The sequence below is a fragment of the Nonomuraea sp. K271 genome, from assembly GCF_009908215.1.
In the GTDB taxonomy this organism is placed as follows: Bacteria; Actinomycetota; Actinomycetes; order Streptosporangiales; family Streptosporangiaceae; genus Nonomuraea; species Nonomuraea longispora.
Map to the genome: position 1 here is coordinate 56537 of NZ_JAAAHR010000004.1, position 57671 is coordinate 114207.

53 protein-coding genes and 2 pseudogenes (1 of these 55 cut by a window edge) are annotated in these 57671 nt (G+C 69.6%); 28 read left to right on the forward strand and 27 right to left on the reverse strand.

The window, feature by feature from the left end; translation table 11 throughout:
- The 3 genes from GUY59_RS02300 to GUY59_RS02310 all read left to right on the forward strand — a co-directional run.
- Nucleotides 1-95 carry the final stretch of a carbohydrate ABC transporter permease gene (locus GUY59_RS02300; protein WP_138198958.1) on the forward strand. Its footprint begins 766 nt before the window's first position, so only the last 95 of its 861 coding nucleotides appear in the window; the start codon falls outside the window, past its left edge; it ends in the stop codon at nt 93-95.
- A gap of 67 nt (nt 96-162) precedes the next feature.
- Entirely contained in the window at nt 163-930 is a 768-nt protein-coding gene (locus tag GUY59_RS02305; RefSeq protein ID WP_236666758.1) for an IclR family transcriptional regulator, read from the forward strand.
- A 12-nt stretch (nt 931-942) separates the two neighbouring features.
- On the forward strand, nt 943-1848 hold the full coding sequence (locus GUY59_RS02310; RefSeq protein WP_138198957.1) for a 5-dehydro-4-deoxyglucarate dehydratase: 906 nt from the start codon (nt 943-945) through the stop codon (nt 1846-1848).
- A 244-nt stretch (nt 1849-2092) separates the two neighbouring features.
- Here GUY59_RS02310 and GUY59_RS02315 read toward each other — a convergent pair whose 3' ends face one another.
- Nucleotides 2093-3562, reverse strand: coding sequence for an aldehyde dehydrogenase (NADP(+)) (locus GUY59_RS02315; protein WP_138198956.1), 1470 nt, complete (start codon nt 3560-3562; stop codon nt 2093-2095).
- 105 nt (nt 3563-3667) lie between these two features.
- On the opposite strand from GUY59_RS02315, the gene GUY59_RS02320 reads away from it, so the two are divergent.
- The 4 genes and pseudogenes from GUY59_RS02320 to GUY59_RS02340 all read left to right on the forward strand — a co-directional run bounded on the left by GUY59_RS02320 (nt 3668) and on the right by GUY59_RS02340 (nt 8223).
- Nucleotides 3668-4924, forward strand: a complete 1257-nt coding sequence (locus GUY59_RS02320) for a glucarate dehydratase family protein (RefSeq protein ID WP_138198955.1) — start codon at nt 3668-3670, stop codon at nt 4922-4924.
- Entirely contained in the window at nt 4918-6258 is a 1341-nt protein-coding gene (locus tag GUY59_RS47255) for a hypothetical protein (protein WP_201760410.1), read from the forward strand. The genes GUY59_RS02320 and GUY59_RS47255 overlap by 7 nt, the downstream gene beginning before the upstream one ends.
- 1146 nt (nt 6259-7404) lie before the next feature.
- Nucleotides 7405-7767: pseudogene (locus GUY59_RS02335) on the forward strand (transposase family protein); the annotation flags it as partial.
- A gap of 9 nt (nt 7768-7776) precedes the next feature.
- Nucleotides 7777-8223, forward strand: a complete 447-nt coding sequence (locus tag GUY59_RS02340; protein ID WP_138198992.1) for a DUF402 domain-containing protein — start codon at nt 7777-7779, stop codon at nt 8221-8223.
- Between the two features lie 54 nt (nt 8224-8277).
- On the opposite strand, the gene GUY59_RS02345 is transcribed toward GUY59_RS02340, so the two are convergent.
- The gene (locus GUY59_RS02345; RefSeq protein WP_132334309.1) at nt 8278-8919 is read right to left on the reverse strand and encodes a response regulator; all 642 of its coding nucleotides are present in this window, start codon (nt 8917-8919) and stop codon (nt 8278-8280) included.
- Nucleotides 8916-10124 (reverse strand): sensor histidine kinase, encoded by a 1209-nt coding sequence (locus tag GUY59_RS50495; protein ID WP_201760411.1) that lies wholly within the window; start codon nt 10122-10124, stop codon nt 8916-8918. Before GUY59_RS50495 ends, GUY59_RS02345 begins: the two co-directional genes overlap by 4 nt.
- Before the next feature lie 113 nt (nt 10125-10237).
- Between GUY59_RS50495 and GUY59_RS02355 the strand changes: the two are divergent.
- A pseudogene (locus tag GUY59_RS02355) lies at nt 10238-10879 on the forward strand (ABC transporter ATP-binding protein); the annotation flags it as partial.
- A 74-nt stretch (nt 10880-10953) separates the two neighbouring features.
- The gene (locus tag GUY59_RS02360; RefSeq protein ID WP_138198953.1) at nt 10954-11742 is read left to right on the forward strand and encodes an ABC transporter permease subunit; all 789 of its coding nucleotides are present in this window, start codon (nt 10954-10956) and stop codon (nt 11740-11742) included.
- Nucleotides 11743-11914: 172 nt separating this feature from the next.
- Here the strand turns inward: GUY59_RS02360 and GUY59_RS02365 are convergent, their stop codons facing one another.
- A complete protein-coding gene (locus tag GUY59_RS02365; RefSeq protein WP_138198952.1) occupies nt 11915-13600 on the reverse strand; it encodes a ribonuclease J in 1686 nt (561 codons plus the stop codon).
- Between the two features lie 53 nt (nt 13601-13653).
- Complete coding sequence (gene dapA, locus GUY59_RS02370) at nt 13654-14571, reverse strand: 4-hydroxy-tetrahydrodipicolinate synthase (RefSeq protein ID WP_132334305.1); 918 nt, start codon at nt 14569-14571, stop codon at nt 13654-13656.
- A gap of 1282 nt (nt 14572-15853) precedes the next feature.
- On the opposite strand from dapA, the gene GUY59_RS02375 reads away from it, so the two are divergent.
- The 3 genes from GUY59_RS02375 to GUY59_RS02385 all read left to right on the forward strand — a co-directional run bounded on the left by GUY59_RS02375 (nt 15854) and on the right by GUY59_RS02385 (nt 18712).
- The gene (locus tag GUY59_RS02375; protein WP_138198951.1) at nt 15854-16570 is read left to right on the forward strand and encodes a GntR family transcriptional regulator; all 717 of its coding nucleotides are present in this window, start codon (nt 15854-15856) and stop codon (nt 16568-16570) included.
- 593 nt (nt 16571-17163) lie between these two features.
- Nucleotides 17164-17820: a RadC family protein gene (gene radC / locus GUY59_RS02380; RefSeq protein ID WP_138198950.1), complete on the forward strand. Its 657-nt coding sequence runs from the start codon at nt 17164-17166 to the stop codon at nt 17818-17820.
- 448 nt (nt 17821-18268) lie between these two features.
- Nucleotides 18269-18712, forward strand: coding sequence for a GntR family transcriptional regulator (locus GUY59_RS02385; RefSeq protein WP_138198990.1), 444 nt, complete (start codon nt 18269-18271; stop codon nt 18710-18712).
- Here the strand turns inward: GUY59_RS02385 and GUY59_RS02390 are convergent.
- The 3 genes from GUY59_RS02390 to GUY59_RS02400 form a co-directional block, all read right to left on the reverse strand.
- Entirely contained in the window at nt 18696-19469 is a 774-nt protein-coding gene (locus tag GUY59_RS02390) for a transposase family protein (RefSeq protein ID WP_161714347.1), read from the reverse strand. The genes GUY59_RS02385 and GUY59_RS02390 overlap by 17 nt on opposite strands.
- Nucleotides 19470-20105: 636 nt before the next feature.
- The gene (locus tag GUY59_RS02395; RefSeq protein WP_132334302.1) at nt 20106-21128 is read right to left on the reverse strand and encodes a hypothetical protein; all 1023 of its coding nucleotides are present in this window, start codon (nt 21126-21128) and stop codon (nt 20106-20108) included.
- 44 nt (nt 21129-21172) lie between these two features.
- Entirely contained in the window at nt 21173-22036 is an 864-nt protein-coding gene (locus GUY59_RS02400) for a DMT family transporter (protein WP_252374809.1), read from the reverse strand.
- 61 nt (nt 22037-22097) lie between these two features.
- Here GUY59_RS02400 and GUY59_RS02405 point away from each other — a divergent pair, with 61 nt between their 5' ends.
- The 5 genes from GUY59_RS02405 to add are packed head-to-tail and all read left to right on the forward strand — an operon-like array spanning nt 22098 to nt 26622.
- Nucleotides 22098-23504 (forward strand): aminotransferase-like domain-containing protein, encoded by a 1407-nt coding sequence (locus tag GUY59_RS02405; protein WP_138198947.1) that lies wholly within the window; start codon nt 22098-22100, stop codon nt 23502-23504.
- 44 nt (nt 23505-23548) lie between these two features.
- Entirely contained in the window at nt 23549-24064 is a 516-nt protein-coding gene (locus tag GUY59_RS02410; RefSeq protein ID WP_138198946.1) for a CGNR zinc finger domain-containing protein, read from the forward strand.
- A 44-nt stretch (nt 24065-24108) separates the two neighbouring features.
- A complete protein-coding gene (locus tag GUY59_RS02415) occupies nt 24109-24717 on the forward strand; it encodes a GNAT family N-acetyltransferase (RefSeq protein WP_165959707.1) in 609 nt (202 codons plus the stop codon).
- 12 nt (nt 24718-24729) lie between these two features.
- Nucleotides 24730-25605, forward strand: coding sequence for a 1,4-dihydroxy-2-naphthoate polyprenyltransferase (locus GUY59_RS02420; protein WP_138198945.1), 876 nt, complete (start codon nt 24730-24732; stop codon nt 25603-25605).
- A gap of 9 nt (nt 25606-25614) precedes the next feature.
- Entirely contained in the window at nt 25615-26622 is a 1008-nt protein-coding gene (gene add, locus GUY59_RS02425) for an adenosine deaminase (RefSeq protein WP_138198944.1), read from the forward strand.
- Here the strand turns inward: add and GUY59_RS02430 are convergent, their stop codons facing one another.
- The 6 genes from GUY59_RS02430 to GUY59_RS02455 form a co-directional block, all read right to left on the reverse strand.
- Nucleotides 26623-27096 carry a GNAT family N-acetyltransferase gene (locus GUY59_RS02430; protein ID WP_138198943.1) on the reverse strand — a complete coding sequence of 158 codons (474 nt, stop codon included), beginning with the start codon at nt 27094-27096 and terminating at the stop codon, nt 26623-26625.
- Between the two features lie 167 nt (nt 27097-27263).
- Nucleotides 27264-28001, reverse strand: coding sequence for a 4-hydroxy-tetrahydrodipicolinate reductase (gene dapB / locus GUY59_RS02435; protein ID WP_138198942.1), 738 nt, complete (start codon nt 27999-28001; stop codon nt 27264-27266).
- Nucleotides 28002-28088: 87 nt separating this feature from the next.
- The gene (locus GUY59_RS02440) at nt 28089-29399 is read right to left on the reverse strand and encodes a M16 family metallopeptidase (protein WP_138198941.1); all 1311 of its coding nucleotides are present in this window, start codon (nt 29397-29399) and stop codon (nt 28089-28091) included.
- Between the two features lie 55 nt (nt 29400-29454).
- A complete protein-coding gene (locus tag GUY59_RS02445) occupies nt 29455-31791 on the reverse strand; it encodes a polyribonucleotide nucleotidyltransferase (protein ID WP_138198940.1) in 2337 nt (778 codons plus the stop codon).
- A 288-nt stretch (nt 31792-32079) separates the two neighbouring features.
- On the reverse strand, nt 32080-32349 hold the full coding sequence (gene rpsO, locus GUY59_RS02450) for a 30S ribosomal protein S15 (RefSeq protein WP_132334293.1): 270 nt from the start codon (nt 32347-32349) through the stop codon (nt 32080-32082).
- Between the two features lie 195 nt (nt 32350-32544).
- Nucleotides 32545-33471: a bifunctional riboflavin kinase/FAD synthetase gene (locus GUY59_RS02455; RefSeq protein WP_138198939.1), complete on the reverse strand. Its 927-nt coding sequence runs from the start codon at nt 33469-33471 to the stop codon at nt 32545-32547.
- Between the two features lie 127 nt (nt 33472-33598).
- On the opposite strand from GUY59_RS02455, the gene GUY59_RS02460 reads away from it, so the two are divergent.
- Entirely contained in the window at nt 33599-34618 is a 1020-nt protein-coding gene (locus GUY59_RS02460; protein ID WP_138198938.1) for a TRM11 family SAM-dependent methyltransferase, read from the forward strand.
- Nucleotides 34619-34661: 43 nt separating this feature from the next.
- On the opposite strand, the gene truB is transcribed toward GUY59_RS02460, so the two are convergent.
- The 8 genes from truB to rimP form a co-directional block, all read right to left on the reverse strand.
- Nucleotides 34662-35534, reverse strand: coding sequence for a tRNA pseudouridine(55) synthase TruB (gene truB / locus GUY59_RS02465; protein WP_138198937.1), 873 nt, complete (start codon nt 35532-35534; stop codon nt 34662-34664).
- Nucleotides 35534-36571 carry a DHH family phosphoesterase gene (locus GUY59_RS02470; RefSeq protein ID WP_138198936.1) on the reverse strand — a complete coding sequence of 346 codons (1038 nt, stop codon included), beginning with the start codon at nt 36569-36571 and terminating at the stop codon, nt 35534-35536. Before GUY59_RS02470 ends, truB begins: the two co-directional genes overlap by 1 nt.
- On the reverse strand, nt 36568-37029 hold the full coding sequence (gene rbfA, locus GUY59_RS02475) for a 30S ribosome-binding factor RbfA (RefSeq protein ID WP_132334288.1): 462 nt from the start codon (nt 37027-37029) through the stop codon (nt 36568-36570). The genes GUY59_RS02470 and rbfA overlap by 4 nt, the downstream gene beginning before the upstream one ends.
- Before the next feature lie 40 nt (nt 37030-37069).
- A complete protein-coding gene (locus GUY59_RS02480; RefSeq protein ID WP_138198935.1) occupies nt 37070-37366 on the reverse strand; it encodes a DUF503 domain-containing protein in 297 nt (98 codons plus the stop codon).
- A 120-nt stretch (nt 37367-37486) separates the two neighbouring features.
- Nucleotides 37487-40534 (reverse strand): translation initiation factor IF-2, encoded by a 3048-nt coding sequence (infB, locus tag GUY59_RS02485; RefSeq protein ID WP_138198934.1) that lies wholly within the window; start codon nt 40532-40534, stop codon nt 37487-37489.
- A gap of 112 nt (nt 40535-40646) precedes the next feature.
- On the reverse strand, nt 40647-40958 hold the full coding sequence (locus GUY59_RS02490) for a YlxR family protein (protein ID WP_138198933.1): 312 nt from the start codon (nt 40956-40958) through the stop codon (nt 40647-40649).
- Complete coding sequence (nusA, locus tag GUY59_RS02495) at nt 40942-41934, reverse strand: transcription termination factor NusA (RefSeq protein ID WP_138198989.1); 993 nt, start codon at nt 41932-41934, stop codon at nt 40942-40944. Before nusA ends, GUY59_RS02490 begins: the two co-directional genes overlap by 17 nt.
- A 25-nt stretch (nt 41935-41959) precedes the next feature.
- A complete protein-coding gene (rimP, locus tag GUY59_RS02500) occupies nt 41960-42445 on the reverse strand; it encodes a ribosome maturation factor RimP (protein ID WP_138198932.1) in 486 nt (161 codons plus the stop codon).
- 259 nt (nt 42446-42704) lie between these two features.
- On the opposite strand from rimP, the gene GUY59_RS02505 reads away from it, so the two are divergent.
- Nucleotides 42705-43247, forward strand: a complete 543-nt coding sequence (locus tag GUY59_RS02505) for a hypothetical protein (protein ID WP_138198931.1) — start codon at nt 42705-42707, stop codon at nt 43245-43247.
- Nucleotides 43244-43708 (forward strand): ferritin-like domain-containing protein, encoded by a 465-nt coding sequence (locus GUY59_RS02510; RefSeq protein ID WP_138198930.1) that lies wholly within the window; start codon nt 43244-43246, stop codon nt 43706-43708. The genes GUY59_RS02505 and GUY59_RS02510 overlap by 4 nt, the downstream gene beginning before the upstream one ends.
- Here GUY59_RS02510 and GUY59_RS02515 read toward each other — a convergent pair.
- A complete protein-coding gene (locus GUY59_RS02515) occupies nt 43685-44752 on the reverse strand; it encodes an ArsR/SmtB family transcription factor (RefSeq protein ID WP_201760414.1) in 1068 nt (355 codons plus the stop codon). The genes GUY59_RS02510 and GUY59_RS02515 overlap by 24 nt on opposite strands.
- A 68-nt stretch (nt 44753-44820) precedes the next feature.
- Between GUY59_RS02515 and GUY59_RS02520 the strand changes: the two genes are divergently transcribed.
- Genes GUY59_RS02520 through GUY59_RS02535 form a run of 4 tightly spaced genes read left to right on the forward strand, consistent with a single transcriptional unit; the run spans nt 44821 to nt 48632 of the window.
- A complete protein-coding gene (locus GUY59_RS02520) occupies nt 44821-45666 on the forward strand; it encodes a PHB depolymerase family esterase (protein WP_138198928.1) in 846 nt (281 codons plus the stop codon).
- On the forward strand, nt 45663-46652 hold the full coding sequence (locus GUY59_RS02525) for a Bug family tripartite tricarboxylate transporter substrate binding protein (protein WP_138198927.1): 990 nt from the start codon (nt 45663-45665) through the stop codon (nt 46650-46652). The genes GUY59_RS02520 and GUY59_RS02525 overlap by 4 nt, the downstream gene beginning before the upstream one ends.
- Complete coding sequence (locus GUY59_RS02530; RefSeq protein ID WP_201760415.1) at nt 46649-47110, forward strand: tripartite tricarboxylate transporter TctB family protein; 462 nt, start codon at nt 46649-46651, stop codon at nt 47108-47110. Before GUY59_RS02525 ends, GUY59_RS02530 begins: the two co-directional genes overlap by 4 nt.
- Before the next feature lies 1 nt (nt 47111).
- Entirely contained in the window at nt 47112-48632 is a 1521-nt protein-coding gene (locus GUY59_RS02535; RefSeq protein WP_138198926.1) for a tripartite tricarboxylate transporter permease, read from the forward strand.
- A 109-nt stretch (nt 48633-48741) separates the two neighbouring features.
- Here GUY59_RS02535 and GUY59_RS02540 read toward each other — a convergent pair whose 3' ends face one another.
- From GUY59_RS02540 to GUY59_RS02550, 3 genes are all read right to left on the reverse strand, one after another.
- Nucleotides 48742-49533 carry a class I SAM-dependent methyltransferase gene (locus tag GUY59_RS02540; RefSeq protein ID WP_138198925.1) on the reverse strand — a complete coding sequence of 264 codons (792 nt, stop codon included), beginning with the start codon at nt 49531-49533 and terminating at the stop codon, nt 48742-48744.
- Between the two features lie 84 nt (nt 49534-49617).
- Nucleotides 49618-51366 carry a proline--tRNA ligase gene (locus GUY59_RS02545; RefSeq protein ID WP_171055282.1) on the reverse strand — a complete coding sequence of 583 codons (1749 nt, stop codon included), beginning with the start codon at nt 51364-51366 and terminating at the stop codon, nt 49618-49620.
- Between the two features lie 82 nt (nt 51367-51448).
- Complete coding sequence (locus tag GUY59_RS02550; protein WP_138198924.1) at nt 51449-52117, reverse strand: hypothetical protein; 669 nt, start codon at nt 52115-52117, stop codon at nt 51449-51451.
- A 129-nt stretch (nt 52118-52246) separates the two neighbouring features.
- Here GUY59_RS02550 and GUY59_RS02555 point away from each other — a divergent pair, with 129 nt between their 5' ends.
- Nucleotides 52247-53182: an acyl-CoA dehydrogenase family protein gene (locus tag GUY59_RS02555; protein WP_138198923.1), complete on the forward strand. Its 936-nt coding sequence runs from the start codon at nt 52247-52249 to the stop codon at nt 53180-53182.
- Here GUY59_RS02555 and GUY59_RS02560 read toward each other — a convergent pair.
- Entirely contained in the window at nt 53179-53709 is a 531-nt protein-coding gene (locus GUY59_RS02560; RefSeq protein ID WP_138198922.1) for a hypothetical protein, read from the reverse strand. The genes GUY59_RS02555 and GUY59_RS02560 overlap by 4 nt on opposite strands.
- A gap of 92 nt (nt 53710-53801) precedes the next feature.
- Here GUY59_RS02560 and GUY59_RS02565 point away from each other — a divergent pair, with 92 nt between their 5' ends.
- Genes GUY59_RS02565 through GUY59_RS02575 form a run of 3 tightly spaced genes read left to right on the forward strand, consistent with a single transcriptional unit; the run spans nt 53802 to nt 57486 of the window.
- On the forward strand, nt 53802-54869 hold the full coding sequence (locus GUY59_RS02565) for an LLM class flavin-dependent oxidoreductase (RefSeq protein ID WP_138198921.1): 1068 nt from the start codon (nt 53802-53804) through the stop codon (nt 54867-54869).
- Nucleotides 54866-55930, forward strand: a complete 1065-nt coding sequence (locus GUY59_RS02570) for a hypothetical protein (RefSeq protein WP_138198920.1) — start codon at nt 54866-54868, stop codon at nt 55928-55930. The genes GUY59_RS02565 and GUY59_RS02570 overlap by 4 nt, the downstream gene beginning before the upstream one ends.
- Nucleotides 55931-55953: 23 nt before the next feature.
- Nucleotides 55954-57486 (forward strand): AMP-binding protein, encoded by a 1533-nt coding sequence (locus tag GUY59_RS02575; protein ID WP_236666761.1) that lies wholly within the window; start codon nt 55954-55956, stop codon nt 57484-57486.
- The last annotated feature ends 185 nt before the right edge of the window (nt 57487-57671 follow it).

Below are 57671 nucleotides of genomic sequence, written 5' to 3' on the forward strand. Positions count from 1 at the left end.
CCTCGCTGCTGGCGCTGCTCCCCTCGATCATCGCGTTCCTGGCCTTCCAGCGGCAGTTCATGCGCGGCCTGACAAGCGGCGCGGTCAAGGGTTAGGCGTCCACGTATATGGACGGTATCCCATATCCTGGATGTCTTCAGCCGCCGAAGGATACGAGATGGGATGAGTATGGAGCCCCAGCTGGTCAAGTCCGCCGAGCGGACGGTACGCATCCTCGAAGCCCTGGCCGACTCGCACCACAGCATGACACTGTCGGAGCTCCAGCAGCGCACCGGATTCCCCCGAAGCAGCCTGCACGCTCTCATGCGGACCTTGGTCGAGCTCAACTGGGTGGAGACCGACACGGCCAGGTCGGCCTTCGGGATCGGGCCGCACGCGCTGCTGACCGGCACCGCGTACCTCGACAAGGACCCCGCGCTCCCCTTCGCGCAGGAGACGCTGGAGGACCTCCGGGACGAGATCGGGCAGACCGTGCACTTCGCCCGGCGAGACGGCGCGCACGTGCTCTACCTGGCGACCAGGGAGTCGCGCGACGCCGATCACGTGATCCCCCGGGTGGGGCGGCGGCTGCCCGCGCACGTCACGGCTCTCGGTCAGGTGCTGCTCGCCCAGCTCACCGACGACGAGGTCATGACGCTCGTGCCGGAGCCGCTGGTCGGGCTGACCCCCCACACGATCACCGACATGACCAAACTGACCGGCGAGCTCGACCAGGTCCGCACGCGGGGCTGGTCGTACGAACGCGAGCAGGGCACACCCGGTGTGGCCTGCGTGGCCGTAGCGGTCGACTACCGCATCCCGGCCACCGACGCGATCAGCTGCTCCATGCCCGCCGAACTCGGGCCCGCCGACGTCGAGCGGATCACCGAAGCGGTGATCCGGCACACCCGCAAGCTGGCTGCCACTCTCCGCAGGGAGGGCATCCGCTAGAAAGGACTGTTGATGCGGCTAGATGGTGTTCTCTTCTTTCCCGTCACCCCCTTCGGCGCCGACGGCGGCCTCGCCGAACCCGCTCTGGCCGGGCACATCGCCGACGGGGTCGCGGCCGGGGCGGGAGGAGTGTTCACCGCGTGCGGCACCGGCGAGTTCAGCGCCCTCGACCTCGACGAGTACACCAGGGTGCTGGCCGTTTCCGTCCAGGCCGCCGACGGGCGCGCGCCCGTCTTCGGCGGCGCGGGCGGCCCGCTGCCCGCCGCCAAGGCCATCGCCAGGGCGGCAGCCGCCCAAGGCGCCGACGGACTGCTGCTCATGCCTCCCTACCTGGTCACCGGCCCCTCCAGCGGCCTCGTCCAGTACGTCCGCGAGGTCGCGGCGGCCGGCGGCCTGCCCATGATCATCTACCAGCGCGGCACCGCGCGCTTCACCCCCAAGGCCGTCGCCGAACTGGCCAAGGTGCCGAACGTGATCGGCTTCAAGGACGGCCTCGGCGACTTCGACCTCCTGCAGCGGATCATCCTCACCGTGCGGAACTCCACGGACCAGCCCTTCACGTTCTTCAACGGGCTTCCCACCGCCGAACTGACCGTGCCCGCCTATCGAGGGCTCGGGGTGAACCTGTACTCGAGCGCCGTGTTCGCCTTCGCGCCCGAGATCTCGCTCGCCTTCTACAAGGCCGTGACGGGCGGGGACGAGGTGCTGGCGCAGCGGCTGCTCACCCACTTCTACCTGCCGCTGGTCGAACTGCGCGACCTCGTGCCCGGCTACGCGGTCTCGCTGGTCAAGGCAGGGGTGCGAATCCGAGGGCTGAAGGTCGGAGGCGTACGGCCGCCGCTGGTGGACCCCTCGCCCGAGCACATGCGGTCGCTGGAACGCCTCATCACCACCGGCCTGGAGATCGCCGGCGCCTGACCCCGTCCCCGGTCGAAAACCGGCGCCCGAGGTCGTGCGCGGGCGCCGCGCTGGCTCAGGGCGGACCCACCCCCTCACGTGATGGGCTCGGGGCAGGCGTACTCCCTCCCATACGTGAGGCGGTCCCATACGTGAGGCGGTCCCCCGACGGCGAGCGGACCCGCCCCACGTCCTCGTTCACCTCCCGATGCTCACACCTGCAGCCGCCTGCCGACGCGCACCCCGGCAGCTGTCCTGCCGGCACTCACACCTGGAGTCGGCCGTCCACCCGGCGTGGGACGGACAGCGGGTTGGCGTCCTTGAGCTCGTCCGGAAGCAGGGCCTCGGGCCAGTCCTGGTACGCCGTGGGCGCCAGCCACCGGTCGATCGCCGTCGCGCCGACGGACGTGGACGTCGAGGTCGACGAGGGCCACGGACCCCCGTGATGCATCGCCCAGCACACGGCCACCCCGGTCGGCCACCCGTTCCAGATGAGCCGGCCCGCCTTCTTGCCGAGCACCTCGGCGACGTCGCCCGCCTCGGAGGGGTCGGTGCTGTGCACGGTCGCGGTGAGCGACCCATCGAGCCGCTCGAGCACCGCCGGCAGATCGGAGATCTCCCGGTAGGTGACCACGATCGACGCCGGCCCGAAGCACTCCTCGGCGATGTGCGGGAGCTTCTCCGCGAAGGTGTCGAGATCGGTGGTGAACACCTTGGGCGTGACCGCCCAGTTGCCCTCACCGGGCTTGCCCTCGGCCAGCAGCCGCAGCTCGCCCAGCCGCCCGATCCCGCCGAGATAGCCGTCCCTGATGCGCTCGGCCAGCATGGAGCCGCCGCTGGTCCCCTCGACGGCCTCCACCAACGCCTGCCGCAGCTCGTCGTCGTCCGGCACGAACATGAGCCCGGGGTTCGTGCAGAACTGACCGACGCCCAGCGTCACCGACCCGGCGAACCCCGTGGCCACGTCCTTGGCGGGCGCTGACGGCAGCACGACCACGGGGTTGACGCTTCCCAGCTCGCCGTAGAACGGGATCGGCACCTCCCGCTCGTCGATCAGCTTCTGGATCGCCTTGCCCCCGGCCACCGAGCCGGTGAACCCGACCGCGACCACCTCGGGGTGCTTGACCAGGTCGACGCCCGCCTGCATGCCCTGCACCAGCCCCAGCAGGTCGGGGTCAGGCAGCGCCTCACGGACGATCTTCGCGACCCGCTCGGAGGTGTTCGGGTGACCGGGGTGCGCCTTGACGACCACCGGGCAGCCGGCGGCCAGCGCGGACGCGGTGTCGCCCCCGGCCACCGAGAACGCGAACGGGAAGTTGCTGGCCGAGAAGACGGCGACGACGCCCCGAAGCGCGTGCTTCATCCGGCGTACGTCGGGCCTGGGCGGCGTCAGGGACCCGTCGGCGTGGTCGATGACGGCCTCCAGGTAGGCGCCGTCCCTGATCACCTGGGCGAACAGCCGGAACTGCCCGGCCGCGCGGGCCACCTCGCCGCGCAGCCGTACCTCTCCGAGTGCGGTTTCCTGGTCGGCGAGCTGCCACAGCTCGTCGACGTGCGCGGTGAGCGCGTCGGAGACGGCTTCGAGCCCGCGCGCCCGTTCGTCCGCGGAGGCCGCCCGCCAGGCGGCGCCGGCGGTGGCCGCGGCGGAAACGGCCACGTCGACCCCGGCGCTGTCGGTCTCGGGCAGTGCGGCACCCACGGTCTGGCCTGTCCTGGGGTCGTGTCCGTAGATCATCGAATGGCCCTTCGGAGTCTTGACACTTCTTCAGCCTGATTCTTACAGTTGCGGCAACTTGTCCACAAATCTGGCTATTGTTCACATATCTGGACGGCGGTCGTAATGATCATCAGGCAGATCCGCACAACACCTGTTGCCTTCCGCGATCCGCCCCTTCTGAACGCCGCCGGAGTCCACGAGCCGTGGGCCCTCCGTACCATTGTCGAGGTCGTCACCGATGAAGGTCTGACCGGGTTGGGTGAGACCTACGGCGACTCCGGCCACCTCGGCAAGGTGCGCGAATGCGCGCAGGCCCTGATCGGCCTCGATGTGCACGACACCAACACGATGTACGCCCGGATCAGCGCGATCACCGGGCACACCGTCAGCGACCTGCACGGCCTGACGGGTGTCGCCACCAAGGAGAAGAGCGTCGACCGGATCTTCTCCCCCTTCGAGGTGGCGTGCCTGGACATCCGCGGCAAGGCCGCCGGAGTGCCGGTCGTGGATCTGCTCGGCGGCCGGGTCAGAGACGCCGTCCCCTACAGCGCGTACCTCTTCTACAAGTGGTCCGGCCACCCGGGCGAGGAACCGGACAGATTCGGCCCGGCACTGGACGAGGCGGGCGTCGTCGAGCAGGCCCGGCTGCTCATCAAGGAGTACGGCTTCGCCTCCATCAAGCTCAAAGGCGGCGTCTACCACCCGGACCAGGAGATCGCCGCCATCCACGCTCTGCACGAGGCGTTCCCCGGAGTGCCGCTCCGCCTGGACCCCAACGCCGCCTGGACGGTGGAGACCTCGATCCGCGTGGGCCGCGAACTCGAGGGCGCCCTCCAGTACCTCGAAGACCCCACTCCCGGCATCCCCGGCATGGCCGAGGTGGCCGCGGCCGTCCCCATGCCGCTCGCCACCAACATGTGCGTGGTCACCCCCGACCACCTCCCGCCCGCCATCGCCTCCCGCGCCATCGGCGTACTCCTGCTCGACCACCACTACTGGGGCGGCCTGGTCCGTTCCTCGCACATCGCCTCCCTCTGCGACACGTTCGGACTGGAACTGTCCATGCACTCCAACTCCCACCTAGGAATCAGCCTGGCCGCCATGACCCATCTGGCCGCCGCCACCCGGCGCCTCACCTTCGCCTGCGACACCCACACCCCCTGGCAGAACGGCCAGGACGTGGTCACTCCCGGCGCCCTCCGCTTCACCGCCGGCGCCGTCCCCCTGCCCGCAGGCCCGGGCCTGGGCGTCGAACTCGACCGTGACGCCCTGGCACGCATGAGCGAGCAGTACGAGAAATGCGGGATCCGCGCCCGCGACGACACGACGTACATGCAGCGCTTCGAGCCCGCCTTCTCCGCGAGGAGGCCGCGATGGTGAACGTCGCCTACGTCTACCCATGGGACGTCGTCGGCGACCCGTCGGCCCCCGAACGCTTCGCCGGCCTGGGCGTCGAAGCGGTCGCGCTGGCGGCCGTCTACCACTCCACCAGGGCCGCCACGCCGTACCACCCCGCACACCGCGTCCTGGACGTGCCCTACCCCGCCTTCTACCTCCCGATGCGGCCGTCATCGTGGTCCCGCCTCGTCCCCGCTTCCCCCACCTGGACTCCCGCGGACGCCTACCTCCAGGCCAGGGACGCCCTGAAGGCCGCCGGCCTGCACGTGTACGCCTGGACGGTGCTGACGCACAACTCACACCTGGGAACCGCCCACCCGGACCTGACCGTCCGCAACGCCTTCGGCGACCCCTACCCGTACGCCCTGTGTCCCGCGCACGAGGACGTCATCGAGTACTGCGAGCGCCTGGTCCAGGAGATCCTCACCGTCGGCGAACCCGACGGCCTGATCCTGGAAGCGTGCGGCCCGATGGGCTTCGGCCACCAGAGTGTCCACGAGAAGACCTCCGGGGCCGACTGGACCTCCACGGACACCGACCTGCTGTCCCTGTGCTTCTGCACCGCCTGCGCCGACCGCTACCCCCCGAACACCCGGGACCAGGTCCGCGCCGCCATCGACCGGACCTTTCCTGCCACGACCACCGCACACACACCCGGGCACCGCCTGTCTCCCTCGAACGCACCAAACCCGGGCATTTCAATCGGCGCACACACCACCAGCCGGACCGACCCACACAACACCAACTCAACCAACCCACGCAGCACCATTCGGACCGACCCACCCGGCACCAGCCCACAGCCCCGTGTCACCGTCACCATCGACGCCCCGCACGGAACCACCGACGCCCGGCACGGAACCACCGACGAGGCTCTCGGCCGGCTGGCCGACGAGGTGCGCGCCGTCCGCGTCGAACTGTCCACCGCCCTGCGCGAACGCCTGATCGCCGTCGCGAGGAGCGCCGCCCCCGACATCCCCATCACCCTGCATGCCAACCCGGACCCCTGGGCCGCCGGAGCCTTCGCCCCCCTGCCCTCGGGCGAGCCGGGAGCCGACGTGCTGGTCGCCAACTGCTGGGGCGACCCCGCCACGGACGCCGCCCGGCTCACTTGGCTCAAAGAGCTTTCCACTCCGGGTCAGCGCGTGGGCGCCTACGTCCTCGCCCTACCACCCCGCCCAGCCGACGCGGAAACACTGGCCGACCAGCTCAGGAGGTACGCCAAGGCAGGAGCGTCCGAGTTTCACCTCTACCACGCCGGCCTGGCCTCTCCGCAACGCTTGAAAGCCATGAGAGAAGCCTTGCGTCTCCATCGTTAGTCCCCTCGCTCGTGGGTGGCGTGTGTAGAACATTGGGGAAGCCGTGTGCGCGCTGCGGTGGACGGTGTGCAGCGCCACGCGAACCCCATGCCCACACTGCGATAGTCAAAATGCAGATGCCACGGAACCCTGTGCGCGCCCCTGTGGTAGACGGTGGCCAACAGGTCAAGGGCAGCGGGCGATGCCCTGTGACGAGCGGTGGATCAAATGATCAGCTCGCTCACGTCCTCTGCCCTACCCAGGACGTCACAGCGTTCCGGCAGAGAGGGTTCGCGCCTGCGCCACAACCCCCTCCCGGGCCGCCACCAGCGTATGAGCCAGACCAGGGAGTGTCCGAGCCGACAGCCGCCCGGCGGCAGATAAGTTTCCCTCTATGACTGAACCTTTTTCATCCCTGGTTTTAGGGCCTGCCGATCACAGCATGATCGCGGATCTCGCGTTCGCCTGTTGGCATAGAAAACCCCTGATAGACGGGTTGATCACCACAATCACGTCCGCCGAACCAGGGGCTTCACATGCTGTTCACCGTGCCGCCGTCGAGAAGGGTTCAGTGACGACGCCGCCACCAAGCCACCGCCCGATGGTGCCACTACCAGCGTCGGGCGCTCACACAGTCAAGTGAGCGCCCGGCGAATCGCTAATCCCAGCGCAGCTGGTACGCCCCCTTGGGTGTAGCATTCAATGCGCAGTAGTAGTCCCTGAAGGGAAATGCAACTTGGAAGACCCTCTCAACGGCCTCGCATTGCTTCAAGGTGGCGTAGTAACCCTGTACCCCACCAGCGCTAGCCGGAGCTGAGCTGACAAACAGTGTCATGAAGGTTGCTGCTACCAGCGTAGCTGCCGCCAAGGTTCGTCTCACGAAACATCCTCCTCCGAGGCCACGCAAATTTAGCTGCCACACCCTGCGCGGCGAATCCTTTATAGCGGGCAGTATTGATGTCCACGGCACCCGGCACCACGCTTATGGCCACCGGGGCTGAAGCATGTACCGCAGCTTAGAGGGCAGCGGTATAGGCGTGGTATGTCGCCGGTATGCGGGGTAGCCATCACCGAGACTTTCCAACCTGATCGCGCAGGTCAGCAGAGGCGGCGCCGGGACGGGTTGGCATGAGAAGAGGCTCCCGGTAAGACAGCAGTCGACCAAGTCCGGCCGGCCGACTCGTCTGGGCCTCACTTGCGATACCCGGCGCCACGAACGACCTGACCGCAGCACGCACCACCGGCCTGATCGACGCGGTGACCGCCGCAGGGGTGAAGACCTTCGCCGACAAGGGATATCAAGGCGCCGGCGGCAGCATCCGCACACCGTTCGAAGGCCATCGGCTGCGGCCGCCTCTGTCTCGCCATCAACGCTCGGTCAACCGCGCGCACGCTCGCATCTGCGCGTGCGGGGAATGCACCGTTGCCACCTTGAAGAACTGGAAGGTCCTGACCCGGTTGCGCTGCTGCCCGCACCGCGCCACCACGATCGTGCAGGCCATCCTCGTCTTGCAGTTCATCGAAGAAGGCGGCCACATCATGCTGTTTCCCCGGAACGCCTGGTGGACGGCCTCGTTCAACACCCCTCCCCACAAAAGCGAAAGCTATGTTGACGTCACCACCATCCCGGAGTGGAAAGACGGTGAGGTGACCATGCTGGACCTTGACCTGGACGTGATCCGTCTGCGTGACGGGCGGCTCATCCTCGGTGACGAGGATGAGTTCGCCGAGCACCAGGTGCTACTGAACTATCCATCCGATTTGATCTCGCATGCGGAGGCGACCGCGCGCTGGCTCCTCCATGCGGTACGCGAGAGAAAGGGGCCGTTGGGCGGCGCACACATTCAATGGCTGGTAATAAGCTGGTTTCAGCGACATGGGAAAATTAACGTTGGCGTATATCGTCGCTTGACCGCAAATCCCTGCAGTTCCCTGCTGCTCACTTCGCGAGCGTGGCGCTGCGGCACACCACCACACGTTCCATAACGGCTCCAGCTCCTGCTTCGCTGGATGTACGAAAGCACGCAATGACGATGTGAATCAGCCCGCCGCGGAAACCAGCCCACTCTCATATGCGGCGATGACGAGTTGCGCCCGATCACGCGCTTCCAACTTGGCCAGCAGCCGCGTGATGTGAGTCTTCACCGTGGCCAGACTCACCTGAAGATGCTCCGCGATTTCACCATTGGACAGCCCACGGGCGATCAGCGTAAGCACATCCCTCTCCCGGTCGGTAACCCCGTCCAGCCCTTTCACCGGTGGCGTCACCGGGGTGCGGGTGAACTCCTCAATCAGCCTTCGCGTCACCGTTGGCGCCAGCAATGCCTCCCCGCGCGCAACCACTCTGATGGCGGCGAGCAGATCCGCAGGGGGCGTGTCCTTGAGAAGGAACCCACTTGCTCCAGCCCGAAGCGCGTCGTAAACGTACGCGTCAAGATCGAACATCGTCACCACCAGCACCCGGGAAACATCCTTGATCCTGCGGGTGGCCTCGATGCCGTCCATCTCCGGCATGCGGACGTCCATCAACACCACATCGGGCCGCTCCTCCATGGCCACGGTGACCGCTTCGGCCCCCGTCGCGGCCTCCCCGACCACACCCAGGTCGGGCTCAGAGTCGACCAGCACCTTGAAACTTCCCCTGAGCAAAGCCTGATCGTCAGCCACGACCACCCGGATCACGGAGCCTCCTGATAGGGCAACTGGGCGAACACACGGAACCCGTTTCCATTCCTGCTTCCCGCTTCGAACGTGCCGCCGTACATCATGACCCGCTCCCGCATCCCGATCAGGCCGTGCCCGGTGCCGACGGAAGGCAACGTGCGTCTCCCCCGTCCATCATCCATCACTTCAATCCTTACGTCCTTGCCGTCGGCCACGACGGAGACCTGGCACCGGGCGGGCGCCGCGTGCTTGGCGACGTTGGTCAGCGCCTCCTGCACGATCCGGTAGACCGACAACCCCACCCCATCAGGCAGCCGGTCCCGTGGGTCGTGAGCATCGCCATCAGGCACCCGCCCACCAGAGCCGGGATCACCGATGCGAAGGCTCAACTCCACGTCAACCCCGGCCAGCCGCGCCTGCTCCGCGAGCTCATCGAGCCCTTCGATGCCCGGGGCGGGCACGAGGTCGGGCACGTTGGTGGACCTCAGCATGCCGAGCAGGTGCCGCATCTCGACCAGTGCGCTGCGGCTGGCTGTCTCGATCACCCGCAGAGCGTCGTGTGCCTCCTCCGGCCTGGTCGACATCACATGATTGGCCACGCCCGCCTTGACGGCGATCAATCCCACGCTGTGCGTGACCACGTCATGCAGCTCGCGCGCGATGCGCAGCCGTTCGTCGGTCACCGCTTGCGACGCCAGCCGCTCGGCCTCGCGCGCCGCATAATGCCTGCGCTCGTGCACGGCACGGCCGATCGTCCATGAGCCGCCCAGGGCCGCGATCCCCATGAGCGGCTTGTCGAAGTGGACCAGCCAGTCGGGAGCACTCTCCTGTGGCGCACCCGCCAGGGTCAACCCCAGCAACGTGACCAGGCTCAATCCTCCGATGGCGGACGAAGGGACCAAGGGGCCGACCCTGTCGGACAGCGCAACAATATAGAGGACGTACGCGGGTGCGAGGTAGGCGAACCCAATGGCATCGGTCATGACGGCGAAGACGGCCAGCACCAACGTCATGCAGAACACAGGCAGCGGCCACAGTCTGCGCACCGACATCAGCAGGCCGAGCCCGAAGGGCAGAGCGAACCTCAGCCATGGTGGCAGCGCCGTGGCGTTGACCGCCATCGTGAAGCCCACGGACCCGAAGCACAGCCCCACCGCCAGATCGAGCATGATCAGCTGGATGCGGCTCAAGCGCCGGGCGAAGAAGGGATGGCTGTCGTCCACGGCTTGAACCGTAACGGTTGAAGCGGCGGGCGCACGTCAGCCCAGGGTTTGACCTTCAGATTCGAACCGTGGTCCGACGCGCTGCCGACCCTCCGCACCGCATCCTTTACGGCGTGATCGAACTCCACCGCCTCACTAAACGGTACGGCGACACACTCGCGGTAGACGACCTGTCCTTCAAGGTCGGCCCCGGGCACGTGACCGGATTTCTGGGCCCGAACGGGGCCGGCAAGTCCACCACCCTGCGCCTGATCCTCGGCCTCGACGCGTCCACTTCCGGGCACGCGCTCATCAACGGCCGACCTTACGCATCGTTCACCAGGCCGATGCACGAAGTGGGTGCGCTCTTGGACGCCAGTGCCGTCCACGGCGGACGCAGCGCCTACAACCACCTGCTCTGCCTGGCTCGCACCAACGACATCGGCCCCGGCCGAGTGACCGAGGTGCTGAAGCAGGTCGGCCTGGCGGATGTCGGCCGCAAACGCGTAGGCGGCTTCTCGCTCGGTATGAAACAACGGCTCGGTATCGCGGCCGCCCTGCTCGGCGACCCCGACGTGTTGATGTTCGACGAGCCTGTCAACGGCCTCGATCCCGATGGCGTGCGGTGGATCCGCGACCTCATGCGCTCGCTGGCCGCTGAAGGCAGGACGATCCTCCTGTCCAGCCATCTCATGAGCGAGATGGCCCTCACCGCCGAGCGCATCGTGATCATCGGCCGCGGCAAGCTGGTCGCCGAGTCGACGGTCGCGGAGCTGACGGCGGCCTACCCATCGCTCGAAGACGCCTACATGGCGCTGACCGCGTCCAGCGTGCAATTCGGAGGTGTTCGATGAGTTCGTTCGCGGGCGTGCTCGCGTCGGAATGGATCAAGCTCCGCTCCGTTCGCTCGACCCACCTCATTCTCGTCCTCGGCATCAGCGCCGTCCTGCTGGGTTACGCGCTGGCCAGCATGGCGGCCGGCATGTACGACGACGCCCCACCCCAACAACGCCTGAGCGCTCGCATCGCGGACATCGAGGAGGTGGTCGCGATCGTGCCTCAGCTCTGCATGGGCATCCTGGGCACGCTGGCCATCACGTCCGAATACGCGACCGGCATGATCAGAACAAGCCTGACCATCGTCCCCCGCAGGTGGCCGATGCTCGTCGCCAAGTCCGCGGTCGTGGGAGCACTGGGCCTGATCACCGGTGCGACAGCGGTCTTCGGCACCTATGCCGTCACCCGATGGGTTCTCGGTGACCGGTTCTCGGGTGCGTACACCGCCGTGTTCGCGGACCGTCTTCCGCTCCTGATCGCCATCAGCGTCTCGGTGCCGGTGTTCGCACTGCTGGGCCTTGGCCTCGGCGCGCTCATGCGCTCTAGCGCCGGTGCGATCGCCATCCTCGTCGGTCTCGTCTACGTCATCCCCATGATCATCGGCAACATCCCCGAGCCTTGGAGCGAGCGTCTCGGGTCCGTGATGATCGGAGCGCTTCCCCGCGAGATCACCGGCGACACGATCACAACCTCGGTTTACGGCTCGCTGTTGCCTCCCGCGGTGGCGGCCGCCGTGCTGGTCGCCTACGCGGCTCTCCCCCTGCTAGCGGCAGCCTGGCTGATGCGGAGGAGGAACGCCTGAGATGTCGACGCTGAGCTACATGCAAGATCCCACCAGGTTGACGTCGGCCCATACGAAGGCCACTGACCTACGGATCACTAGACCGCAGCGAAAAAGTGTCCGTCCGGCGGTGCGCAGGACCGGAACGCCTGCCGTACCGTCAGGCGTTCCGGCTGCCATGCCGTCAGCGGGGTCAGACCTCGAGCACCACGGGGATGATCATCGGACGGCGGCGATAGGTGTCGCTCACCCAGCGGCCCACGGTGCGCCGGACCACCCGGCGGATCTCCTGCATGTCGACCACTCCGTCCGCGGCCTTCTCCTCAAGAGCCCGTTGGATCTGAGGAATGAACTCGTCGAACTGCAGAGGGTCGATGCCCGAACCACGCGCGTGGATCTCGGGGCCCGCCGTGAGCTTCCCAGTGTTGGAGTCGACCACGACGACCACGGAGATGAATCCCTCGTCCCCGAGAATCCTGCGGTCCTTCAGCGAGGTGTCGGTGATCTCACCGACCGACGAGCCGTCGACGTAGACATACCCCGCGTGCACCGCGCCGACGATCTTCGCGCGACCGTCGAGCAGATCGACCACGACGCCGTCTTCGGCGATCACGATGTGATCGTCCGGCACACCCGTGAGGGCGGCCAGCTTGGCGTGGGCGCGCAGGTGGCGCCACTCGCCGTGCACGGGCATGAAGTTCGACGGGCGTGTCAGGTTGAGCACGTAGAGAAGCTCACCGGCGGCCGCGTGCCCGGAGACGTGCACCTTGGCGTTGCCCTTGTGCACGACCCGTGCGCCCCACCGGGTGAGACCGTTGATCACCTTGTTGACCGCGGTCTCGTTACCGGGCACCAGCGAGGAGGCCAGGAGCACCGTGTCGCCCTCGGCGATGCGGATCGGGTGATCGCGGTTGGCCATCCTCGACAGCGCCGCCATCGGCTCGCCCTGGGATCCGGTGCAGACGAGCACCACGTCCTGCGGCGGCCACTCCTCGATGTCGCGCGAGTCGACGATCAGCCCCTGTGGCACCTTGAGATAGCCCAGGTCGCGAGCCACTCCCATGTTGCGCACCATCGAGCGTCCGACCAGGGCGACCTTGCGCCCGTGCCGGGCGGCGGCGTCCATGACCTGCTGGATGCGATGGACGTGAGAGGCGAAACTCGCCACGATGACGCGCTGCTCCGAGGTACGGATCACCTCGTCGATGACCGGAGCGATCTCCCGCTCACTGGTGACGAAGCCAGGCACCTCGGCATTGGTGGAGTCGGACATCAGCAGGTCGACGCCCTCGGTGCCGAGCCTGGCGAAGGCTCCCAGATCGGTGAGGCGTCCGTCGCTCGGCAACTGGTCCATGCGGAAGTCGCCGGTGTGCAGCACGATGCCGGCCGGCGTCCTGATGGCCACAGCCAGCGCGTCGGGGATCGAGTGGTTGACTGCGAGAAACTCGCAGTCGAAAGGCCCGAAGACGTGCCGTTCGCCCTCGACGACCTCGCGTTTGGTCGGCTGGATCCGATGCTCGGTGAGCTTGGCCTCGATCAGGGCAAGCGTGAGCTTGGATCCGATGAGCGGGATATCACGCCGCTCGCGCAGCAGATAGGGCACCGCTCCGATGTGGTCCTCGTGCGCGTGCGTCAGTACGACGGCTTCGACGTCGTCGAGCCGGTCCCTGATGTAATCGAAGTCGGGCAGGATGAGGTCGACGCCCGGTTGGTCGGGCTCGGGGAACAACACCCCGCAGTCGACGATCAGCAGGCGGCCCTCGTACTCGAAGACGGCCATGTTCCTGCCGATCTCGCCCAGCCCGCCGAGCGCGACGATGCGCAAGCCGCCGTGAGGCAGCGCCGGTGGGGGGCCAAGCTCAGGATGCGGATGGCTCATGCCGGCCCCCACGGTCAGATCGTGTTCTCAAAACTCCCAGTTCCTCCCCGTTCCTATGCGTCTGTCAACTTCACCCCGCCGGCCACCAGGCAAGCACGCAGCTCGGCGATTTGCTTCTCTGTCGCGTCCACGAGCGGCAGCCGTACCGGTCCTACCGGCATACCCACCAGCCTCAGTGCCGCCTTTGTCATGATCGCGCCGCCCGCACGCAGCATGATCCCGTCCACTACGGGAGCCACCTGACTGTGCAGGGCCAGCGCTTGAGCGACTTCGCCGCTCTTGTGCAAGTGGATCATTCGCGCCAACTCGGCGCCCACCACATGTCCGACGACGCTCACGAACCCGGCGGCTCCGAGCGAGAGCCAGGCCAGGTTGAGCAGATCGTCTCCCGAATAGAAGACAAGATCGGTCGAGATCATCACCTGACTGGCGGCGAACAGATCACCCTTGGCGTCCTTGACGGCCACAATGCGTTCGTGCTGCGCCAGCCTGATGAGAGTGTCCGTTTTGATCGGCACTCCGCTTCGTCCCGGGATGTCATAAAGCATCACGGGCAGATCGGTCGCGTCGGCGACGGCGGTGAAGTGTCGATACAAACCCTCTTGCGGGGGCTTGTTGTAGTAAGGCGTCACCACCAACAGGGCGTGTGCGCCGGCGCGTGCCGCCTGCTTCGCGAGATCGACACTATGGCGGGTGTCGTTGGAGCCCGCTCCCGCCACCACGGCGGCGCGGTCACCGACCGCGTCGAGGACGGCACTGACGATACGCTGTTTCTCCTCGTCAGAAGTGGTGGGCGACTCACCGGTCGTCCCGTTGACGATCAAGCCGTCATTCCGCTGCTCGTCTACCAGATAGGTAGCAAGACGTCGCACAGCCACATAATCGACCTCGCCGTCGGAAGTGAACGGCGTGACCATCGCGGTCAGCATACGGCCGAAGGGCGCCTTGGTGGATCCAGTGGGCGATGCCATAGTGCGAACGCTACCTGGATTCAGAAATCCATTGGACGTCGCCACCCCGCTTTGCCTGCCTGGAGCCGCCTTTTGCCCCCTTTCGACAGCAACTGGTGCCGCTTATCCCACGATAGGTCCTTCTGCCGACTCCTCCAGCCACCCGCCAGTGGCGCCGACAAGTTCCTCGCAAGATCAGCTCACAACTCTACGGCCTCCCGGCCGGGCACACCTTCGCGGACGCCGTTCACTCGGCCCCAGCACGCCGCGCGAGCTGACCACGGCCATCTTGGCAGATCCCCGACGATGCGGCCGGTGCTTGTCCCTGCCCACCCATACGCCTCAACCAGCCCTCACGCCACCACACCTCCGTCGCGCATCGAGTCCCGCACACCCAGACCGCCCACCACCCCTGACTCCCCTATCCACACCGCCCTCATGCCTTGGCCCGCACCTAACACCGCCTCACCGCCCCCCGACGCAGCCTGTCCACGCCGCCCTCACTCCCCTGGCTCCTGCACACCCACATCGCCCCATCCGCCTCTGAGTCCACCTGTTTCACTTGGCCCTCGTCCGTTCATCCCTCTGTTCCCTACCTCGCCCGGCCTCCACGCGCCGTTCGACCGCCGACGACGGTGACCGCCTACTCCGCCGCACCCCGGAGGCGACGTCATGGCCGTGCCTGCCCCAGTACTACGTCAGTTCTGCCGTCGTTCCCGACCTGGACCCCCATCCCATCCCTGACCTTCACCTCGGCGTTGCGGGCCGGATGACGGTGGAGCACCGCGCCGCCCGCTCCGTTTCGGCGCCGCGGCCAGCCAATAGGTTGGTTGCGTGCTCCCCGGCCCCGTCGATGTCGCTGCACGGCTCGTGGCTGAGCTCGGTACAGGAGGCCCCTGCGGCTGATGCACTCCGGTGTCGTGTCGGGATCCTGCTGAGCCGGTGCCCTTCAGACGATGCCGTACTGTCCGACCTGCGGACGTAGGGCACCAGGGCAGTCGAAGTGGCATGTCTCGCCGCGGAGGTGTCTCACCGGACGGCGGGCGGACCGCACACGGGCTTGCCCGATCAAGGAGCCACTGGTGCTTGGGCATGGAAGAGGTCGCCGATATGTGCTCGGGGGTACACACATCGACGACCTCTATCGGAGAATCGGCGTCCCTTACATCCGCGTTACAGGGTTTCTCCGATAATTTTCCGCCATCGCAAAGTTGGGGCTCCAGCAGTCATCGATGACGGTCGGTTACCTGCCGAATACGGCAACATAGGGCAACGCCTCACACGAACCCCCAGGGATGGACTAGTGGCCACCTCAGATCCGGTCTACCTGCGTGTCGTCGAAGACATCCGGCGACAGATCACCGACGGCACCCTTCCCCCCGGCGCGCCCATTCCGTCGCGGGCGCAGCTGACCCGCAAATATCAGGTCGGCGAGACCGCTGCCCGTCACGCCCTCCGCGTGCTCGCGAGTGAAGGCCTCATCATCGGCCGCGTGGGCTCGGGCCATTACGTCAGGGAGCGCCCCGACCTAACCTCATTGCATCGATGGCGGTTCTTGGACCATCCCGCCCCGTTCGCGGCAGACCTGCAGTCTCAAGGAAGACGCGTGACATGGGACTGGCACAGCGAGCCGACCGAAGCGGGCCCCGACATCGCCAGGCGGCTACGCCTCAAGGAGTCGACCACGCTGAGCAAAACGCGTTACGTCTATCGCGGCGACGGCCGGCCGCTGCAACTCGCCACCTCTTACGAGCCGATGGAGTTCGCCGCGCACTCCGAGGAGGAACGGCGCAGCTTGGTGGCGAGGATGTACGCCCATGGCGTGAAGATCACCGAGATTGTCGAAAGTGTGCACACCCGAGTCCCCCGTCCCGCCGAGATCGATGCGCTCGACCTGGCCGCAGGCGTTCATGTTCTGCACATCGAACGCACCCACTGGGCCGGCGATCGTCCCGTCGAGACCAGCGACATCGTCATCCCGGGAGACCGCTTCCGGATCACGTACAGCATGCCGGTTTAGGGCCTCGGGCCCCGGCTCCGGGCGAGCGCATTTCCTCGCCCGGAGCCGGGGCCTTCGTCATCGCCTCCACGGCCACGACTCACAGGCACATCCCCAATGGCGCGTTGTGACGACGAGTACGCTGTCGACGGCGCGTGAATACTGACCCCATGGCGACCCATGACCGGTTCAGAAAGCGGCGATGCGCGGTGGACTTCGAGCAGCCTCACCCGCTACCCACCTCCCGCCCGAACGGCTGTCCTCTGCCTCCCACCGGAACGACCCGGCATCATTCGCCGAAGACGTTCAAGCCCCCGCCGTCACATCGGAACGTCGGCCGGTTCATGATGCACGCCGTCACCCCACACGCTTCCCGGTCAGGTGGGGGAATGTCGCCGGGGACCGAGCGTTGTGCGGCTGCCTCAGAGGGCCACCGAGGGATCGCTCATGTCGGCGTGCGGAAGGAGCTGGGCGTGATTCCCGGTCCGACCGCATGCCGTGGTAGCGCGATATCTCGCCCTGTGGGGGCGATAGTGGACAGGCGTCGTCCGCGACAAATGCGCAGGTCAGAGATTGTCGGTGCGCGTTGATAGAACGGGTCGCGGAGGTTGTCGATGCGAGTCAAGGATCTGCCAAAGGGCGACCGGCCCCGCGAACGGCTCATGGCCAGCGGCGCCGCTGCGCTGGCCGACCGGGAGTTGCTGGCCGTGCTGCTGGGCTCAGGGTTTCGCGGGTCGAGTGCTCTTGATCTGGCCAGCCAGGTGATTCAGCACTGCGGGGATCTGGAGGCGCTCAGCCGCTCCGAGCCGCACAGGTTGCTCACCGTGCCCGGCATCGGCCCGGCCAAGGCCGCGCGGGTGAGCGCGGCCTTCCATCTCGTGCGGCGGGCGGACGCGTGGCCGGAGCGGGAGCAGATCAACAGCACGTCCGACCTGGCACACGCGTGCGCTCCCCTGCTGCGAGATCGTGCTCAGGAGCGGCTGGTCCTGGTGGTGTGTGACATCCGTGGCCGGGTGCTCAAACGCGTGGTGCTGTCCGAAGGCGGGGCCGACCATACGACGGTGCCGATCCGGGAGGTGATCACCGAAGTGTTGACCGCGGGTGGCGCGATGTTCGGCCTGGCCCACAACCATCCGGGCGGGTCCCTGGAGCCGAGTGTGGCCGATCTGGAAGCCACCGCCCAACTCCTCGCGGCTGCCGAGACCGTCGGCGTACGACTCCTCGACCACCTGATCATCGTAGATGCGGGCTGGCGACGAATCCCGACATAGACCCAATCCGCTGCGGACTCTCGCCCAGCCAACATCAAAGGCCATGATCTTGTGCATAGCGACGAACTGCAGTTTTCCAAGGGACAACCATGAGAACCTAAAGCCGCGGGAGGCCGATATGGACATCAGTCGGCCAGCACCCGCCATGGCGTGGCTTTGTGCCTCCGGAGGGCGCGTCGTCACGTCCATGGTTTCGTGCCGGTCCCGGGTGAAGCCCAATCGTTTACGTCGTGCGGTTGGGCAGGCGCGTCGCCCGAGACCGGCGCGAAACACTTTTGGCGCAGGACGGTTTCCGGCGCCACCTCTTGCTTGACGGGCTTCAGACGCGTCAACTGGGCAAGGCCATGCTGTGGAGACTGCATGGACCTTGTCCACCCTCTATGTATCCATAGATTTAGCAGACGTCCGCTTTGAGCAGAACATGTACGGTATTGTCTATAATTCGGACGTGCTAGATCGCGAAGGACCCGTTCCTCTCTACAAGCAGGTCGCCGACCTGGTCCGCGATCAGATCGAACGCGGACAACTCCAAGCGGGCGATCCGGTGCCGAGCGAGGCCACGCTCGAAAAGGAATATGACATCGCGCGGACGACCGCCCGACGGGTGGCCCGGGAACTGCGCGAACAAGGACTGGCGTACACCGTGCAGGGTGAGGGCACGTTCGTCGGCCCGCCGAGTGCGCCGCGATCGCCCAAGACGATGCCGATTTATCAGAAGATCGCCGGAGAATTAGCGGAAAATATCAAAAATGGCGATATTCCACCGAACAGAGCCATTCCCGGCGAGAAGATGATGATGCGCCAGTACGGCGTCGCCAAAGTCACCGTACGCCAGGCCATTGCCTACCTCAGAGAGCAGGGAACCTATTTCAGGCTCACCCGGCTTGGGTGACGCGATGGTTTTGAAGGACGGCGATGGCCTTGCAGAGGTGGCTGGCCTTGGACGGGCTGCAGCGTAGCTTGCGCAAGATTCTCCAGCCTTTGAGCTGGGCGTTTGCGCGTTCGCCGGGGCCGCGGAGCCTGGCGTGGGCGCGGTTGGCGTGTTTCTGGGATTCGGGCTTGTGCTTGCCCTTGTACGGGGTGCGGACCGGGCCTTCGGCTCCCTGATACGCCTTGTCCGCCAGGGTGATGATCCCCGCCTGCTTTAGTGCGCGCAGGATGCCCCAGATGCGGGCAGCGGTCAGATCGTGGGCCTTGCCGGGCAGGGCGCCCGAGGTCCACAGGATCGTCCCATCTGGTGAGGCGATGACCTGCACGTTCATCCCGTGCACACGGTGCTTGCCGGAGAAGTACGGCCGGTCAGCGGCGATCCGGTCGGTATGGATCAGCGTGCCGTCCAGCACCAGGTAGTGCAGCCCGTCCCGCTTGGCCTTGCGCAGCGCCTGGACGAGCTTGGGCGAGCGGGCTGACAACAGCGCCACCGTCTCTTCCACGTACCGCCATGCGGTTGCCGCCGACACCCCGAAGCCAGCCGCGAGTTCGGCGTAGGTCTCGCCCTTACGCAGGTAGACCAGCACCAGCAGGGCCTGCCGGCCAGGGTTGAGCCGCCGCCAGATCGACCTCATGGACTTACGGTGGCGCCGGATCACCCCGGCGACGTAGTTCAGGCGCTGATGCGACAAATCGACGGCGGCACGATAGAACAGCACCCAGAGCTCCTGGTTGTGATGGGCGTGGTTGTGGTGATCAACCCATCTACCAGGAGCTCTGCTGCGTCATGGGGCTAACCTCGGACTTGCGATCATGCTGTGACCAGGGCACTCGATGCGGAGCCTGAAATAGGTTCAGGGATGGGTCTTCACCGTCCCTTATCGGGGCACATATGTGAACAGCCCCGAGAGAATGGCCCATGAATCGGGATTCATAGGCCTCGCGTTCGCGAGCGCATCCCCGAACGGCGACGACCCGTACGGCTCGAGGCGCAACCACACGCACACGACCGTCGTGGTGTCGTCCACCTCATGACTCACGCCCGCCCGGAAGCGGCGGCGCGCTCGCGCCAGGCGTCGAGCGACTGGGCCGCCCCCAGTGCGGACGAACCCCAGGTGACCCAGGCAACCGCGGCGAACAGGGAACTCCCCCGGCGCGATATCGACCTCCCCCGGCCCTGCCGCCGGTGTCACCGGCCAGGACCAGGCGTGAGCCCACCCGCCTCGGCTTTCGGTCGAGAGCGACCACGCCCGCCGCGGCGATGGCCTTACCCGACGGGACGCGGTCGGTGAGCAGGGCAGGCACCTCACCGCAGTCCCCAGCTCCCCCCTGAGTCGATGGCGCGGACTTCAGGGCTAGAAGACCGGGATGATCTCCTCGGGGTCGATGAAGTCCACCTCCACCCCTTCCAGGTCGAGCTCCGGGATGGCGGGGAAGGCGATGCCCCAGCGCTCCACGATCGCCCGGACCCTCGCCATGGCCACGCGCCAGTTCTCCGCCTGCTCCTCGTACGACAGGACGCCGAGCCCGGCTTCCCTGGCGTGGTCCATGAGGACGCGGTGGTTGGCCAGGAAGTACGGCGGAAGCTCCCAGAAGCCCTCGGGAGGCTCCCACAGGATCATGCTGAGGAAGACGAAACCGGCCCTGAGCTGACGCGTGATGAGCGATTTGGTGTCTTCGGTGAGTCCCGGCCACTCGTTCTCCAGAATGGTCATACAAATCTGGAGATGTCGGGACTCGTCCCTGCCGATGCGCTGGAACATCTCGCCGAACACCGGGTGCTGTGTTCCCGAGGCCATGCCCCTGAAGAGCGTCGAGGCGGCCATCTCGCCCATCATGAAGCTGGTGAACAGCACCGGGAGCGAGTATTTGCCCACGGCCGAGTTGTAGCCGTTCCAGTAGCGGCCGCCGTTGTGATAAAGCCAGCCGATGTTGTTGTGAGCGGCCGATTCGAGGTCGTCGGAGGGCGTCCAGTCGAGCGGCCCGCCCGGCCACAGCTTGGCGATGGCCCGCTGGCAACACTCCTCGTGGTTCATCTCGTCACGGGTGATCGAGAAGAAACACTTCCTGACCGGGTCCTCCTCGTGTTTCTCGAAGGCCTGGATGGTGGCCCGGGCGAACACCGCCGGCCCCGAGGCGTCGAAGTTCGCCAGGACGGCGAACCAGTACATGATGCCCAGGCGCTGCTCGCGGGTGAAGTCGTCCGGGTCGAGACCGTCCCAGGGCAGGTCGGCCGGGTTCCAGACCATGCGCTTGGACTTCTCGTAGATGGCGGCGAGTTTCTCCGTCTCGACTCGCCACTCCATGGGATAGATGTTGGGCTGCGGGATCTGCGGCGCAGGCCAGAAACCGCCCTCTGGGATCGTGAGGTCCGCCATGTGTGACACCTCCTCCCCCATCCTGCGTGTCGGCGTCACGTCTTTCAAGTACGGGCTCGCTGGGTGACGGCCACGCAGACCAGGACGGCCAGCGCCGCGACCACCGTGACCGGGCCGAATCGCTCGCCCATCAGGGCCCACGCCCAGACGAGCGTCAGGAGCGGCTGGGTGAGCTGGGTCTGTCCCGCCCTGGCGATACCGCCCTGGGCCAGGCCCGCGTACCAGGGGAAGAAGCCGAGGAACATCGAGACCAGCGCCACGTAGGCGAGACCGGCCACCGACGGCGGCGTCGGGGTCATCGGCGTGGCCAGGGCCAGCACCACCGTGATGGGCACCGTCAGCGGGAGCGACAGGACGAGGGTATGGGAGATCACCTGCCAGCCAGGGGTCTGCCTGGACAGCCGGCCGCCCTCCGTGTAGCCGACCGCCGCCGACAGCAGGGCGCCGACCAGGAGCAGGTCGGGCCAGGTGGGCCTGCCGTGGTGCTGGGTGAGGGTGAAGGCGGTGATGGCGGCGGCTCCGGCCGTACAGCCGGCCCAGAAGAGCGGGCGGGGGCGCTCGCCGGCCGACACGACGGCGCAGGCGGCGGTGGCTGCGGGGAGGAGCCCGGTGACCACCGCGGCGTGCGCCGTGCTCGCGCCCAGGTCCAGGGCCAGACCGCTGAAGGCGGGAAAGCCGAGGACCACGCCCAGGGCGATCAGCACGTAGGCGCGCCGCTGGTCGCGCGGCGGGAGCAGCGGGCGGCCGGCGGCCTTCAGGCAGATCAGGGCCACCACGCCTGCCACGGCCGCCCGGCCCACGGCGGTCAGCCACGGGTCGAAGCCCCGCATCGCGTGGACGGTGGCGGGAAAGGAGCCGGAGAACGCGAGGACGCCGAGGAAGGCCAGGGCGGTGCCCCGGCGTCGCACGCCCCGCTCCAAGGCGGGGACCGCTACTCCAACATCGACAGTAGCGCTATTCTCCTTCTTCATGGACAACGATAGCAGTATCGCCAAGATCGCCGCGATACTGCGTGACGAGGCCGCCAGGCTCGGCCCCGGCGCGCGGTTGCCGTCGAGCCGAGAGATCATGCGCAGGCACAACGTCAGTCCTGTCACGGTGTCGCGGGCGCTCGGACAACTGGCCGCCGAAGGGCGGGTGGTGACGAGACCAGGCAGCGGCGCGTACGTGGCCCAGCAGGTGGCCAGGAGCGAGGACGCGGCGGACCTGTCGTGGCAGACCGTCGCGCTCGGCGACCGGGTGGTCGACGAAGGCCCCGTCGCGGAGTTGCTGGGTGTGGCGGCCGAAGGCTCCGTACCGCTCACGGGTGGCTACCTGCGTCCGGGGCTGCGGCCCGACCGGCAGCTCGCCGCAGCGGCGGCGCGGGCCGTGCGGCGGCCCGGCGCCTGGGCCATGCCGCCGCTGCCCGGCCTGCTCGAACTGCGCAGATGGTTCGCGGCGCAGGCGGGAGGCGACGTGACCGCCGCCGACGCACTGATCGTCAGCGGTGGGCAGGCGGCGCTGACCCACGCGTTCCGCGCGCTCGCCGCGCCCGGCACGCCGGTGCTGGTAGAGACGCCCACCTACCCGGGCGCGCTCGTGGCGGCCAGGGCCGCGGGGCTGCGGCCCACGGCGGTGCCCATGGACCGCGAAGGAGTACGGCCCGACCTGCTGGCCGAGGCGTTCGCCGTGACCGGGGCAAGGGTCTTCCTCTGCCAGCCCACCCTGCACAACCCGACGGGGGCGACCCTGCCGGCCGGGCGCCGGGTGCAGGTGCTGGACGTCGCCAGGGCGGCGGGCGCGTTCGTGATCGAGGACGACTTCGCCCGCTACCTTACCGCGCAGGCACCCCCGTCGCTGGCGTCCATGGACAGGCACGGCACGGTGGTCCACGTGGGTTCGCTGACGAAGATCCTGTCACCGAGCATGCGGGTGGCGGCGGTGATCGCCAGAGGGCCGGCCGCGCACCGGCTACGGGCCGGGCAGCTCGTCGAGTCGTTCTTCGTGGCACGGCCGTTGCAGGAGACGGCGCTGGAGTTCGTCGGGTCACCGGCGTGGCGGCGGCACCTGGCCGCCGTGCACGCGGAGATCGAGGTCCGCCGCGACGCGCTGGCCGCCGCGCTCGCCGCGCGGATGCCGCGGGCCGAGCCGCACCTGCTGCCCGCAGGCGGGATGCACCTGTGGGTACGGCTGCCGGCCGCGATCGACGAGGGCGCGCTGGTGGCGACCGCGCGGCGCAACGGCGCGCTGGTCAGCCCCGGCCGGATCTACTATCCCTCCGAGCCGCCGGGGCCGCGGATCCGGGTGACCCACATGGCCGCCGCGCACCTGGCTGAACTGCACGAAGGGGTACGCCGGCTCGCCCGGGCACTGGACGAGGTCACCATGGATCCCTGAGGGCGCGCACGTGTGCTTGATCCACGCCTATTAAAGTGACCGGCATGCCGTGCCCCGCGGAGCTCGTACGCGACTTCGTGAACACCTACGACGTCGAGGCCCAGGCGGACGAGCTGTCGTCCCCCGCCGAGCTGGCCGTGTGGCTGCGCGAGCGCGGCCTGGCCGAGCCGCGCGACCGGGCCACCGACGACGACCTGCACACCGCGATCGCCCTGCGCGAGACGCTCAGGACGGCGCTCAGGCGCGAGGCGGCCGAGCTGCCCGTTTTGCCCCTCATGATCAGGGTCAGGCGGGGCGAGCGGCCCGAGCCCGCCACGGCGGGAGGCGGCGTGCGGGGCGGGCTGGCGGCGATCGCCGTGGCGGCCGTGACAGCGTCGTGGGACCGCCTCAAGGTGTGTGCGGAGGGGACGTGCCAGTGGGCGTTCATCGACGCGTCGAAGAACAGGTCCCGCTCGTGGTGTTCCATGCGTGTGTGCGGCAACCGCACCAAGACCCGGGCCTACCGGGCGAGGAAGAAGGGTTCGCGTCATCCCCAAGGGTCAAACACCGATACGGTGTAAGTCGTGCCTTGTGGCATGAACGGCAGTCGAAGGAGCGGGCCGAGATGGCAGACGTAGGCGTCCGGGCGGCCCGGCGCGAGGATGTGCTCCAGGTTGCGAATACGCAGATCCGCGCCTGGCGTTACGGCTATCGGGATTTCCTGCCCGAGGGGCCACTCGAGCAGATGACCGGCGCGGCTGCGGAGAAGATGTGGTTGCGCCAGTGGGACGAGGCGATCGTCGCCCCGCCCACCCCCATGCATCGGGTGCTGGTGGCCGTGGAGACCATCCTCGACACCGAGGGCTTCCCCGCGCTGGGCAAGGGGGGCAGCGCCGCCCTGACCACCCCCCGTGGCGGCGAGCGCGTGGTGGGGCTGGCCTCCCACGCCCCCGCGGAAGACCCCGACCTCGATCCCGGCGTGGTGGCCGAGATGCTGACGCTGCTGGTCGATCCCGACTTCGTACGCCGGGGCCACGGCAGCCGCCTGCTCAACGCCACCGTCGACCACCTGCGCGAGGACGGCTTCCGGCAGATCGTCACCTGGGCGTTCGCCGACAACTACGCGGTGCTGGGCTTCCTCGAATCAGCCGGCTGGGGCGAGGACACCGCCGAACGCGTTCTCGACATGGGCCGCCCGATCAGGATGGTCCGGCTCACCACCGACATCAGCTAAAGGGCCGAGGACATGGCAACCACCGGTCAGTGGATCGCGGGCGCCCGCCCGCGCACGCTCCCCAACGCCGTCGTCCCCGTCATGGTGGGCACCGGCGTGGCCATCGGCGAAGGCGGCTTCGTGTGGTGGCGGGCGATCCTGGCGCTGCTCGTGGCGCTCTCCCTGCAGATCGGCGTCAACTACGCCAACGACTACAGCGACGGCATCCGCGGCACCGACGACCAGCGGGTCGGCCCGATGCGGCTGGTGGGCTCGCGGGCGGCCACGCCCCGGCAGGTGCTGACCGCCGCGCTGGGCAGCTTCGCCGTGGCGGCCGTGCTGGGGCTCGTCCTCGTCATCGTCACGCGGGCGTGGTGGATCCTGCTGGTGGGCGCGGCGTGCATCGCGGCAGGCTGGTTCTACACGGGGGGCAAGCACCCGTACGGCTACCGCGGCCTGGGCGAGGTCGCCGTGTTCGTCTTCTTCGGGGTGGTGCCCGTGGTCGGCACGGCCTTCGTGCAGACCGGCTCGCTCAGCTGGGCGGCGTTCGTCGCGTCGATCCCGGTGGGCCTGCTGTCGTGCTCGATGCTCGTGGTCAACAACCTGCGCGACGTCGGCACGGACGGCCAGGCGGGCAAGCGTACGCTGGCCGTGCGCCTGGGTGCCGAGCGCACCCGCGCCCTCTACGTCGCCTGCCAGGTGGTGCCGTTCTTCGTGGCGCTGGCCATGGTCCCGATCACGCCGTGGGCCGCGCTGGTGCTGCTCGCGGCGCCGCTGGCGGTCCCGCCCATCAGGGCGGTGCTGGACAAGGCGGTCGGCCCCGCTCTGATCGCGGTGCTGCAGCAGACGGGGAAGCTGCAGATGGCGTACGGCCTGCTCTTCGCCGTGGGGCTGGCGATCATCTTCTAGGGTGGGCGGGTGAAGGATTTCATCGCCGGTCTGCCCAAATGCGAGCTCCACCTGCACATCGAGGGCACTTTGGAGCCCGAGCTCAAGTTCGAGCTGGCCAGGCGCAACGGCCTGCGGCTGCCCTACGCGGGCGTGGAGCAGATGCGGGCCGCCTACACCTTCGACAGCCTGCCGTCCTTCCTGCGCATCTACTACGAGGGCATGCGGGTGCTGCGCACCGAGCCCGACTTCTACGACCTGGCCATGGCCTACCTCCGCAAGGCCGCCGAGCAGAACGTGCGCTACGCCGAGATCTTCTTCGACCCGCAGGCCCACACCTCGCGCGGCGTGCCGTTCGACCTGGTGATCAGAGGGCTGCGGCGGGCGCTGACGGAGGCGGAGGCACGGCTCGGGGTGCGGGCGCAGCTCATCATGTGTTTCCTGCGCGACTTCCAGGCCGAATACGCGATGGCCACCCTGCTGGAGTCGTTGCCCTACCGGGAGTGGATCGCCGGCGTCGGGCTCGACTCCGACGAGAAGGACAACCCGCCGGTCAAGTTCGCGGCCGTCTATGAGCGGGCCAGGCAGGAGGGCTATCTCCTGACGATGCACTGCGACGTCGACCAGGACGACGCGGTCGAGCACATCCGCCAGGCCGTCGAGGACATCGGCGTCAACCGGATCGACCACGGCGTCAACATCCTGGAGGACCAGCGGCTGGTGGAGGTGGTCCTGGAGCGCGGCATGGGGCTGACCTGCTGCCCGATCTCCAACGGTTACGTCACCGACTCGATGAAGGCCGAGGGCATCCGCAAGCTGATGGACCTCGGCGTACGCGTGACGATCAACTCCGACGACCCGGCCTATTTCGGGGCGTACGTCGGGGAGAACCTGGAGGCCCTGCAGGGCGCGCTCCAGCTCACCAGGGACGAGCTGGCCCGGCTCGAACGCGACGCGTTCGAGATCGCCTGGCTGCCTCGGCACGTCAAGGACGCCTACCTCGCGGAGGTGGACGCCTACCTCGCGCGGGAGCGCTGATCAGCGGCGCATCACCACGCGGGGGGCGACCTCGATGCCGAGTTCCCGTTCGTGCTCCACCAGCGCGCGCAACTGCGGCCCCCACTCCGGCTCGGGCAGCACCGTGAAGCCGTGCCGCGTGTACCACGGCGCGTTCCACGGCACGTCGCGGTAGGTCGTCAGCGTGACGGCCGGGGCGCCGCAGGCCCGCGCGCGGTCGATCACCGCCGTCATCAGCCGCCCGCCGATGCCCTGGCGCATGCTGCGCGGGTGCACGGCGAGCTGGTCGAGGTGCACGTTGCCGTCGACCGTGCCCAGCAGGGCGAAACCTTCGGGAGGCTCACCCTCGACGAGGACCCTCCCGGGGTCGTCGACCTCTTCGATCATGGTCGTACCGGGTGGGAAGACGATGTCCACCTCGGCGAAGAGCCCGTCGGCCGCCAGTTCGACGGCCACCAGGCCGGCCAGCTCTCCCTCATCCGCCCATCGCACCATGCCGACACGATCTCATGTCTCGGGCGGACCTCGCCTCGGGTATTAATCTTGGTGATCGTAGGCCCGGCTGTGCGGAGCCGGGGCCCTCTCCTCACGACGTGCCCACGACCGCCCGGTGGTGGGCACGTCGTGTGCGCCGACCCCGGTGGTCGCGGCCGGCCGTGAGGTCAGAGGTCGAGCAGCGGCTCGAGCCCCACGGTGAGACCGGGCTGCTCGCGGACCCTTCGCACCCCGAGCAGCACGCCGGGCGTGAACGCGGACCTGCTCATCGTGTCGTGCCGGATGGTCAGGATCTCGCCGTCGCCGCCGAGCAGCACCTCCTGGTGGGCGATGAGCCCCGACAGGCGCACCGCGTGCACGTGGACACCTTCCACGTCGGCTCCACGCGCGCCGTCGAGCGCGGTGGTCGTGGCGTCGGGCATTCGCGCCGCCCCCGCCTCGGCGCGCGCCTCAGCGACCATCTCAGCCGTACGCCGAGCCGTGCCGGACGGTGCGTCGGCTTTGTTGGGATGGTGCAGCTCCACGATCTCGACGGACTCGAAATAGCGGGCCGCCCGCTGGGCGAAGTGCATCATCAGCACGGCGGCGATGCCGAAGTTGGGGGCGATCAGGCAGTTGGTGCCCGGCGATGCCGCCAGCCATCGGCGTACGGTCTCCAGCCGCCCCTCGTCGAACCCCGTCGTGCCCACCACCGGGTGGACGCCGTGGCCGATGGCCCACTCGAGGTTGCCCATGACGACGTCGGGATGGGTGAAGTCGACCACCACCTCGGCGCCCGCGAGCCCCTCGATGGAGTCGTCCTTGTCGAGCGCGGCCACCAGCTCCATGTCGGTGGCCGCCTCGACCGCTCTGCACACCTCCACGCCCACGCGGCCGCGGGCGCCGAGCACTCCTACCTTGATCACACCGCCAACCCTATCGTCCTGACGTGATCCGCCTCCCGGCCCGCCGCGCAGGACGCCGGCCTCACGGCTGGGATCCTGCGGGGCCGGTCAGCGGATGGCGTCGGTGAAGTCCTTGTCACCGTACGGGCCGATCACGGCGAGCGTGAGCGGCCGGTTGAGCACGTCGGCGGCCACCTCGGAGATCTCGTCGGGCGTGACGCCCTCGATGCGCGCCAGCACTTCGTCCACCGACATCAGCTCGTCGTGGACGAGCTCGTTCTTGCCGATGCGCGACATGCGCGAGCCGGTGTCCTCCAGGCCGAGCACGAGACCGCCGCGCATCTGGCCCTTGCCGCGCATGATCTCCTCGTCGGTCAGGCCCTCGGCCACCACCCTGGACACCTCGTCACGGCAGATCTTGAGCACGTCGTCGATCTTCGAGGGCAGGCAGCCCACGTAGATGCCGAACTGGCCGGTGTCGGCGTAGGCCGAGGTGTAACTGTAGGCGGAGTAGGCCAGGCCGCGCTTCTCCCTGATCTCCTGGAAGAGCCGGGACGACATGCCGCCGCCCAGCGCGGCGTTGAGCACGCCGAGCGCGAACCTGCGATCGTCGGTGCGGGTCATGCCGGTCGTGCCGAGCACCAGGTTGGCCTGCTCGGTCGGCCGGTCGAGCACCGTGACGCCCGAGCGGGTCTCGGCGCCGGGACCGCTGGTGCGCGGCGGTGCGAACTCGGCCGGGCCTTCGAGCATGCCCGCCCGCTCGTAGGCCCTGGTGACCAGCTCGACGACCTCTTCGTGGCGTACGTTGCCCGCGACCGAGACGACCGTGCGGCGGGGCCGGTAGTAGCGACGGTAGTACTCCGCGATCCGGTCGCGCCCGAGAGCATTGATCGAATCGACCGTGCCCAGGATGGGCCGCCCGATCGGGGAGTCGCCGTAGAGCGCGGCGGCGAACTGCTCGTGCACCACGTCGGACGGGTCGTCGTCGTGCATGGCGATCTCTTCGAGGATCACCCCGCGCTCCGACTCGACGTCCTGCTCGGCCACCAGCGAGCTGGTCACCACGTCGGCGAGCACGTCGACCGCGAGCGGCAGGTCCTCGTCGAGGACGCGCGCGTAGTAGCAGGTGTACTCCTTGGCGGTGAAGGCGTTGATCTCACCGCCGATGCCCTCGATGGAGGCGGAGATCTCCATGGCGTCGCGCGTGGGGGTGCCCTTGAACAGCAGGTGTTCGAGGAAATGGGTGGCACCCATGTGCTCGGGGGCCTCGTCACGCGAGCCGATGCCGACCCACATGCCGACCGCGACGCTGCGCACGGTCGGCATGGTCTCGGTCACCACGCGCAACCCACCGGGCAGAACGGTGCGCCTCACCACCCCGGCGCCGTCTTTGCCTGGGTGCAGCGTGGTCGTGCTCACGAAGCCTCCTTCGTCAGCACGACGCCGCTGATGATGGTTGCCTGGCTGAGCTCGCTCACGAGTTGCGGTCGTCCCCCTCGTTGCGGCTGCTGCGCACGCGGGTGCGGGTGCGGCGGGGCCGCTCGGGGCGGTCGTCGGCGCCCTGCGCGGGCTGCTCGGGAGCTGCGTCGCCGTCCTCGGCGGAGTCGCCGGCGGCGGCCTTGGCCTCCTTCTCGGCGGCCTCGCGCTCGATCACCTCGACCGGCACCAGGGAGAGCTTGCCCCGGCCGTCGATCTCGGCGATCTCAACCTGGATCTTCTCGCCGACGCTCATCACGTCCTCGACGTTCTCGATGCGCTTGCCGCCGTGCAGCTTGCGGATCTGGGAGACGTGCAGCAGACCGTCCTTTCCGGGCATGAGCGAGATGAACGAACCGAAGGCCGCGATCTTGACGACCGTGCCGAGGTAACGCTCGCCGACCTCAGGCATGTGCGGGTTGGCGATGGCGTTGATCGCCGACCGGGCCGCCTCGGCGGACGGGCCGTCGGTGGCGCCGATGTAGATCGTGCCGTCGTCCTCGATGGTGATCTCGGCGCCCGTGTCGTCCTGGATCTGGTTGATCATCTTGCCCTTCGGGCCGATGACCTCGCCGATCTTGTCGACCGGGACCTTGATCGTGATGATGCGCGGCGCGGTCGGGTTCATCTCCGCCGGGGAGTCGATCGCCTCCTGCATCACGTCGAGGATCGCCAGGCGGGCGCCCTTGGCCTGCTTGAGCGCGCCGGCCAGCACCGAGGCGGGGATGCCGTCGAGCTTGGTGTCGAGCTGGAGCGCGGTGATGACGTCCTTGGTGCCGGCGACCTTGAAGTCCATGTCGCCCATGGCGTCCTCGGCGCCGAGGATGTCGGTCAGCGTGACGTAGGTGTCGCCCTCGCCGATCAAACCCATCGCGATGCCCGCGACCATCTCCTTGAGCGGCACGCCGGCGTCGAGCAGCGCCATCGTGGAGGCGCAGACCGAGCCCATCGAGGTGGAGCCGTTGGAGCCGAGCGCCTCGGAGACCTGGCGGATGGCGTACGGGAACTCCTCGCGCGTGGGGAGCACCGGGATCAGCGCCCGCTCGGCGAGCGCGCCGTGGCCGATCTCGCGGCGCTTGGGCGAGCCCACCCGGCCGGTCTCACCGGTCGAATAGGGCGGGAAATTGTAGTTGTGCATGTAGCGCTTGGTCCGCTCGGGGTTGAGCGTGTCGATGACCTGCTCCATACGCAGCATGTTGAGCGTCGTGATGCCCATGATCTGGGTCTCGCCGCGCTCGAACAGCGCCGAGCCGTGCACCCGGGGCACCACGTGGACCTCGGCTGACAGGGCGCGGATGTCCTTGGTGCCGCGTCCGTCGATGCGGACGCCCTCCTTGACGACCCGCTCGCGCATGAGCTTCTTCATCACCGAGCGGAACGCCGCGGAGATCTCCTTCTCGCGCCCCTCGAACTCGGGCAGGAGCTTCTCGGCGGCCAGTGCCTTGACCTTGTCGAGCTCGTTCTCGCGCTCCTGCTTGCCGGCGATGGTCAGCGCGGCCGCCAGCTCGGTCTTCACCGCGGCCTCGACCGCGTCGTAGACGTCGTCCTGGTAGTCGAGGAAGAGCGGGTATTCGGCCGTCTCCTTGGCCGCGACCCGCGCGATGCGCGACTGCGCCTCGCAGAGCACCTTGATGAAGGGCTTGGCGGCGTCGAGGCCCTGGGCGACGGTCTCCTCGGTCGGCGCGACCGCACCTTCGGCGACCAGCTTGATCGTGTCCTTCGTGGACTCGGCCTCGACCATCATGATCGCGACGTCGCCGTCGGCGAGCACGCGGCCCGCCACGACCATGTCGAACGTGGCCCGCTCCAGTTCGTGGTGGGTCGGGAAGGCCACCCACTGGCCGTCGATCAGCGCGACGCGCACGCCGCCGATCGGGCCGGAGAACGGCAGGCCCGCGAGCTGGGTGGACAACGACGCGGCGTTGATCGCCACCACGTCGTAGAGGTGGTCGGGGTTGAGGGCCATCACGGTGGCGACGACCTGGATCTCGTTGCGCAGCCCCTTGACGAACGACGGGCGCAGCGGCCGGTCGATCAGGCGGCAGGTGAGGATGGCGTCCTCGGAAGGACGGCCCTCACGGCGGAAGAACGAGCCGGGGATGCGGCCCGCGGCGTACATGCGCTCTTCGACGTCGACCGTGAGCGGGAAGAAGTCGAGGTTCTCCTTGGGTGACTTGGACGCGGTGGTCGCTGAGAGCACCATCGTGTCGTTGTCGAGGTAGGCGACGGCGGAACCCGCCGCCTGGCGTGCGAGGCGACCGGTCTCGAACCGGATCGTGCGCGTGCCGAAAGAGCCGTTGTCTATGACGGCTTCAGCAGTGTGGACACCCTCCACGGGGGACCTCCTTGTGGTCGGTCTCCCGCGCCCTTTTCTCACCGGCACCCTCGTTAGGTGCAGCGCCGGTCTTCGATCGAAGCACCCGGTCTTTCCTACCGGAAGCCACTACCGAGGACCGGCCCGCAGGCGTCGCGGGTCGCAAGGTGCTAAGCGGACGCGGGGGCTGTGTGTCTCGGATCTTCAGTTGTACGCCGGGCGCGGCGGGTATGTGAACCTCGCCACGCGCCCGGCCCTATGGCCTTGGGCCATATGCGAAGGGAGCGGCACGGGGCCGCTCCCTTCATGCTATCGGCGCAGGCCGAGCCGCTCGATGAGCGACCGGTAGCGCTGGATGTCGACCTTCTGCAGGTATTTCAGCAGGCGACGCCGGCGACCGACGAGCAGCAGCAGGCCACGACGGCTGTGGTGGTCGTGCTTGTGCGTCTTCAGGTGCTCGGTGAGCTCGCTGATGCGCTTGCTGAGCAGCGCGATCTGGACCTCGGGCGACCCGGTGTCGCCTTCGGTCGTCGCGTATTCACTGATGATGGACTTCTTGGCAGCGGTGTCGAGGGACACGGCTCTCCTTTGAGCTACGGGCACGCACGACTGATGTGAGTGTGCGAACGACCGTGCGTGCCTACAGTCGCCGCGTGAAGGCCTTCATGCGCAGCGCGCAGCGCCGCCGCTACAGAGCCGACATGCAAGGTTACCACCTTGGGCGGGGTCGTCGGGACACTCGCGACGCGGGACATGCAGGGCGGTGGGAGGTGGTCAGCCGATGATCCTCCGGGTGGCGTCGACGTCGGCGTGGATCTGGGCGATCAGCGCCTCGATGGACTCGAAACGGGTGTTGCCGCGCAGCCGTGCCGCGAACTCGACCGCGACGTGCGCGCCGTACAACTCAAGGTCGTCACGGTCGAGCGCGTACGCCTCGACGGTGCGCGGCACGCCCTCGAACGTCGGGTTGGTGCCGACCGAGATGGCCGCCGGCCACCGCTCGCCCTCGTAGAGCGCGGGCAGGTTGGCGACGGGCACGCACTCCAGCCAGCCCGCGTAGACCCCGTCTGCCGGGATCGCGGTGTGCGGCGGCGTCTCCACGTTGGCGGTCGGGAAGCCGAGTTGCCGCCCGCGCTGGTAGCCGCGCACGACCACGCCCTCCACGCGGTGCGGCCGTCCGAGCCGCTCGCGCGCGCCTTCGACGTCGCCGGCCGCGAGCTGTTCGCGGATGGCGGTCGAGGAGACGCGTTCGAGCAGGCGCACGGCCTCCACTTCGAAGTCATACTTATCGCCCAGCGTCCGCAATGTCTGGACATCTCCGCTGGCTTCGTGCCCGAACACGAAGTCCTCCCCCACGACCACGACCGCGGCCCGCAACCGCTCGACCGCCACGCTCTGGACGAAGTCGTCAGGGCTGGTGCGCTGCAGCGCCGGCGTGAACTCCACCACGTCGACCTCGTCGACGCCCAGCCCGGCCAGCAGCTCGCCCCTGCGCCGCAGGCTGGTGAGCCGGTGCGGGCGCGTCCCCGGGCGTACGAGTTCCTCAGGGTGCGGCTCGAAGGTGACGGCGACGCTCCGCAACCCGCGCTCGCGCGCGATGGCGACCGCGCGCTCGATCACCCGCCGGTGGCCGCGGTGCACCCCGTCGAACACGCCGATGGTGACGACAGACCTTCCCGAACCCTGCACACCAGGCCCCATTCGCTCGTCACGGATCAACCGCACCCAAGCCTGCCATGCGCGTCACTGTCCCCCGCAACCCAGGGGGATGTCACCGTACCGGCTCGTGCAGCCGCCCGCCTCCCGTCAGCGGATAGGATCGGGCATCGTGCCTCGTTACGCGCTGCTGATCCTGCCTGCCTTCAACCGGGTCTACGCCGAGAGCTCCGTCCGGCTGACCCGCAACGAGCTGGCCGTCTTCAGCGCGCGCGGGCTGGGCGGGCAGGTCCTGGGCAGCGACGAGACCACCATCGGCGGCGTCCCCTACGTGACGTTCGAGACGGCCGAGCCGCTGAGCCGGGCGCACCTCGCGCTGCTGTCCAACCTCTCCTCCGTCTACGCCCTGTTCGGCGTGGAGGGCGAGCTGCTCAGGCCGCTGCCCGTGCACCGGCTCGACCGGCTCAGCAGCGACCTGATCACCATCCAGAAATACGCCGGCAAGACCAACGAGCACTTCACCAAGCTGCTGCTCAACGTCACAGCGCTGGCCACCCGCAAGGGGCTGGGCGAGCGGCTGGCGGTGTTCGACCCGATGTGCGGCCGCGGCACCACCCTCAACCAGGCCCTCATGTACGGCTACGACGCCTACGGCCTCGACGTCGACGGGAAGGACTTCGAGGCCTACACCGGCTTCGTCAAGACCTGGCTGCGCAACAAACGGCTCAAGCACACCGCCGAGACCGTGCCGGTGCGCCGCGAGCGGGCGCTGGCGGGGCGGCGGCTCAACGTCACGTTCGGGCTGTCGAAAGAGGCGTTCAGAGCCGGCGACGTGCAGCGCCTGACCGTGGTTCACGCCGACACGCTGAAGAGCCGCGAGTTCTTCAAGCCGCGCTCCTTCGACGTCGTGGCGACCGACGCCCCCTACGGCGTCCAGCACGGCAGCAAGGGCGGCGGCGGATTGTCACGCAGCCCCGTGGAGTTGCTGGACAAGGCCGTACCGGGCTGGACCGAGCTGCTGCGCCCCGGCGGCGCGATGGGCATCGCCTGGAACACCTACGGCGGCAAGCGCGCCGAACTGGCCAGGCTCCTCACCGGCGCGGGCCTCGACGTGATGGACTATCCCGACTTCGAGCACTGGGTCGACCAGGCGATCATGCGCGACATCATCGTCGCCCGCAAACCCGGCTGAGCGCGCCGGCCGCGCTCACGCCGCTCACCCGAGCCACCCGAGCTCATCCCGCGAAGACGGCGAGCGGCTTGGCCAGCGCGCCCTTCTCCTCCACGAGCGCGAGCAGCTCACCGTCGGGCCCGAACACACCGATCGGGCCGGAGCCGAGGCCGGCGGCGGGCAGCCGGCCGCCGTGCCCGATCACGCGGGCCTCCTCCGCGGTGACGTCTCTGCGCGGGAAGACCGCCGCGACCGCCGCGCCGATCGGCAGGATCTCGCACTCCTCGGCGAGCTGCTCGACCGTCCTGGCCAGCGACAGGTCGTAGGGGCCCACCCTGGTGCGCCGCAGCCGCGTCAGGTGGCCGCCGACCCCGAGCTCCGCCCCGAGGTCGCGGGCCAGCGCCCGGATGTAGGTGCCGCTGGAGCAGGTCACGACCGCGTCGACGTCCACGACGTCGTCGCCGGCCCTGGTGTCCAGCACCGCGAACTCGCTCACGGTCACCGGCCTGGCCTGCAGCTCGACCGCCTCGCCCGCACGCGCCTTCTTGTAGGCCCGCTGCCCGTTGACCTTGATCGCACTGACCTGCGGCGGGATCTGCATGATCGCGCCCGTCAGCGCGGTGGCGCCCTTGTGGATCTCGGTCTCGGCGACACCGGAGGCCGACGCGGTGGCGGTGACCTCGCCCTCGGCGTCGTCGGTGTTGGTGCTCACGCCGAGCCGGATGGTGGCTTCGTAGACCTTCTCCGTCAGCGCCAGATGACCGAGCAGCCTGGTCGCCTTCTCCACGCCGACCACCAGCACGCCCGTCGCCATCGGGTCGAGCGTGCCCGCGTGCCCCACCCGCCGGGTGCCCGCCACGCGCCGCATCTTGGCCACCACGTCGTGGGACGTCCAGCCGGCCGGCTTGTCGACGATGATCAGACCGCTCTGGGCCATCAGGCCTTCCTCAGCTCTCGCCGGAACTTCACCATGGTGTCCTCCACGCTGTCCTGGGAGGTGTAGCCGGCCGCGTTGTGGTGCCCGCCGCCGCCCAGCGCCGCGCACACGGCGGCCACGTCGACGTTGCCCTTGGACCGGGTCGACACCTGCCAGTAGCCCTGGTCGTCCTCCTTGAGCACCACCGAGACCTCGGCCTCGTCGGTCCGGCGCAGGATGTCGATGACGCCTTCGAGCTCGGAGTAGGGCAGTCCGTACGCGGCCCGGTCGACCTGGGAGACGTACGTCCACACGAGCCCGTCCTCCAGCGTCACCCGCTCCAGCGCCCCGGCGAGCACCTTGAGGTAGCCGAACGGGGAACGGTCCCACAACTCGCGGGCGATCTCGTCGGTACGCAGCCCGGTGGCGACCAGCCTGGCAGCCATGTGGTGCACGGCGGGCGTGGTCGTGGAGTAACGGAACGACCCGGTGTCGGTCACCAGGCCGGCGTACAGGCAGGTGGCGATGTCGCGGTCGAGCTGCCCGCCGAGCCGGTAGATCAGCTCCTCGGCCAGCATGGCCGTGGCCGCGGCCGTGGAGTCGATGAGGCTGAGCGTGCCGAACTCGCCCTCGTTGGAGGGGTGGTGGTCGACCACGATGACCTCGCGTGCCCTGGCGGTGCTGGCGCCCAGGAGCCCCAGCCGCTGGAACGTCGACGAGTCGAACGTGACCATCAGGTCGGGGGACTCGGGGAACTCCTCCGGCGGCACCAGCATCTCCTGGCCCGGCAGGAAGCGCAGCAGCCGCGGCACGACGAAATGGTGGTCGCCGAACGACGTCACGACCCGCTTGCCCATCGAGCGCAGCGTAAAGGCGACGGCCAGCATCGAGCCGAGCGCGTCGCCGTCGGGGGTCACGTGGCAGGCCATCGCCACCTCGTCGGCCTGCCGGATCAGGTGCAGCGCCCGGCTCCACGCGGCCTCGGGGACCGCGCACTCGTCCGGCGGCCGCCCGTTGACCCGCGGCGGCTCAGCCCTGTCGCGAACGTCGGGCGTCACGCCTGGTCGTCCCTGCCCGTGGCACCCCCGTCGTCGCCCTCGTCGGGCTTGCGGTAGGGGTCGGCCTCACCCGCGTAGGAGGCGCTCCTGGCCTGCCGCGCCACCTCGGCGTCGCGCGCCCTGGCGGCGCTGATCAGATCGTCGAGCTGGCGCGCGCTGTCGGGCAGCGGGTCGTGCTTGAACGTCAGCGTGGGGGTGAACCGGACGCCGGTCTGGCGTCCGACCTCGGAGCGGATGATGCCCTTGGCGCTCTCGAGGGCCGCAGCGCTGTCGGCCCGCTCGGCCTCCGAGCCGAACACCGTGTAGAACACCGTCGCCTCACGCAGGTCAGCGGTGATGCGCGTGTCGGTCACGGTGACGAAGCCCAGGCGCGGATCCTTGATCCGGCGCTCCAGCATCTCGGCGACGATCTGCTGGATGCGGTCGGCGAGCTTGCGCGCTCGTGCGGCATCCACCATGGTTCGCTCCCCCTCACGCACGACCTGGCCGTGCAGTCGTTCAGTCTTCGTCGGTGTAGAGCCGGTGCCGGGCCGACAGCAGCTCGATCTCAGGGCGGAAGGCCACCATGCGCTCGCAGGCGTCCAGCACGTCCGTGCAGTTTCCCGCTGAGGCGGAGACCACCGCGATGCCGATCTCCGCCCTGCGGTGCAGGTCGAGATGGCCGGTCTCAGCCACCGCGACGCCGGGGTAACGGCGCTGGACCTCGGCGATCAACGGGCGTACGGCTGAGCGCTTCTGCTTCAGCGACCTGACGTCGCCGAGCAGGATGTCCAGGGTCAAAGCACCCACATACATCGTTGGCTACCACCGCTTGTCCTGGTGAGGTGGACGCACGCCCGGCCTGCTGCGGTGGGGACCAGGCCAGGGCGTGCGAGAGGCGCCCGGCGGATGTCCCGCCGGGCGCCCGGCCGCGCGTCACACGCGCGGCTTCTCCCGCATCTCGAACGTCTCGATCACGTCGTCGACCCGCAGATCGTTGTAGCCGATCCCGATGCCGCACTCGAAGCCCTCGCGGACCTCGGTCGCGTCATCCTTGAAGCGACGCAGGGACGAGACGGTCAGGTTGTCGGCGATGACGACGCCATCGCGGATCACCCTGGCCTTGCTGTTGCGGACGATCACGCCGGAGCGGACCAGCGAACCGGCGACGTTGCCGATCTTCGGCACCTTGAAGATCTCGCGGACCTCCGCGGTGCCCAGCTGGGCCTCCTCGAACTCGGGCTTGAGCATGCCCTTGAGCGCCGCTTCGATCTCCTCGATCGCCTGGTAGATGACCGAGTAGTAGCGGATGTCGACGCCCTCGCGCTCGGCCAGGTCGCGTGCCCGGGGCTCGGGCCGGACATTGAAGCCGATGATGACCGCGTTGTCGTCGGCGACAGCCAGGTTGACGTCGTACTCGGTGATCGCGCCGACCGCGCGGTGCAGGACACGGAGCCTGACCTCGTCGCCGACGTCGATCTTGAGCAGGGCGTCTTCCAGGGCCTCCACCGAACCGGACACGTCGCCCTTGATGATGAGCTTGAGCTCGTCGACGCTGCCCTTCTCGAGGTCCTTGAAGATGTCCTCGAGGCTGCGGCGACGGCTCGACTTCGCCATGTCGGCGCTGCGCTTGCGCGCCGCGCGCTGCTGGGCGATCTGCCGCGCCATGCGGTCGTCGGTGACCACGATGAAGTTGTCACCGGCGCTCGGCACGGCCGTCAGACCCATCACCAGGACCGGACGGGACGGGGTGGCCTCCTCGACCGGCTCACCGGTGTCGTCGAGCAGGGCGCGGACGCGGCCGAAGGCCTCGCCGCACACGATCGAGTCGCCCACCCGCAGCGTGCCGCGCTGGACCAGGACGGTCGCGACGGGGCCACGGCCACGGTCGAGGTGCGCCTCGATCGCGATGCCCTGAGCGTCCATCGACGGGTTGGCCCGCAGGTCGAGCTCGGCGTCCGCGGTCAGCAGGATGGCCTCGAGGAGCTGGTCGATGCCCGTGCCGTTCTTCGCCGAGATGTCGACGAAGAGGGTCGAGCCGCCGTATTCCTCCGCCACCAGGCCGTATTCGGTGAGCTGGGCGCGCACCTTGTTGGGGTCTGCGCCCTCCTTGTCGACCTTGTTGACCGCGACCACGACCGGCACCTCGGCAGCCTGGGCGTGGTTGAGGGCCTCGATCGTCTGCGGCTTCACGCCGTCGTCGGCCGCGACCACCAGCACCGCGATGTCGGTGGACTTCGCGCCTCGGGCACGCATGGCGGTGAACGCCTCGTGACCCGGGGTGTCGATGAAGGTGACCTTGCGGTCCTGGCCCTCGTGCTCGGCCGAGACCTGGTAAGCGCCGATGTGCTGGGTGATGCCACCCGCCTCGCGCGCCACCACGTTGGTCTTGCGGATGGCGTCGAGCAGCTTGGTCTTACCGTGGTCGACGTGACCCATGACGGTCACCACCGGCGGGCGCGCGGCCAGGTCGGCCTCATCGCCCTCGTCCTCGCCGAACTCGATGTCGAAGGCCTCGAGAAGCTCGCGGTCCTCCTCCTCCGGGCTGACCACCTGGATGTTGTAGTCGAGCTCGGCTCCGAGCAGCTGCAACGTCTCCTCGTTGACCGACTGCGTCGCCGTCACCATCTCGCCGAGGTGCAGCATGATCTGCACGAGCGCGGCGGGGTTGGCGCCGATGCGGTCGGCGAAGTCGGACAGCGACGCTCCCCGCGGAAGGCGGATCGTCGCGCCGTTGCCACGAGCGACCTGCACGCCGCCGATCGCGGGCGCCGACATGTTGTCGAACTCCTGGCGCCTCTGCCGCTTGGACTTGCGCCCACGCGCGGGACGGCCACCGGGACGCCCGAAGGCTCCCGCGGTGCCGCCGCCACGACCGCGACCGCCGCCACCAGGCCGGCCGCCGAAGCCGCCGGGACCGCCGGTGCCGGTGCGCGGACCGGCACCGCCGCCACCGGGACGGCCGGCGTAGCCGCCGCCACCGCCGCCGGGACGACCGCCGCCGCCACCCGGACGGCCTCCGCCGCCCGGACGGCCGCCACCACCGCCGCCACCGCCGGGACGACCGCCGCCGCCACCACCGGGGCCGGCAGGACGGCCCTGCGGCATCATCATCGGGTTGGGACGCGGGCCCCCGGGACGGGGACCGCCGGCACCGGGACCGGGACGCGCGCCGCCCGCGGGCGGGCCGGGACGCGGACCAGCGGTGCCCGGCCTGCCCTCGCCGCCGCCACGGCCCTGCGGCGGACGCGGGATCGCGCCGTCGCGGGGCGGGCCGTCACGGCGCTCACGCTGGCCGGGACCGCCGCCGTCGCGGTTGCCTCCCGGACGCGGCGGGCGGGACTGGCCCATGCCGCTGGCGTTGGACGAGAACGGGTTGTTTCCGGGACGCGGACCACGCGGACCGGGCTTGGGCCCTGGACGCGGACCGCCGCCTGACTGGCCGCCGGACCGCGGCGCCTGCGGGGAGCCGCCGCCTCCGGGACCGGGACGGGGCGCGGGACCGGGCTTGGGACCCGGGCGGGCCGCCGGTCCCGGCCGCGGGCCGGGACGCGCGGGCGTGCCGCTTTCGAAACGTGCCTGTGGAGCGCCGGACTCGCCGCGCGCGGCCTCGGGCTGCTGCTGCGGCTGGTGCGGCATGGGCACCGCCGGACGCGGCTGGCCGCCGCCCGCGGGGCCCGGACGCGGACCGGGCTTGGGACCCGGACGCGAGGGGGTCGGCGCCTGCGCGCCGTTACCGGCCTGGCCGTCGGCCTGCCGGGGGGCAGCCCTCGGGGGCTGCGGTTTACTGGACGGCTGACCGCCGCCTCTGGAGGGCCCACCCTTGGATGCGCCCAGAGCTTCGGTGAGCCTGCGGACCACCGGCGCTTCGATGGTCGAGGACGCCGAACGGACGAACTCTCCCATCTCTTGGAGCTTGGCCATGACGACCTTGCTCTCTACGCCGAACTCCTTAGCGAGCTCGTATACCCGGACCTTCGCCACTGCACTCCCTTACTCGGCCCGGGAGGCTGGCTGTGCCGTCCGGACCGTCGCTACCTTGACGTCTTCATCGCCGCGTGCTCATCAGGCGCTCATAGCAATCTGACTCCGCCCATCAACTCGGCGTCCTACATGACATTTCGTGGTCTCCTTCCAGGTGCGCCCGCACGCGCGAGACGTCAAGCGGCCCCGGCGCGCGGAACGCGCGCGGGAACGCTCGGCGACGCTCGGCAAGCTCCAGACAACTCGTGGACGGATGCAGCGATGCACCACGTCCGGGGAGCCGTCCTCGCAGGTCGGGAACCACATGGTCCTCGACCCGCACCAGGCGGAGCAGCTCGGACTTAGCCGTGCGGACCCTGCAGCCCACACAGGTGCGCTGTGGGGCGGCCAGGCCACCATATTCCAGCTTACCGTGTCGACGCATCTACGGAACCGGCGGCATCCTCGGCTTGGGTGTCGGGACGGATGTCGATCCGCCATCCTGTCAGTCGCGCGGCGAGCCGGGCGTTCTGCCCCTCTTTCCCGATGGCCAGCGAGAGCTGGTAGTCGGGAACGGTCACGCGCGCCACCCGTCCGTCGAGATCAAGGACCTCAACATGGGAAACGCGCGCGGGGGACAGTGCATTCCCCACGAATTCGCCCGGATCTTCTGACCAGTCGATGATATCGATCTTCTCGCCGTGCAGCTCCGTCATGACGTTACGGACCCGTGACCCCATCGGGCCGATGCACGCGCCCTTGGCGTTGACGCCCGGCTTGCGCGACCTGACCGCGATCTTCGTACGGTGGCCCGCCTCGCGCGCCACCGCCGCGATCTCCACGGTGCCGTCGGCGATCTCCGGCACCTCGAGTGCGAACAGCTTCTTCACCAGCCCGGGATGCGTGCGCGACAGGGTGACCGACGGGCCCTTGTGGCCCTTCTTCACCTGCACCACGTAGGCGCGGATGCGCTCGCCGTGCACGTATTCCTCGCCGGGGACCTGCTCGGCGTGGGGCAGCACGGCCTCGATCTTGCCGAGGTCGACCAGCACCACGCGCGGGTCCTTGCCCTGCTGGATGACGCCGGAGACGAGCTCGCCCTCACGGCTGGCGAACTCACCGAAGTTGATCTCGTCTTCGGCGTCGCGCAACTGCTGCAGGATGACCTGCTTGGCGGTGGTGGCGGCGATCCTGCTGAAATTGCTGGGCGTATCGTCATATTCCCTGACGATCTCGCCCTCGTCGTCGATCTCCGCGGCCCAGATCGTGACGTGACCGCTCTGCCTGTCAAGCTCGGCACGCGCCTTGGGGGCGGCGCCGTCGGTGCGGAAGTAAGCGATCAGCAGCGCGTCCTCGATCGCCTTGACGACCAGGTCGAAGGAGATGTCCTTCTCCCGTTCGAGGCTGCGCAGGACGCTCATGTCGATGTCCACGACGGCTCCCCCCTTAGCCTTCGTCGCCGTCGACGTCGTCGATCCGGCGGAACTCCACTTGTACCCGTCCCCGGGCCAGGTCTTCGTAATCAAGCCTGCGGGCGGCGCCCGCGAGGTCGAGGTCGACGCCGCCGTCGTCGGCCGCCATGATGCGACCCTCCACGACGGAGCCGTCTCTCATCTCGGCCTTCACCAGCCGTCTGGCCGCGCGGCGCCAGTGGCGCGGCTCGGTGAGCGGGCGGTCGACGCCGGGCGAGGAGACCTCGAGCGTGTAGGCGGACTGGCCCATCGCGTCGGTGTCGTCGAGCGCCGCGGAGACCGCCTGGCTGACGTCGGCGATGTGGTCGAGACTCACCCCGCCGTCCCGGTCGACGATCACGCGCAGCAGCCGTCTCTTTCCGGCCTGCGTGACCGTGATGTCCTCCAGGTCGAGGCCCTCCGCGCTGACCACGGGCTCAAGGAGCTTCATCAGGTGGTCGCGGGATGATGCGCTGCCCATGCCGACCTCCCCTATTGTCATGTCTCAGCCGGGCGGACCTCGCCTTCGGCTCTCCGCCGCCTGGCCGCTCGGCCAGCGGCGACAGTTGACACCCTATCCGTACGGGGACACGAAAAGAGCGCCACTCGTCGTGCTCGAATGGCGGAGCGTCGGCTGACAACGATCCGGGTGCCAGCCCGTACGATGCTACCGATGAGAAAGCTGCCCGGCGGGCCGCCGCCGCGGCATCGACGCGGCACGGCGGTCGAGCGGCAGGCCGATGAGCAGGTTTCTCGTCGGTCTGCTCCGTGAACAGTGGGAGGTCAAGCCCGTGCGCCCGCGTCAGCTCTCCCGGCGTGCCCTGCTGGCTGGCGGAGCGGCCGCCCTCACCTCGTGCAGCGCGTCCGGCCCTTCGCAACCCTCCTCGCCGCCGTCCGACTCCCCGGAGACCGTGCTGGTGAAGGGACTGATCGCCGAGAAGGAGAGCACGATCGCGCTCTACTCGTCGCTGATCGCCGACGGGGCGCAGAAGCTCGTGCCGTTCCGCGAGCGGCACCAGGCGCACGTCGACGCGCTGCGCCGACACGCGCCGATGACCTCGCCCGCCGCGGCGGGTTCGCCGTCAGGCTCGCCGTCGGGGCGGGCCACCCCGAGTGCGCCGCAGAAGAAACCCTCGCTGGCCCGGCTGCGGGCGCTGGAGGGCAAGGCCGCGGCCCGGCGCGCCCGCCAGCTCGCCGGCCTGTCGCCGGGGATGGCCCAGCTCGTCGCCAGCATCGGCGCCTGCGAGGCCGCCCACGCCGCCGCCCTGCCGAGGTCGTTGTGAACGACATCGACAAGCTGCGCAAGGCGCTGGCCGCGGAGCATGCCGCGCTGTTCGCGTACGGACTGCTCGGGGCGCGCACGTCGGGTTCGACGCGTGACAGGATGACCGCCGCCTTCGACGCCCACCGCGCACGCCGCGACCAGCTGCGTGGCTACATCACCTCGCGCGGCGGCGAGCCCGCGGAGCCCGACGCCTCCTACGCGCTGCCGTTCGTGCCCTCCGGCAACGCCCAGGCCGCCAAGCTGGCGGTGCACCTGGAGAGCGGCGTCACGGCCGCCTACCTCGAGCTGGCGGCGGCGCAGGACGACGCGCTGCGCCGCTACGCCGCGCTGGCCATGCAGGAGGCCGTGACCCGCTCCTACGCCTTCCGGCCCGCCCAGCCTCCGGCCTTCCCCGGCATGCCCCCGCCGCCGGCCGCGACGTCGTCGCCTTCGTCCTCACCGGTACAGGACGGAGAGTAGGTCGGGCCCGAGGCGCTCGACGGCGGCAGCGTCGAGCTGGTAGTAGACGACCGAGCCGCGCCGGTGGGTGTGCACGAGTTCGGCCTCCCTGAGCCTGCGCAGGTGCCTGGAGACCTGGGGTGCGGTCATGCCGAGCTGGGTGGCCAGCTCGGCGGTGGCGACCGGGTTGCGCAGGATCGCGTAGCACAGCCGCAGCCTGGTCGGGTCCTGCAGGGCGGCGAGCCGGCGCCGGGCGGTCTCCAGGGTCGGCGCGGGAGCGGCGCCGGCGCTGTACTGGATGACGACGGGATAGCCGGGAAAGTGCTTGATCACGAGGTGCGGCCGGCCGTGCACGGTCGGCACGATCAGGCAGGGACGTCCGTCGTCCACGCGGGCGGTGGCGCTGTAGAGCTTGTCGAACACGATGCGCAGCGACCCTGACACCGTCCTGGTCGCGGTGGCGGTCGGGAGGTCGGCGAGTGCCAGGGGCCCGCGCCTGCGCAGGGCACGGGTACGCAGTGCCCCGTCGTGGTCGAGCGCCTGGCGCAGCGACGGCCATTCGGCGTCGAACGCGGCGGCGGCGAAGCGGGTGAGGAAGGCGATCAGCTCCTGGCGGAACCCCTCGGGGTCGGCGCGCAGCCGGGTGCCGATCTCCTCCCGGCTGGAGGAGATCAGCCGCATGCGGTTCAGCTCCTCGTCGCCGAGCAGCGGCACCAGCTCGGTGTCGTTCTTGCCGATCAGGGCCTGCACGGTCATCGCGGTGAAGTCGCCGATGGGCAGCTCGGCCACCTCCCGCAGCTCGCCGGCCAGGGTGCGCTTGGGCGCGGCGGACAGCGGCAGCAGGTAGCGGGCGCGGAAGGCTCCCCAGAGCGGCGCCCAGGTGGCGGCCGCGGCGAGCAGCCCGCCTGACAGGTCACGGTGCGCCCTGGCCGCCCAGGCCGCGCTGGCGGGGTGGTGTCCCGGCTCGTCCAGCGCGTGCAGGCAGGCGCACAGCTCCGCCAGCGGCGAGCGCCGCACGACGATGGATGGGGTGGCGGATGGGTCGAGATACAGCGTGACGGCCACCCTGCACATTACCGCGTACGCGTCAATCTCCTTGCGGGTGACCCCCCGTTTACCCAGGCTGTCGCCTCATGACTGAGGCATTGCACGTCGTCAAGCATCCGACCGCCTTCTACTCGGCGGGCGCCACGACCGTCTTCGCGTCGAAGTTCGACCAGCGCTTCTCCTACTGCCTGTACGTGCCGTCCACGCACGACCCGGACGGCGCCCCCCTGCCGATGGTGGTGCTGCAGCACGGGACCGGGCGGCGCGGCCCTCAGTACCGCGACAACTTCGCCGGGTGGGCCGAGGAGCATGGCTGCCTGGTGCTCGCCCCGCTCTTCCCCGCCGGCATCGAGGACCCGCACGACCTGCACGCCTTCAAGTTCATCCGGTACGGGGACATCCGCTTCGACCGCGTCCTGCTGGCCATGGTGGACGAGGTCGCCGAGCGCTTCAACGTGGAGGCCGGACGCTTCCTGCTGCACGGGTTCTCGGGCGGCGGCCAGTTCGTGCACCGGTTCGGCTACCTGCATCCCGACCGTTTGTCCGGATTGTCCATTGGTGCGCCGGGGCGGATAACGTACATCGACCACACCAGCCCGTGGTGGACCGGGATGAAGGGGTTCGAGGAGGAGTTCGGCTGCCCGCCCAGGGTGGAGGAGTTGCGCGACGTGCCGGTGCAGATGGTCGTGGGCAGCGCCGACGTGGAGACCTGGGAAATCAACAACCACGGTGACAGCAACTGGATGGACGGCGCCGACGCCCACGGCATCACGCGCGTCGAGCGGCTCACGGCGCTGCGCGACAACTTCGAGGAGCACGGCATCCGCGTGCGGTTCGACGTCGTGCCCGGCGTCGGCCACCAGCCGATGCGGGTGCTGGAGCCGGTCAAGGACTTCTTCGCATCGATCCTCACCCCCCGGGAGTCATCATGAAGATCAAGCTGCTGGCCACCGTCGCGGCGGCCGTGACCCTCAGCGGCTGCGCCGTGGGCGGCGAGAGCGCCGACGCGGGAGCCGCCTATCCGAACAAGGCCCTGTCGATCATGGCGCCGGGCAGCCCCGGCGGGGGCTGGGACACGCGGGCGCGCGGCCTCGTCAACGCGCTCAGCGCATGCAAGGTGGCCGACGTGGACGCCACGGTGACCAACGTGCCCGGCGCGGGCGGCACGATCGGGCTGGCGCAGTTCGCCAAGCACAAGGGCGACCCCTACCAGCTCATGGTCATGGACAGCGTGACCATGCTGGGCGGCATCGTGAGCAACAAGTCTCCGGTGGACCTGTCCGAGCTCACCCCCGTCGCCGGGCTGAGCCGGGGACCGAGCGCCATCGTGGTGCCGGCGAAGTCGCCGTACAAGGATCTGAAGTCGCTGATCGACGCGATGGAGGCCAAGCCCCGCAGCGTCAAGTGGACGGGCGGCTCGCTCGGCGGACCCGGCCAGATGACCGTGGCGGGGCTGGCCAAGCAGCGTGGCATCGCCGCCAAGGAGATCAACTTCGTGCCCACCGCGGGTGGCGGCGAGTCCATGAACCTACTGCTCAGCGGCGCCGCCACGGCGGGCATCGACACGGTGGCCGAGCTGCGCTCCCAGATCGAGGCGGGCGAGCTGCGGGCGTTGTCCGTCGACTCCGAGCAGCGGGTCCCGGGCCTCGACGCTCCCACGATGAAGGAGCTCGGACTGGGCGAGGAGGCGGTTTCCACGCTGGCCGGCGTACTCGCGCCCGCCGGGCTGACCAAGGAGCAGCAGCAGGACGTGATCGCTCTGTTCGACAAGGTGCGCAAGACCTCCTGCTGGAAGAAGGACCTGGAGCGCAACAACTGGACCGAGGACTGGAAGCCGGGCGAGGAGTTCGGCAAGGTGCTGGACGAGCAGCGCACGCAGGTCACCGCCATCCTGGGCGAGCTGGGGCTCGGCAAGTGACGCAGCGGATCGTCTCCGCCGGCTTCCTGCTCGCCGCCGTGGTCGTGCTGGCCCAGGCCTACGCGATCCCGCAGGGCAACGGCTACCAGGCCGTGGGGCCGCGCGCGTTCCCGCTGCTGGTCGGCGGCGCGCTCGCGGTGGTCTCCGTGATCGGGCTCGTGCAGGCCTTCAGACCGGGCGCAGGAGCCGGCGCACAGGACGCCGAGGCGGAGGAGACGCACTGGCCGTCGGTGCTGATGCTGGTGGCGGCGCTGGCGGGTTACGCCCTGGTCCTGGTCCCCGCCGGCTACTGGCAGGCCACGACCGTGTTCTTCGCGGTCGTGGCCAGGGTGCTGGGCAGCAGGAAGGTGCTGCGCGACGTGATCGTGGGGCTGGTGCTGGCGCTGGCCACGTACTTCCTGTTCGACCGGCTGCTCGGCATCACGCTGCCGCCCGGCCTGGTCAGATTGGCGATCTGAGATGGACGTGCTCGGCAACCTGCTCGACGGCTTCGGCCACGCGCTGAGCCTGCAGAACCTGCTCCTAGCCGTCCTCGGCGTCACCATCGGCACGCTGGTGGGAGTGCTGCCGGGTCTGGGGCCTGCCACGACCATCGCGCTGCTGCTGCCGCTGACGTTCGTGTTCGAGCCGGTGGGGGCGTTCGTGATGTTCGCCGGCATCTACTACGGCGGCATGTACGGCGGCTCGACCACCGCCATCCTGCTCAACATCCCCGGCGAGACCGCCTCCATCCCCACGACGATGGAGGGTTATCCCATGGCCAGGCGCGGCCGGGCGGGGGCGGCGCTGGCGACGGCGGCCATCGGGTCGTTCGTCGCGGGCACGATCTCCACGGTCGTCATCACCTTCCTGGCCCCGGGCATGTCGAACATCGCCAAGCTCATCCAGCCGGCCGAGTACTTCTCGATCATGGTGCTCGCGTTCGTGACGGTCACCTCGCTGATGGGCGACTCGATCGTGCGCGGGTTGTCGAGCCTGCTGCTCGGGCTGACGATCGGGATGGTCGGGATCGACCAGATGACCGGCCAGCCGCGCTTCGCGTTCGGGCTGCCCGAACTGTACGAAGGGTTGTCGGTGGTGGCGCTCGCGGTCGGGTTGTTCGCCGTGGCCGAGGCGGTCTCCACGGCCGCCTCCCGCCACCGGCCCCAGCAGGCTCCCGTCACGGTCGAGGGCCGGATCGGGATGACCCGCGACGACTGGCGCCGCTCGTGGAAGCCGTGGCTGCGCGGGACGGCCTTCGGGCTGCCCATCGGGTCGCTGCCCGCCGGAGGCGCCGAGTTGCCCACATTCCTCAGCTACAACGTGGAGAAGCGGCTGTCGCGGCACAAGGAGGAGTTCGGGCAGGGCGCCATCGAGGGGGTCGCGGGCCCCGAGGCGGCCAACAACGCGGCGTTCTCCGGGGTGCTGGTGCCACTGCTCACGCTGGGCATCCCGACCTCGGCCACGGCGAGCATGTTGCTGATCGCGTTCCAGATCTACGACGTGCAACCTGGACCGCGGCTCTTCGACCAGCAGCCGGTGCTGGTGTGGACACTGATCGCGAGCCTCTATCTCGGCAACGTGATGCTGCTCGTGCTGAACCTGCCGCTGATCCGGGTGTGGGTGAAGCTGCTCAGCGTGCCCACCGCGCTGCTGACGGCCGCCATCCTGACCTTCGCCACGCTGGGGGTCTACTCGATCTCGCAGAGCGTGTTCGAAGTGCTGATCGCGTACGGGTTCGGGCTGCTGGGGTGGGTGCTGCACCGTGCGCGGTATCCGGTGGCGCCACTCATTCTGGGGGCGGTGCTGGGGCCGTTGATGGAGGTGCAGTTCAGGAGGGCGCTGGCGTTCAGCGAGGGTGACCCTTCGGTGTTCGTGACGCGGCCGGTGTCGCTGGCGATCCTGCTCGTGGCGGCGGCGTGCCTGATCGGGCCGGCGATCGTACGCGGGCGCGCCAGAGCCTCTGCGCCGCCACCGCCCGCCGAAACGCCGTCCGGCTGACCCCGCCGGAACGCCGTCCGCCGGCATGGCGCGGCGCTCGTACCCATGCGGGCGCCCCGGCCCCCGGGCGGCGGCTGACCCGTCGACCGCCGCCGCTGACGGCCGGCCGTCAGCGGCGGCGGCAGATCATGTACTCCGTCGTGGGGCTCTCGCGCAGCACGCGCACCAGGCGTCGCTCCACGGGATAGAGCAGGGCTCCGGCCAGCCAGCCGGTCACCTCGGTCAGCGTCACCGCGCGCAGCAGCCCGCCCCACAGCTTGCGCCACAGGGCGTGGCCGTCGACCTGGGCGTTCATCAGCACCAGCATGGGGACGCGGTGGATCACGTCGAACCCGGCCTCGTCGAGGGCTCTGGTGATCCACGGCAGGGTGCGGTTGACCTGGTAGTCGGAGCGTTCCTCGGGCCTTTGCAGGAAGTTCTCCGACAGCACGAAGACGCCGCCGGGCCTGACCGCCTCGCCGATGGCGTGCAGGGCCGCCCGGTAGCGGGCGTCGTCGGTGATGTGGAAGAGCATGTCCATGGCCGAGACGGCGTCGAACGAGCCGGGCTCCAGCGCGTCTCCGGGCTCGGCGATGTCGAGCTGGAGGAAGGAGAATTTGGGGAAGCGGGAGCGCAGCCGTTCCACCGCCGCCTCGGTGAGGTCGCTGCCGGTGACGGACCCGGCGCCGAGCTCGCGCCACAGGCGGACGTAGAAGCCGGTGCCGGACCCGACGTCGAGCACCCGCGCCTTGGGCAGGTCCAGCCCGAGGGAGGTCACCTCACGGCGAAATCCCTCGGCACGCACGCGATACATCCAGATATTGAACGCCCGGCCGAGCGCCTTGTATCCGACACCGCTCTCTGTCCAATCGGACTCCAGGCGTCGTTCCCAGAAGTCTTTCACGTCGGTATGTGGCTTCATCACACCGAGGTTTACAGCCTGTCGACGCGCCGTCAAACCTGGACGCCTTGCGCCCGCATGTACGTGAATTGCCGGTGGACGTGGTCAGGAGCCCGAGCAGGCGGCGACGACCCGGTCGACGGCCTCTGCCAGCGGGATCTCGTCCTTGTCCCCCGACACGCGGTCGCGCAGCTCCACCACGCCCTGCGACAGGCCGCGCCCGACCACCACGATCGTGGGCAGCCCGAGCAGCTCGGCGTCCTTGAACTTCACTCCCGGCGAGACCTGCGCCCTGTCGTCCACCAGCACCCGCAGGCCGCGCGACTCCAGCTCGGCGCCCAGTTTCAGCGCCGCCTCGACCTGATTGTCCTTGCCGGTGCCGACGATGTGCACGTCGGCGGGCGCGACCTCGCGCGGCCAGGCCAGCCCGAGCGTGTCGTGCCGCTGCTCGGCGATGACCGCCACGGCGCGGGAGACGCCGATGCCGTAGGAGCCCATCGTGACGCGGACCGGCTTGCCGTCGGGGCCGAGCGCGTCGAGCCCGGCCACGTCGGCGTATTTGCGGCCGAGCTGGAAGATGTGACCGATCTCGATGCCGCGGTCGATGGACAGCTCGGAGCCGCAGCGGGGGCAGTCGTCGCCCGCGCGCACCTCGGCGGCCTCGATCGTGCCGTCGGGGACGAAGTCGCGCCCGGCGACCACGTTGGCGGCGTGCTTGCCCGGCTCGTTTGCACCTGTCACCCAGGAGCTTCCGGTGACGACGCGCGGGTCGACGAGGTAGCGGATGCCGAGCTCGCGCAGGACCTGCGGCCCGATGTAGCCGCGCACGAGGCCCGGGTGCCTGGCGAAGTCGGCGGCCTCGAAGATGGCGGGCTCGCCGGGCGCGAGGGCGGCCTCGAGGCGCTTGAAGTCGACCTCGCGGTCGCCGGGCACGCCGATGACCAGCGTCTCGGTCTTGTCGGAGCCGGGCGTGCTCACCTTGACGACGACGTTCTTCAGCGTGTCGGCGGCGGTGACGGACAGGCCGTGGTGCTCGTTGACGTACGACACCAGCGTCTCGATGGTCGGGGTGTCGGGGGTGTCCATGACGCGCGGCGCCGGCACGTCGTCGAAGGAACGGGCGGCGGGCGCCGGCGTGACGACGGCCTCGGCGTTGGCCGCGTAGCCGCAGGCGCGGCAGGCGACGAACGTGTCCTCGCCGGTGGGCGTGGGCGCCAGGAACTCCTCCGAGGCCGAGCCGCCCATCGCTCCCGACTGCGCGAAGACGATCTTGTAGGTGATGCCGAGACGGTCGAACGTGCGGATGTAGGTCTCGCGGTGCTGCTCGTAGGAGCGCTTGAGCCCGTCGTCGTCGAGGTCGAAGGAGTAGGAGTCCTTCATGAGGAACTCGCGGCCGCGCAGGATGCCCGCCCTGGGCCGCGCCTCGTCACGGTATTTGGTCTGGATCTGGTAGAGGGTGACCGGGAAGTCCTTGTAGGAGGAGTATTCGCCTTTGACGAGGTCGGCGAAGAGCTCCTCGTGTGTGGGGCCGAGCAGGTAGTCGGCCCCCTTGCGGTCCTGGAGGCGGAAGAGCGTGTCGCCGTATTCGGTCCAGCGGCCGGTCGCCTCGTAGTATTCGCGGGGCAGCAGGGCGGGGAAGAGCACCTCCTGGCCGCCCATGCGGTTCATCTCCTCGCGGACGATCCTGGCGATGTTGTCGAGCACCAGCTTGCCGAGGGGGAGCCAGGAGTAGATGCCGGGCGCCACGCGGCGGACGTAGCCGGCGCGGACGAGGAGCTTGTGGCTCGGCACTTCCGCGTCTGCCGGGTCGTCCCGCAGCGTGCGTAGAAACAACGACGACATGCGCAGCAACACGGCTACTCCTTGCTCGGACCCGGATGTGAAGGACTACAGGCTATCGACTCCGGGCGCCGCGCCGCTCCGCTTGTCCGCACGGTCAGACCGGCAGCGGGAGCACGCCCGCCGGCGCACCGGCGAGGCCGGCCGAGAGCAGGCCGGACAGCATTGCCGCCAGCGCCAGCGCGCGCATCCGGCCCCACGCGTTCCTGCGCAGTCCGAGCACCAGCGCCACGGACAGCAGTCCGATCACCACCGCGGGATACGGCCAGAACGAGTGGTCGCTTTCGACGAGCCCGGGGACCGCCCTGCCCGCCACGTCCGCGATCAGAGCCGCGCCGAGCGCGGCCGCCGCGAGGTCGCCCCACACGTCGTTCCTGCGGGTGACGTAGGCGGCCAGGCCCAGGCAGACGAGCAGGGCGAGCGTCCGGTTGACCCCGGCGGCGTCGCCCGCGACTCCCAGGACGTCGTCGCCGCGCAGCGCGCTCGCGCCCACGGCCGAGACCAGCGTGGACATGGCCGCGAGGAACGTCGTCACCAGCGCCCATCCGAATCCCGACGCGGTGGCCCCGACCGCCAGGGAGAGGGCGAGGTAGACGTACGGCTCGTAGAGCCGGCCCAGCCATCCGGGGCCGTCGCCGGCGACGAACATGCCCATGAAGCCGACGGCCAGACCGCCGAGGAAGGCGGCCAGCAGGTGGTGCTCGATGTCGCGCTGGCGACGGTCGTATTCGGCGTAGTCGCCGTAGTCGATCGTGGTGTGGTCCATGTCCATCCCTGGTCAGCCCTTTCCCGGCAGGGTCAAGGGATGACCGCGGGCGAACGATGAATCTGTATAAAAAGGGTAAAACCGGGCCATTGGCGCACAGGCAAGCAATCGCTTGGTTAAGATGCGTCCGTGGGACTACCCGATGAGCTGCGCGACGCCGTGCGCGCCTATCTCACCGGCCGGCCAGGTGCGTCGTGGCAGCAGTGCGCGCGCGACCTGGGCATCGCCGGGCTGCTCGTTCCCGAGGAGCACGGCGGGGCGGGCTGCGGCCCCGCCGAGATGGCGGCGGTGGCCGGGGAGTTGGGCCGGGCCCTGTCCCCCTACCCGTTCCTGCAGTCGGCGGTGATGGCCGTCGCCGCCGCCCGGGCCGCGGGGGCCGCGCAGCTGCTGGAGTCGCTGGCCGGCGGCTCGGCGACCGCGACCGTGGCGCTGCCGGGCGACGGCGACCTGCGGCTGGAAGGCGACCTGCTCACGGGCGAGGTCCCGTACGCGCTCGCGGGCGAGATCGTGCTCGTCCACGTCGCCGGGCTGCTGGTGGAGGCCGCGCCGACGCGGCGTGAGCCGTACGCGACGATGGACGAGAGCCGCCCCCTGCAGCGGCTCTTCTTCGACCAGACCCCGGTGCGGCGGCTGGGGGACGGCCGGTCGTGGACTCGCGTACGCGATCTCGGCGTCGCGGCCCTGGCCGCCGAGCAGGCGGGCGGGGCGCGGCGGTGCCTCGAGATGGCCGTCGAGCACGCCAAGGTGAGGCGGCAGTTCGGGCGGCCGATCGGGTCGTTCCAGGCGATCAAACACAAGCTGGCCGACCTGCTGCTGCTGGTGGAGTCGGCCACGTCGGCGGCGCAGGCCGCGGCCCGCGACGAGGTGTACGCGGCGATCGCCGGATCGTACTGCACGGAGGCCTATCTGGCGGCGGCCGGCGAGAACATCCAGGTCCACGGCGGGATCGGGATCACCTGGGAGCATCCCGCGCACCGCTATCTGAAGCGCGCCACCTCGGACGCGCAGCTCTTCGGGCCTCCGCAGGCCCACCGCGCCCGCCTGGCGGCCCACGTGTTCGGCTAACCGCCGAGCAACTCCTCCCACGGGTGGCGGGTGTTGGTGCGGCGGGTGGTGTCGAGGGCCTCGGACAACCGCCAGAAGCCGGCGCGCGCCCGCAGGGCGGCCCGGCCCATCGGGTCGATCGCGCGCAGCTCGAAGCGTACGCCCATCACGTCGAGCACGGCCGAGCCCGCGCTGCCCTGGCCCTTCTCGGTCACGAGGGGGCCGTCGGAGGCGCGGACGTGACCGGAGAGCAGCGCGGCCACCTCGGAGGCGTACGGGCCGTCACGCCACTCGATGTGCCAGCCGTGGTCGGCCCCGCGCCACCAGGTCAGGTCGCGGCACGACTCGATGAAGTCGGCCTCGGTCGCCAGCGCGGCCATCACCCGCCCGAACGCCTCGTACCCCCGAGCGCTCGTGGGCGAGAGGTCGTCGTGCTCGTCGCGGTCGCCGGCCCGCTGGTCGACGTTGCCGTCGACAGGGCCGTCGACAGGGCCGGAGTGCGCGCCGTCCCTGGGCCGCCGCGGTGCGCGCTTTCGCTTCACGGGCATCACTCTGATCGCCGCCGCGCCCTTCCCGCAAGTCTTTGCCGCTGATACGCTCTACCAAGCGAGCGCTTGGTCACCAATCTGCCGGAGGCGCGATGACGTCCCTACGGATCAGCCTGGGATACGAACTGGAGGTCCGCGGCCGCACCCGTGAGGTCGAGCAGCTGGCGTTCCGGAACGTGGTCGAGCAGGCCGTGCTGGGCGACCGGCTGGGGTACGACACCGTCTGGTTCGTGGAGCACCACTTCACCCGGGGCTTCTCCCACTCCTCCGCTCCCGACCTGGTCCTGGCCGCCATCTCCCAGCGCACCGAGCGTATCCGCCTGGGGCTCGGCGTGGTGCTGCTGCCGTTCCAGTCCCCGATCCGCACGGCCGAACGCGTCGCCACGCTGGACGTGCTCAGCGGCGGGCGGGTGGAGTTCGGCACGGGGCGCGGCGCCTCGCCGCTGGAGTACCAGGCGTTCCAGCGGCCGTTCGAGCAGTCGCGGCGCATCTGGGAGGACTCGCTGGAGGCGACGCTGGCGATCTGGCGGGCCGACGGCGCCCCCGTCAGCCGCTCGAACGCGTTCTTCGAGATCCCCGACGTGGCCGTCTATCCCCGCCCCGCGCAGGAGCCGCACCCGCCGGTGTGGGTGGCGTCCACGTCGCTGGAGGGCTATCTGGCGGCGGCGCGCAACGGGTACAACCTGCTGGGCATGACGATGCTCAAGGGCATCGACGACGTGGCCGCCGACATCACGAAATATCGGGAGTGCCTCGCCGAGAACGGCTTCGACCCGGCCGCCCGGCGCGTCGCCCTCATGATCCCCTGGTACGTCGCCCCCACCCGCGACGAGGCGACCGCCACGGCCGCCGACGCCGTGTTGTGGTACATCCGCCGCCAGGTCAACCTCGTCACCCCGCCCGACTACTACGACGCCCGCCACGCCACGCACCGCGTGCTGGGCCAGCTGGCGGCCGGGCTGCCGCCGGAGGAGGCGATGGCCACCCTGCGCGAGAACCTCATGGTGGTGGTGGACGACGTGGCGGGCTCCCGCAAGGCCCTGGCCAGGATCGCCGAGGCCGGCGCCACCGACCTCATCATCCAGGCGCAGGTCGGCGGCCTGGCGCACGACCGGGTGTGCGACGCGATGACGCTGTTCATGTCCGAGGTGGCGCGGTGACCCCCCGCTGGCTGACCCGTGACGACCTCGGGGCCGCCGGGCACTCCGCCACCGGCCTGCTCCTCGTCTCCCCCGACGTGTCGAGCGTCCTGCCGATGGGGCCTGGCGACCGCGCGGCGGCGGCCGGGCTGACCGGCGCGGCGCTGCGCGCGGCCGGCGTGGGCGAGCGCGACCGCGTCGTGGTGGCCCTGGCCGAGCCCGCGGGCGTGCTGTGGACCGCGGCCGCGGCCGACGTGGCACTGGCCGCCGCCTGCGCGGGGCCGCGCGGCCGGATGCGGCTGCACCACGCGCTGTCCGCGCTGGGGGCCACCACGCTGGTCATCACCCCGACGGGGGCGATGGACCTCCTGGCCCGCCTGCACCTGGAGTTCCTGCTCGACCCGCTGGATCTCGGTCTGCGGACCATCGTGCTGACCGGCGAGATCGCCTCGAAGCGCACGATCGGCCACCTGGCGGGCGAGTTCGGGGCACGGGTCACGGAGGTGCTGGCGAGCCCGTTCGGCGGCACGCCCCTGGCCTGGCGCGCGGCCGAGGACGACCCGCTCACGCCGCTCGCCGACGGCCTGCTCGCCCCTGCCCCCCTGACCAAGGACGACCTTTCCGCGCCGCCGGGCCCGCTGGCCGAGCTGGTCGTCACCCCGCGCGGCCACGCGACGCTCGGCGACGCCGTGCTGAGGACCGGGCTGGTGGCGAGGACCGGAGGCCCCGGCCTGTCCGCGCCCACCCACACCGCCGGCGAGCACGTGCTGGTGAGAGGCGTGTGGCTGGCGCTGCCCCGCGTCGAGAAGGCGCTGGCCAAGATCGACGGCGTGGCGGGCTGGGAGCTGACGGTCAGCCGCCCGGGAACGCTGGACGCGGCGGCGCTGACGGTGACGTTCACCCGCGAGAGCCTGGTGGGCAATCCCATGTGGCGTTCGCGGATCGAGCAGGCGCTCCGGGCGCTGACCCCCGTCTCCATCGGTGTGGAAATCGCCGGCGACGTCTCGGAGACGCCCTTGCCCGCGACGGTGACCGACCTGCGCGGCCACCACCTCGGCAGGGACCGGGCGCTCATCACCTGACAGGCGACGGGAGGCGCGAACCTATGGCACCGATGCCGGACTGGGGGACGCTCCCCCGCATGCTGCGCGACCAGGCCGAGCACCACCCGGACGCCACCGTGGTCGCCGAGGGCGGCGCCGGCGTGACGTTGCCGGGGCTGCGGGCCGCGGCGTCCGGGATCGCCCGCGGCCTGATCGCCCTCGGCGTCGGCCCGGGTGACCGGGTGGCGCTGTGGGGAGTGAACTCGGCGTACTGGGTGGCGCACGCCTTCGGCATCTGGGACGCGGGCGCGATCATCGTGCCGCTCCCGTCCCGCTGCAAGGGCATCGAGGCGGCCCAGCTCGTCGAGAGGACGGGGGCGAAGGTACTGATCACCGGCGCCGGCCCGGCGGACACCCCGCTCGCCGGCCTGCTGCCGCCGCTGCCTGGGCTGCGGATCGTGGGCCCGGAGGCGGCCGGGTTACGGTCGCTCGGCACCAAGGTGTCCGGCCGGGAGGCCGAGGAGCGGGCGCTCGCCGTACGCCCCGGCGACCTGTGCGAGATCATGTCCACGTCGGGCACCACCGGCGTGCCGAAGGGTGTCATGCTCGACCACGCCCAGATCCTGCGCGGCTACTGGGACTGGTCCGAGATCGTCACCCTGGACGAGCACGACCGCTACCCGTTGATCGCCCCGTTCAGCCATGGGTTCGGGCTGAACGCCGGGCTCATCGCGTGTGTGCTGCGCCGGGCCACGATGGTGCCGGTCCCGGTCTTCGCCCCCGACGCCCTCATGTCGCTGATCTCCTCCGAGCGGGCGAGCGTGCTCGCCGGCCCGCCCACCCTGTTCCACCGGCTGCTGGACGAGCTGGACCGGGGCTCGTGGGACGTCTCGTCGCTGCGCGTCGCCATCTGCGGGGCCGCCGCCGTGCCGTCCGCCCTGATCACCAGGCTGGTCGAGCGGGTCGGGTTGGAGCGGATGATCAACGCGTACGGGCTGATGGAGGGCACGGTCGTCTCCATGACCAGGGCCGAGGACCCCATCGACGTGATCGCGAACACCACCGGCAAGCCCGTGCCCGGCATCGAGGTCAAGATCGTCGACGATGACGGCAAGGAGGTCGCACCCGGCGAGCGCGGCGAGATCCTGCAGCGCGGCTACGGCGTCATGCGCGGTTACTGGGACGAGCCCGCGAGGACGGCCGAAGCCATCGACGCCGGCGGCTGGCTGCGCACCGGCGACGTCGGCGTGCTCGACGAGGCGGGCAACCTCGCCATCGTGGACCGCAAGAAGGAGCTCTACATCGTCAACGGGTTCAACGTCTCCCCCGCCGAGGTCGAGGCGCTGCTGCTGCGCGAGGGCTCGCTGGCGCAGGCCGCGGTCATCGGCGTGCCCGACCCGGTCGCGGGCGAGGCGGGCCTCGCGTACGTCGTCCCGAGGCCGGGCGCGACGGCCGACCCAGAGGCCCTGCTCGTCTGGGCGAGGGCCAACATGTCCGGCTACAAGGTGCCCAGGCGGGTCGTCGTGGTCGGCGCCCTGCCCGCCAACGCCAACGGGAAGATCGACAAGCAGGCCCTGCGCGACCGGCTGCCATGAGCCGCGGGGGTCCCCCTGGAAGGGACATGCGGGTTACGGTGGGCTCGGAGCCTGGAAAACCCGGACGAGTGGGGCGGGCTGAACGGCGTGCGTCGTTCACCGGCCGCGCTCGTCCGCACCGGCGATCGGGGATACATCTATCACACCGGCCCGTTGTACCAAAGGGACACATGTCCGGTGCGACC

Coding starts and splice junctions, on each gene's coding strand:
- GUY59_RS02305 (WP_236666758.1), top strand. CDS start 163: ATGAGTATGGAGCCCCAGCTGGTCAAGTCCGCCGAGCGGACGGTACGC.
- GUY59_RS02310 (WP_138198957.1), top strand. CDS start 943: ATGCGGCTAGATGGTGTTCTCTTCTTTCCCGTCACCCCCTTCGGCGCC.
- GUY59_RS02315 (WP_138198956.1), bottom strand. CDS start 3,562: ATGATCTACGGACACGACCCCAGGACAGGCCAGACCGTGGGTGCCGCA.
- GUY59_RS02320 (WP_138198955.1), top strand. CDS start 3,668: ATGATCATCAGGCAGATCCGCACAACACCTGTTGCCTTCCGCGATCCG.
- GUY59_RS47255 (WP_201760410.1), top strand. CDS start 4,918: ATGGTGAACGTCGCCTACGTCTACCCATGGGACGTCGTCGGCGACCCG.
- GUY59_RS02340 (WP_138198992.1), top strand. CDS start 7,777: ATGCTGTTTCCCCGGAACGCCTGGTGGACGGCCTCGTTCAACACCCCT.
- GUY59_RS02360 (WP_138198953.1), top strand. CDS start 10,954: ATGAGTTCGTTCGCGGGCGTGCTCGCGTCGGAATGGATCAAGCTCCGC.
- GUY59_RS02365 (WP_138198952.1), bottom strand. CDS start 13,600: ATGAGCCATCCGCATCCTGAGCTTGGCCCCCCACCGGCGCTGCCTCAC.
- dapA (WP_132334305.1), bottom strand. CDS start 14,571: ATGGCATCGCCCACTGGATCCACCAAGGCGCCCTTCGGCCGTATGCTG.
- radC (WP_138198950.1), top strand. CDS start 17,164: ATGCGAGTCAAGGATCTGCCAAAGGGCGACCGGCCCCGCGAACGGCTC.
- GUY59_RS02395 (WP_132334302.1), bottom strand. CDS start 21,128: ATGGCGGACCTCACGATCCCAGAGGGCGGTTTCTGGCCTGCGCCGCAG.
- GUY59_RS02405 (WP_138198947.1), top strand. CDS start 22,098: ATGGACAACGATAGCAGTATCGCCAAGATCGCCGCGATACTGCGTGAC.
- GUY59_RS02410 (WP_138198946.1), top strand. CDS start 23,549: ATGCCGTGCCCCGCGGAGCTCGTACGCGACTTCGTGAACACCTACGAC.
- GUY59_RS02415 (WP_165959707.1), top strand. CDS start 24,109: ATGGCAGACGTAGGCGTCCGGGCGGCCCGGCGCGAGGATGTGCTCCAG.
- GUY59_RS02420 (WP_138198945.1), top strand. CDS start 24,730: ATGGCAACCACCGGTCAGTGGATCGCGGGCGCCCGCCCGCGCACGCTC.
- GUY59_RS02430 (WP_138198943.1), bottom strand. CDS start 27,096: ATGGTGCGATGGGCGGATGAGGGAGAGCTGGCCGGCCTGGTGGCCGTC.
- GUY59_RS02455 (WP_138198939.1), bottom strand. CDS start 33,471: ATGGGGCCTGGTGTGCAGGGTTCGGGAAGGTCTGTCGTCACCATCGGC.
- truB (WP_138198937.1), bottom strand. CDS start 35,534: ATGGCCCAGAGCGGTCTGATCATCGTCGACAAGCCGGCCGGCTGGACG.
- rbfA (WP_132334288.1), bottom strand. CDS start 37,029: ATGGTGGATGCCGCACGAGCGCGCAAGCTCGCCGACCGCATCCAGCAG.
- GUY59_RS02480 (WP_138198935.1), bottom strand. CDS start 37,366: ATGTATGTGGGTGCTTTGACCCTGGACATCCTGCTCGGCGACGTCAGG.
- GUY59_RS02490 (WP_138198933.1), bottom strand. CDS start 40,958: ATGCGTCGACACGGTAAGCTGGAATATGGTGGCCTGGCCGCCCCACAG.
- nusA (WP_138198989.1), bottom strand. CDS start 41,934: ATGAGCGTCCTGCGCAGCCTCGAACGGGAGAAGGACATCTCCTTCGAC.
- rimP (WP_138198932.1), bottom strand. CDS start 42,445: ATGGGCAGCGCATCATCCCGCGACCACCTGATGAAGCTCCTTGAGCCC.
- GUY59_RS02505 (WP_138198931.1), top strand. CDS start 42,705: ATGAGCAGGTTTCTCGTCGGTCTGCTCCGTGAACAGTGGGAGGTCAAG.
- GUY59_RS02520 (WP_138198928.1), top strand. CDS start 44,821: ATGACTGAGGCATTGCACGTCGTCAAGCATCCGACCGCCTTCTACTCG.
- GUY59_RS02525 (WP_138198927.1), top strand. CDS start 45,663: ATGAAGATCAAGCTGCTGGCCACCGTCGCGGCGGCCGTGACCCTCAGC.
- GUY59_RS02535 (WP_138198926.1), top strand. CDS start 47,112: ATGGACGTGCTCGGCAACCTGCTCGACGGCTTCGGCCACGCGCTGAGC.
- GUY59_RS02540 (WP_138198925.1), bottom strand. CDS start 49,533: ATGAAGCCACATACCGACGTGAAAGACTTCTGGGAACGACGCCTGGAG.
- GUY59_RS02550 (WP_138198924.1), bottom strand. CDS start 52,117: ATGGACCACACCACGATCGACTACGGCGACTACGCCGAATACGACCGT.
- GUY59_RS02560 (WP_138198922.1), bottom strand. CDS start 53,709: ATGCCCGTGAAGCGAAAGCGCGCACCGCGGCGGCCCAGGGACGGCGCG.
- GUY59_RS02565 (WP_138198921.1), top strand. CDS start 53,802: ATGACGTCCCTACGGATCAGCCTGGGATACGAACTGGAGGTCCGCGGC.
- GUY59_RS02575 (WP_236666761.1), top strand. CDS start 55,954: ATGGCACCGATGCCGGACTGGGGGACGCTCCCCCGCATGCTGCGCGAC.